Origin of the sequence: Nocardia sp. CA-120079 (assembly GCF_050955745.1) — a bacterium.
Classification (GTDB): domain Bacteria; phylum Actinomycetota; class Actinomycetes; order Mycobacteriales; family Mycobacteriaceae; genus Nocardia.
Map to the genome: position 1 here is coordinate 8,582,367 of NZ_CP192088.1, position 57,671 is coordinate 8,640,037.

Consider the following 57,671-nt stretch of genomic DNA (forward strand, 5'->3'; position numbering starts at 1 on the left):
CGAGGAAGAGAACACCAAGAACGAGGCGACCGCAGGCGCCCGCAACGCCATGCTCACCAACTACGTGAACAAATTCGCCGAGTTCGACGGACGAATTCCCGTGCTGCCCACCGCACTCGACCCGACCAATCCGCTGGACATCTCCGGGCCGATCAAATCCGGCGGCAACGAACCGGGATCGTCAGGTCCCGGCGGGACCTCCGGGGGCCCGACGGGCGGCACCTCGACTGGCGGCGAGACCAAGGATGGGACCGAATCCGAGGGCAAGTCTCCCGAGGAGACCACGTCCACGGACACCAACCCGACAGATACCACCGCGAGCTCGACGAACCCGAGCACCACGACGTCGACGACACCGACTACAACGACACCTAGCACTACAACCGCGACAACGCCGAGCACTGCGACAACCCCGAGTTCCACCCCGGCTGGCGCGGGTTCGCCCGGCAGTTACACCTCGACGTCGCCGAGTCCCGGCCGCACCGTATCCGGCACGCCCGGCACGACTACGACCAATCCCGCTGCGGCAGCGGCCACTACGTCCACCTCGACCGGACGCAGCGGAATGGGAATGGGCGGTATGGGCGCCGGCGCGGGCCGCGGCAAATCCGATGAGGACAGCACCCACCAGATACCGGACTACCTCATCAACGCCGCCAATACCGAAGAACTGCTCGGCGAGATCGCGCGCACCCTCCCCGGCGGCGTGATCGGCGAAGATCCGGAATCGCCACCCCCGCCGGCCCGCACCTGACCGCCGCACAACACCCTCCGGCCGCGCTCGACGCCGGCCGGGCTCGTCCACGCGGGGCGGCGAGCCCACCACAGCCGAAACCTGTTGGTCAGAAACGCAAACGGACGCGCCGCACCCGTCACGAACCACCCGCACGATCGATTGGAATCTCCAGATGGCTGAATGGACTTGGGAGCCGGACGATTTCGCCGCACTGTGGTTCAGCCCCGCGAACGACCGCTTCCCCAATCCACTCCGCTTCACCAGCCGTTTCGCCTACCGCGACGACTTCGATACCCATCGGGTCACCATGCGCGAGCGCTACTCCTGCGACGAACTCGAGGAGATCCAACTCGCCCTGCACACTCTCACCGCCTCGACCATCCGCATCCAAATCTTCGGCGGCACAACCCAACACAAGAACCCGGTCGGCGGCATCCGCGTCTACCGAATCGTCGGCGCCCGCACCGACCACCACGCCATGTCACTGGCCCAAGCCACCTTCGGCGACACCAATGGCCCCATCCGCTGCCGCCTGTTCCCTGTAGACCACCTCCCCGCCCAACTCACCAGTTCCCTCCCTCCCTGCACCCCAGGCACCAACCCACCCGCCACTTTCCACCCCGACGACATCTACGGCCGCCCCAACGGCCACCTCGAAAGCGTCACCCGCAACTCCCCCCGCGAGCGCTACCAACGCCTCCTCAACCGCCCCGCCGACGGCGGCGGCTCCGCCCTCCTCCACACCGGCCCCGCCAACAAACTCACCACCCCCCTGACCACCGTCCAATGGCACGACATAACCAACGACGGCCGCTACACCGAACACCGCTCCCAGCACATAACCGTCCGCCCCACCACCCCCACCACCCTGGCCACCCACTTCACCACCTGGATCGACCAAACAACCCAACGCCTCCGACAGGCCGAAGAAGACCGCTGGTAGACCCGGCAATCCTCAGATCAACCAGCTCTTGCGCCGGTAGTACTCGGACTCAGGATCGTCATCCTCGTCGATCGGTGTGACGACATTGTGAGCTTTGCGGGCTGCGATCGACCGCGCGATCGCCTCGCGCTGCTCCCGTGCCTCGGCGGCGAGGCGTTCCTGCTCGGCACGAGCCTCGGTCTCGCGACGTTCTCGCTCCTCCGCCTCCGCCTGTGCCTTCTCCAACTCCTCAGCGTGGTCTTCCCAGAACGTGCGCATTTCTTCGTTCATTTGTTCAACGAAGTCGCGTCCCCGCGCTGCGCTTCGCTGCTCGATCTCCACGAGTTCCTCGCGCAGCATCCGAGACTGGCGGTCGTGCTCTTCGAATATCCGCTCGATCTCTTCCGAGTAATTCGTCATCCTGCACCTCCACTAATCGCATCCACTTGCTAGAGCGGGCCGGCCTCGGCGAGTTGCGCCCCACTATCGAAAGGTTGCTCGGGTTTCTCTTCCTCGGTGCCGGTAAGAGCCGGGTCGGGCATGTGCTCGCCGTCCTCTTCCCGCTTGGCGCCCGTTCCGGTAGGCACGCCGGAGGTTGTGCCCGGAGTTCCTGTGCCCTCCTCCTGCTGCGAGTTGTCCGAGAAAGCGCCCCCCGCGTCTTCGCCTTCCTTCTCGACCTCGGTGTCCGAGATAACCGGTACACCGTTCTCGTCCAGCTTCATGCTGTACTCATGCGACTTTCCGTCGGCATCGGTCGAGACGAGTTTCAACTGTCCGTCCTGGCCCATCTCGAACTTCAAATGCTTTCCGGCCAAATCGAACTCGGCGCCCGAACTGTTGTCATCCGGCTTGCCGTCGCCATCCTTGTCTTCAGTACTCGTCGGATTGAGCGTCTTTTCGATCTCCTGCACCGCACTATCGATCCCGTCCTTGATCGAAGTGCCCAGAGAGGTGAGTCCTTGACCGACGGTCTGAGCGAGTGAAGTCAATTGCGATGCCGCAGAGGTAAGGGAAGACAGCCCGGACAGGAGGTTGCTCGCCGTGGTGGTAGTGGTGGGCGTCGTTGCCGTGGTTGTAGTCGTCGGCGTCGAGGTATTCGTGCTCGGGGTCGTCCCGGGGCCGGGGGTCGACGAAGCCGTGGTGGAGTTGTTGTTGGTGGGATTGTTGTTATTCGAAGGCGTCTTGTCCGTGGCGGTCCCTTGCGGGCGTGGATAAGGGTTGCTGTCCAACTCCTCCATGGCCTTGACCAGCAACGGGTATGCCTCTTTGATCGCCGTATCGGTCGAGTTGCACTTGTCCACGAAATTGGTCAGCGTATCCTCGAATTTCTTCTTGAAAACATCATCGAGCCACTTGCGGCTGACCTTCTTTGTCGATTCCTTGTCGAGGCCCAACACTCCAGCCGCGGCCGAAGTTCCGGCACCGACGGTAACGACACCAACCGCGGCAACAATACCCCAATCTTTCCACGAAAAATCGGACCAGCCGGTATTGGCACCTTCAATTATCTCGTCGATATCCGAAGGAGACTTACCGTCGACCTTTACCTCGCCCGAGCTGCTCGCCAGTTCATGGACGTGATCAGCCTTCGATTGAACCGCCAACCGCAGTTTCGGCACCACGGTCGTAATTGCATCGAGCGCGGCCCTGGCCTTACGTCGGTCCTCCTTGGCCATTGTGAGCTGCTGTCCGAACATGTACTTCGCAGCTCCAGCCGCCTGCCCCTGCCATATCGTGTCCAACTTCTGCGACAGCGCATACTGCGTATCCCACTGAGCATCAGCCTCATTGAGCGTTGAACGAAGCGCGGTGGCCGTATTGGCCAACTTTTCCAGGTTCATGCCACGCTGTTCGTCATACCTGGCGTAGATCTGATTCAAGGTCAAGTTGGGGTCATGCCCGAACGCCTTTTTATACCGCTCGATCAACTGCGCAAAGAACTGGAGCCCCGACGATCCGGTATCAAGAATTGCATCGACATTCTTACCACTCAGATCCGGTGACGTTGTATCCGCCATGCTATGACTCCCTGCTCGTCGAAACCGCCAGCCCGGGCATATGACTAAGCATTTTTGGTCTTGTCCGCATTCTCTTTGTCGGTATCGGAATAGACTATGCTGGCCGCACCCACGGTATCGCCGATAGCCGCACCCGCCGAGCCCCAGGCTTTCAGCCATTTCACGACATTTTCCAACCCACTATGGATTGCTTTCCCCTGGGTCCCGTAGTTACGCCCGGCATCCCCGTCGCCGAACATATTGTCGGATACCCGCTTGGCGCTGTTCGTCACCACAGCCGCAGACAGCTGCAGATCGCTGCCGAACTGCCCCAGTTCCCCGGTCTTGACGCCCAACATCTGGCTCGAATCGGTCATCGGTAAGGCCCCTCCAGTCCTGTCGTCCGATCGTCCGGCGGCGATCCAGCTCGCGCCGAGTACTTGCCCTACTTCCTTCGACGTGTGCGGGCTGGATTCGGTTCCATCGGGTCGATCAGCCGAATTCGTATGCGCAGAAATCTACTGGGTGGGTCTATCGGCTACAACAACCATCGACGCGTCGCAGAAGAACCGGTCGGCTCGAGTATGGCCGACATGGGATTCGTTCCGCAGGTTCCAATGATCCGCACATGAAGCGCGCGGATCATTGCAGCCTGCGGCCGGGTCGCCCCTCGAAGGGGCTGGGTTGTGGGGGCCGTTGTCGGACAGTGTAATTGGGTTTCGTACAGCGGACGAATATGTCGAGACGGAGTCGACAGTGAATTGGTCGAAGCGATGAGAACGGCCCGACCCCGAGAACGGGGCCGGGCCGACAACCAGAGGCGGCTCAGCGGCTAGTGCCCGATCTTCCCCTGATCGGTCCGCACCCACTCGGAAGTCCCGTCCGGATGCCGATGGAACTCCCATGCGGAGTAATCGCCGTCCTTCTCGACCACGGTGACCTGGTCGGCGATGCCGTCGTGGTCCCAGTCGGTCCACACCTGCATGGCCTCGGGGCCGGTGGTGGTGACGGTGTCGAGGGTGCCGTCGCCGTCGATGTCCTGGGTCGGGTGGTGCAGTTCGACTTCACCGAGGCCGTCCAGGGAGGAGGATGCGTCGACGCCGGGTAGATCCATGCCCGGGAATTCACCTGAGGTGATCATGACTCCTCCTGGTCGGGACTCGCGCGGGTGACACGGCGGTCGATCGGTAGGTACCGGTCCATAGTGTCATCCGCGAGTCCCGAACGCAGCTCCCCGCCCTAATTGTTGGGGACAATCACTTTTTCGGAATGATCAGCCACAGCACCAGATACACGACGAACTGCGGGCCCGGGAGCAAGCAGGACAGGACGAACAGCAACCGGACGACGTTGGCGTTCCAGCCGAAGTATTCGGCGATACCACCGCAGACGCCGGCGATCCACTTGTCGTGGGTGGAGCGGGTGAGTCGGCGGGTGGGCGCGGGGGCGGTCATTGTGTTCCCTCTCTGGCGATGTTCGGTACTACATCGACTCTGCCCGGGAAAACAGCGCTTCACATCGGTCGCATGACCTATCTCGACCCTGATTTCCGCAGGCCGCGGACTCAGGGTGCAACCCCGAGCACCGACCAGACCCCGCGGTGGCGGTGCGGCAGTGACACGGCAGACTCATGCTGGTGAGCACCACTCTGCACGCGCGCGGACTCTCCGCGGGCCACGGCGAACGCACCCTGTTCGACGACCTCGATTTCACCCTGGCACCGGGTGATGTAATCGGTTTGGTCGGCATGAACGGTGCGGGCAAGTCGACGCTGCTGCGCATGCTCGCGAACCGATCGACACCAACCGGCAGCATCACGCTGTCCCCGCCCGACGCCACCGTCGGGTACTTGGCGCAGGAGCCCGAGCGGATCCCCGGGGAGACAGTGCTCGAATTCCTCGGCCGCCGAACAGGTGTCGCCGATGCACAGCGGATCATGGATGCCGCGGCAGAGCGTTTGGCCGACGGCGGTGCGGACGAATATTCGCTGGCCCTGGAGCGCTGGCTCGCGCTCGGCGGCGCCGACCTGGACCAGCGGGCCGAGGAGGTCGCGGCGGATCTCGGTCTCGCGGATAGCCTGCCGAACGGCCTCGACACCGCGATGACCGGCCTCTCGGGCGGCCAGGCGGCCCGGGCCGGACTCGCTTCGGTGCTGCTGTCCCGCTTCGACATTCTGCTGCTCGACGAGCCGACGAACGATCTGGATCTCGACGGTCTCGCCCGGCTGGAACAGTTCGTGACCGGCGTGCGGGTGCCGCTGATGGTGATCAGTCACGACCGAGAGTTCTTGGCGCGCACCGTGAATCGCATTGTCGAACTCGATCTCGCGCAGCAGCAGGTGGGGATCTACGACGGCGGCTACGAGGCGTATCTGATGGAGCGTGAGATCGCCCGCCAGCACGCGCGCGAGGCCTACGAGGACTACGCCGACACCAAGGCCGGGCTCGAGGCCCGCGCCCAAATGCAGCGCAACTGGCTCGAACACGGCGTTCGCAATGCTCGCCGAAAGGCACGCGACCCCAAGAAGGTCGATTCCGACAAGGCGGGCCGCAAGATGCGCGCCGAATCCACCGAGAAGCAGGCCGCCAAGGCCCGCCAGACCCAACGGCGCATCGAGCGTCTGGATGTGGTCGAGGAGCCGCGCAAGGAGTGGGAGCTGCGCATGTCCATTGCGGCGGCGCCGCGCAGCGGCTCGGTGGTCGCCACTTTGTCGAATGCCACCCTCACCCGAGGGGATTTCGAACTCGGCCCGATCACCACCCAGGTCGACTGGGCCGACCGCATCGTGCTGACCGGCGCCAATGGTTCGGGTAAATCCACACTTCTGGCTCTGCTGCTCGGAAAAATTCAGCCGGACGACGGAACTGCCGCACTCGGCTCCGGCGTCGAAATCGGCGAGGTCGACCAGGCGCGCGGGCTCTTCAGCGGAAGTGCCGCCCTCGCGGAAACTTTCAGCGCCGAAATGCCCGACTGGCCGGATGCCGAGGTCCGCACCCTGCTGGCCAAATTCGGCCTCCGCGGCCCACATGTCCTGCGGTCCTGCGAAACCCTCTCCCCCGGCGAGCGCACCCGCGCCGCACTCGCCCTGCTCCAAGCCCGCGGCGTCAACCTGCTGGTCCTCGACGAACCGACCAACCACCTCGACCTACCCGCCATCGAACAACTCGAGCAGGCCATCGAATCCTTCGAAGGCACAATGCTGCTGGTCACCCACGACCGCCGCATGCTCGACTCGGTCACCGCCACCCGCCGCTGGCACATCAACAACGGCAACCTCACCGAGAGCTAGATGATTTCCGCGACTGATCGGGTCGGGTTGCTGCCCGGCCAACTGTGCATGCCGCCTGCTGAGCCGCGCCTCATGGGCGCATAACCGGGGACGCCGTGGGACCAGGGTCGGGGCGGGATCGTTCGGTGCAGTGCTGACGGGTGGACAGTGCGAGGCCGCCAGGGGGATCAGTTCGGCGGCTTGGGTGTAGCCGCGGCGTCTGTGGTGGCGTTGGAGTTCGGTGGTGAGGGCTGCGCGGGAGATGCCCAGGCGCAGTGCGGATTCCAGGGTGGCCAGAGCTTCGGGGCGGGGCGCTGTGCGAGCTATGTCGATTGCGGTTCGGGTCGGGTTGGTGGTGACTATGCCGTGGATCAGTTCTAGTTCGGCCTTGTCGACATGGTCACGATGGACGATCAGGCGGCGGGAGCGCGAATCCTGGATGCCCAGTACATGGGTGGGTTGGCTGTGCGGTGTTGGCAAACCGTGCAGTTCGGCGGCGGTGTGATAGGCGGCGGTCAGGGTTGGCACTCCCATGGATAGTCGGGCCGCTTCGACGCGGAGTTGGGCGGAGGGCGAGGTGGTCGCTTCGCGGAAGACGCCGCGGAAGACGCGGACCCACTCGCCTCGGTCGAGTAAATTTCGCATCTCCGCGCGGGTGTACTCGCATAGCACCTGCCATGAGGTGAACACCCCGAATTGCTTGTCCCGTACTTCTTCCAGGCCTGGTCGCATACGCCAACTATCGGCGAAACCGAACCTCGCCCTCGGTGCCCGACCAGCGCAGACAGAAAGTCTGTGGATAACCGATTCCCTGTGGACAACTCGCCGTGCCGCAGCGAACCTTCGGGCCTCGTACCTGCCCCACCACTAAAAGCGGCCAGGACGTGCGGCCGATCGTGCCGCTGCCCCAACTACACCGCGGCGACGCGCTTGGCCAGATCGTCGGCCAGCTGCTGGGCTTGAACCGGGTCGGTCGCCTCCACCATCACCCGAACCAGTTGCTCGGTTCCACTGGGGCGCAACAGGATTCGCCCGGAGTCGCCGAGAGCTCGTTCGGCTTCCGCTACCGCCTCGCGGATTTCGGGGGCGGCGGCGACCGTTGCCTTGTCGGTAACCGGGACGTTCACCAGCACCTGCGGCACGGTCTGCAGCACCGAAGCCAAATCGGCCAGCGTGCGGCCGGTTTGCGCCATACGAGCCATCAGTTTCAATCCGGTGAGGATGCCGTCGCCGGTGGTGCCGTAGTCGGGGAAAACCACGTGGCCGGACTGTTCACCACCGAGGTTGTATCCGCCGCGGCGCAACTCCTCGAGGACATACCGGTCGCCGACGGCGGTGGTGCGCAAGGTGATTCCGGCTTCGCGCATCGCGATGTGCAGACCCAGATTGCTCATGACCGTGCCGACCAGCGTGTTCTGGACGAGCGAACCGGTCTCGTGCATGGCAAGCGCGAGGATGGCCAGGATCGCGTCACCGTCGACGACGGCGCCCTCGGCATCGACGGCCAACGTGCGGTCGGCGTCGCCGTCGTGTGCGATGCCGAGGTCGGCGCCGTGCTCGCGTACCGCGTGCTGAATTTGTTCGAGATGCGTTGAGCCGCAACCATCGTTGATGTTGAGGCCGTCCGGTTCGGCATTGATCGCGATGACCGTCGCACCGGCCGCACGGTAGGCCGCGGGTCCGACCTCGGAGGCCGCGCCGTGCGCACAGTCGACGACGACGGTCAGCCCGGACAGGTCCTGTCCGGTCGCCTCGACCAGATGCTCGACGTACCGCTCGTGCGTGCCCGCCTCGCTGTATTGATTCGGGATCACCAGCCCGTGATCGCGGGCACCGGAAGCGTTCAGCACGCGCCCGATCCCCGCACCGATCGGCCGCAGCATCGCATCTTCGGCGATCAACGCCTCGATCCGGTCCTCGATCGCGTCGTCGAGCTTGTGCCCGCCGGCCGCGAAGATCTTGATTCCGTTGTCCGGCATGGGATTGTGCGAGGCCGAGATCATGACACCGAGGCAGGCGTCGTACAGACCGGTCAGATACGCCACGGCCGGAGTCGGAAGTACACCTACCGAAAGCACATTCACGCCCGCGGCAGTCAGACCCGCGGTGACCGCGGCCTCGAGCATCTCACCGCTGGCGCGTGGATCGCGACCGACCACGGCGAGCGCGCGCTCCTTGCCGCGACTCAGGATCTGCGCGGCGGCACCGGAAACCCGCAGCGCCAGTTCCGGACTCAGCGATTCATTGGCAAGCCCACGGACTCCGTCGGTGCCGAACAAACGTCCCACTACCCTCGCCCCTCATCGTTGCTCCGCGGCGTGCGCGACGGGCACGGAGGCGGCAGCCCGCGTAACCACGCAGGGCCCCGCAAACGCCGCAAATAGATACAGCACGAGAGCAGGCGCCCAGCCGTGCTGGGGGCCTGCTCTCGCACAGGTGCCCCGCCGACCGTACCGCCTCCGACACCTCCAGGGTGGCGGATGACGGTGGCCGACGTAGCCAAAATCAGCGCTTCGAGTACTGCGGCGCCTTACGGGCCTTCTTGAGGCCGTACTTCTTACGCTCGGTAGCACGCGGGTCACGCGTCAGGAAGCCGGCCCGCTTCAGGGCGGGACGGTCGTCCGGGGTGACCTCGATGAGCGCACGAGCAATGGCCAGACGCAGCGCACCGGCCTGACCCGAGGGGCCACCGCCGACGAGACGCGCGTGGATGTCGAAGGACTCGGTCCGCTCGACGGTCACCAGCGGCGACTTGACCAGCTGCTGGTGCACCTTGTTCGGGAAGTAGTCCTCGATGGTGCGGCCGTTGAGCACGAAGTTGCCGGTACCCGGCAGCAGGCGCACGCGAACGACGGCCTCCTTGCGACGACCGACGGTCTGCACCGGGCGGTCGATCACGATCGGGGCGTAGGCGGCGGGCTCGGCCTCGTAGCCGTAGTCCTCGTCGACGACCTCGACGTTGGCGTCCTCGGCCGCGTATTCGTCGGACTCGTTGAATTCCTCAGGAGCGGTCACTGGGCCACCTGCTTGATCTCGAACGGAATGGGCTGCTGAGCGGCGTGCGGATGCGTCGGGCCCGCGTAGACCTTCAGCTTGCCCGCGATGGCGTTGCCGAGCTTGTTCTTCGGGATCATGCCCTTGACGGCCTTCTCCACGAGACGATCGGGCCGCGACTCCAACACCTGACCGACAGTGCGCGACTTGAGGCCGCCCGGGTGTCCGCTGTGGTGGTGGATCAGCTTGTCCGCCTTCTTGTTGCCGGAGATGGCAACCTTGTCGGCGTTGATGATGATGACGAAGTCGCCACCATCGAAGTTCGGCGCGTAGGTCGGCTTGGTCTTGCCGCGCAGCAGATTCGCTGCCTGGACGGCGAGACGGCCGAGCACTACGTCAGTGGCGTCGATGACGTACCACTTGCGGGTCACGTCACCCGCCTTGGGGCTGTACGTAGGCACAGTGGTTCCCTGTCTGTAGTCGGTGTTGCCAGCCACGGCGTGCGGTCGAGCGGTTCCCGGCGGCCGGTGGAGACCCAGGGCTCGACGTACGTTCACACGCCAACGGGCAACGATACCAGCCATGCCCCAGCGGTATGAAACCGGTCAGATCTCGATCGGCGGGCCGTGGTCGATGGCGCCGGGCGGGCCCGGGACCACGTAGCGGGGGACGTCGATGCTCGGCTGTGCGCACTCCGCACCTGCGGCGTCGAATCCGGAATCGCCCTGTTCCGACACCAGACCCGGGTCGTATCCGCGCGCCGCGGCGATCCCCGCACGCTGCTCATTGGTGACGTACGGAGTCAATGGGCAAGAGACGGGCGTTCCGGCGACCGCAGCGGCCAGTTCGACCCGGTCGCCACCGGACGGCACGGCCATCGCGGCCAGTGCGGCGGCACCGGCCACCGCCTGCGCGCCGAACAACTTGCCCCAACGCTTGCCCTTACGTGGTTTGTCCGCGTCCTCGTCCGATTCGCGTGGCTGCCACTGCGCACCGCTCGGCGGCGGTTGCTCCTGCTGCGGCTGGTAGGAACCGCGCGGCCGCAGCGGCGGCACTTGCCCCTGTGGCGTGGGCCCCTGCGGTGGCGGCGGCCGACCGATGACGGTGGGCCGCTGCTCTTCCGGATACTGCCCGGGCGGGCGGGTGAACCGGCTACCAAGTTCGGCGAGGTTCGGCGGCAAGGATTCCCGGCTGACCCGGGTGGTCGGCTCCTCGCCCGTCGGCTCGCTCGACGGCTGCACGGTCGGATACCCGGGCCCGTACTGCACCACCGGCGGATGCGACTGCCCTGCCTCACGACGGACCTGGCCCTGCTCGGGTGGGACCGAGCCCTGATCGGAACGGGCGGGCCCTTGCTCGGGACGTACCTGCCCCTGTTCCGGCCACCCCACCTGCTCCGAGCGCGACGGCACATCCGGCCGCCCGGGCAAAGCCTCCGCCTGGCGCTGCGCCGCTAACGCCTGCGCGGCCTCGGCCTGCCGCTGCACCGAAAGCGCCTGCTGCTGTGCCGATTCGGCCTGATACTGCGGCGACTCCGCCTGCCGCACCCGCGGCGGTGCGGGCTCGGCATGCCGTCCCGCCGAGTCCGGCTCACCGTTCTCGTTATCGGTCACCAGCAGATGCGAGGCACCGAGCACCAGCGCGTGCATCGGATGATCGGCCACGTGCAACCGGTGCCCGAGATGATTCTGGAACGCCAAGCGCAGCGCGTCGTTGAAACAGACATTGCCGGACAACAGCACCGTCGAGGTGTCCGCGCCGATCGAGCGGGCCGCGGCCATCACCTCGATCACCACATTGTCGGCCGAACGCGCATCGCGCATGGCCTCCGCGGTGACCGGCACGTCGACCGATTCGGTCGGCTGCTCATCGTCGCCGTGCACCGCGACGACCAGCATGGTCCGCCCGTCGGAGTACACCCCGGTCGCGCCGATGCCGTGTGGATTGCGATCGTCCGGGGACCGCACCAGACCGAGCGCACGCACATATCCGGACAGCGCAACACTTTCCGGCAGCGGTTCGACCGTGACGTCCAGCCGTTCGACCAGGTCGACGTACACATCGACCTTCGCGTCGGGCCAGCCGTCCGGGAACGGCAGCGCGACCAGATCCGGTTTGCCGCGCAGATATTTGCCGATGGCCGCGAGCGGGTTGTACATGCGGGCACGGAAGACCAGCTCGGCGGGCCAGGTCGCACCGGCCACCACGATCTGCGGATGGCCGAGAATGTCGCGCACGTCGGCGATCGCCATCCCCAGATCCGGCCGCTGCCGCTCCACTCCGGCGGTGTGCAGCCGACCCGACGAATCCGCCAGCAGATATGCCGGCGGCGTGTATGTACCTTCTACCTGCACGGGCCGGATCGGTGTCCCACCGCCGCCCGCGGCAACGGACACCACATCCCATCCGAGATGTACTGCCCCAACTCGCACCGTCACAGGCATAAGTGTGCCTGCTGCGCGAGCGACATGCTCACCGCATCCGGTGAGAGCCCGCCGGAGCGGCCCCTCACGCGTTCGACTTCCGCAACCGCAGCCGACGCCAGGTGATGATCGCCAATACCGCGGTTATCGCGACGAGCAGGGCGATATCGAGATACCAGATATTCGGCTCGTGCTTCCAGAGCGCGTCGGGTTGCGCGTTGGCGAACAGTGTCCGAATATCCACCGTCGACGCCCCGGCCGCATAACCCCATCGTGACGGGAACAGCCACGAGACCTGTTCGAGCACCACCCGGTCGGTCACCGGAATCAGGCCGCCCGCCATGACCAGTTGGACCATGATCATCACCACGAGCATCGGCATGACCTGCTCGTTGGACTTGGCCAGACTGGACAGCAGCAGGCCGAAGACCACACAGCACACCGCGGTCAACGCGATATCGAGATAGAGCTCGGTGGGCCCGTTCGGGATCACCGAACCCTCCAGCGGCGGCTTCTTACCGACCAGCGTGATGCCGACCAGCACCGCCGCCTGCAGGAACGCGGTAATGCTGAACACCGCGATCTTGGCGAGCAAATACGCGGAGGGCAGCAGCCCGACCGCGCGCTCGCGATAAAAGATGGTGCGCTCGCCGACCAGATCACGCACGGTCAGCGTGGACCCCATGAAGCAGGCGCCCAAAATCAATACGACAAGCAGTTGCTGGGTCTCGCTGCCGCCAGACGGGACGAACAGCACCTCGTTGCCGCTCTGCACCTGCTCCAGCGGACCGCTCTGGAAACCGTTGCTGCCCGGCACCACCAGCGACAGCGCACCGAGGATAAAGGGCAGGACCACCAGGAACGCCAGGTAACCGCGGTCGGCGAAGATCAATCGGACCTGCCGTCGCGCCAGGGTGGAGAACTGCTTGGCGCGCCCGGATTGCGGCGGGCTGCCCGCCGAGCCCTGCCGCGGCGGCGCGGGCGGTGGCGGCGGTGGCGCGAAGGCCAGCCTGGACCGGTACGCGGCGAATGCCTGATCCGGATTCGCGGCGACCCGCCCGAAAATCTCCGCCCAGTCGCTGGTGCCCATGGCCGCGCCGACGCTGGCGGGGTGACCGCAGAAGGCCGTCTTGCCACCGGGCGCGAGCAACAGCACCTGATCACACATGTCCAGGCAGGCCACCGAGTGGGTGACCACGATGACGGTGCGACCGGCATCGGCCAGCTCGCGCAGCATCGTCATCACCTGACGGTCCAGCGCCGGATCCAGACCCGAGGTCGGCTCGTCCAGGATCAGCAGCGACGGACCGGTGAGCAGTTCCAACGCAACCGACGCGCGCTTGCGCTGACCGCCGGAGAGCCGGTCCACCCTGGTCTCGGCATGTTCGGTGAGCGAAAGTTCTTTCAGCACACCGTCGATCACCTGCTGGCGGTCGGCCTTCGAATTGTCCGGCGGCAGTCGAAGTTCGGCGGCGTAGCCGAGGGCTTGGCGCACGGTCAGCTGACGGTGCAGCACATCGTCCTGCGGCACCATGCCGATGCGGGAACGCAGCGCCTCGTATTCGGCGTGCAGATTGCGACCTTCGAAGGTGACCACACCACCGGAGGGCTGCGTGCTGCCCGCGATCAATTTCGACAGCGTCGATTTGCCCGCACCGGAAGGTCCGATGAGTGCGGTGAGCGTGCCCCGTCCCGCCTGCATATTCACATCGACGAGCAGCTGCTTGTTGCCCTCGACAGTGAATCCGACACCGTGCACGTGCAGGCCCTGTTCGGCGACCGGCTTCTGCCGATGCACCAATGTGCCCTGCTGGACGACGAAGTCGATATTTCCGATGGTGATGATGTCGCGCTCACGCAGCACCGTGCGTTGTTCGCGACGGCCGTTGACGAAGGTGCCGTTGGCCGAGCCGAGGTCCTCGATGGTCAGGCCCTCGGAGTCCGCGACCAGCCGGGCGTGCTTGCGCGAGGCCAGCGGATCGTTGACGACGATCTGATTGTCGGAGGTACGACCGATATTCAGCCCGCCGGGCGGCAGACGATCGGCCCTGGCGATCGGCGCCGTGGACGGGCGGGTGCGAACCGGCGGCAGCATCGAGGTGTCGGCCTTGAAGGTCATATTGACGTTCGGCTGCTGCGGTTGGGAGGGCGGTGGCTGCTGGGGTTGCGGCTGCGAAGGCGGTTGTGGGGGGTGCTCTGGGCGTTGCTGTTGCGGACGCTGCTGGGACGGGGGCGGTGCCTGCGGTGTCCGTCGCGGGTGTTGATACCCCGGCGGCACCGACGACTGCGGTTGCGACGGTTGCGGTTGCGCTGCCTGCGGTCGCTGCGGCTGGGCCGGCGTCGCGGGCAGCAGATGCAATAGCGGACCACTGATCGCATCACCGAGGCGGACCTGCGTCGGCCGATTGATCGGCACCGGCTGACTCAAGCGCCGCGCATCCACGAAAACGCCGTTGGTGCTGCCATTGTCGGTGAGTACCCAGCTGTTCCCCTGCCAGGCGAGCGTCGCATGCACCCGCGAGACCAGTGGGCTGTCCACGAACAACGTCACTTCCGGTGCGCGGCCCATCGTGACCTGTTGATTCGAATCGAAGACCCGTTCGGTTCCATCATGGCGCACGGTGATGGTCTGCGCCCCCGGTAAAGACATGCAGCGGATACTATTCCATCACCCGGACTTCGGCGGTGCCCCCGATGCGCCTTTATGCCCCGATCCGGAGACCGTTATGAACGTGCGACCGGCCGACTAGGGGGAGCCTTGCCGAAACTCCGAGCGACCGCAGTCATTGCCGCAGCACTGTGCGTAATCGCATTGTTGGCGGGCTGTACTCGCGCGGTGCACGGTCGAGCGGTTTCGGTCTACGACGATCCGTTCAAGGTCGCCGGACTGCCCACCACGAACGGTCCGAGCGGACCGCGCGACGGCGTCCCCGACAGCTCGCTCACCGCGGTCAACGGCGACAGCGGCGAGGTGGATGCCCTGGCGCTCAACGCGATCGATGATATCCAGACATACTGGCACGCCGAATACAGCAAGGACTTCGACGGCGAATTCAAGCCGGTCGACAAGCTGATCTCCTGGAGCGCGAAGGCGCCGCGCACCCAGGCACTCGAATTCTGCAGGGAATCCACCTATCACCTGGTGAACGCGGCCTATTGCCGACTGGACAACTCGATCGGCTGGGACCGCTCGGTGCTGTTGCCGACGATCGAGGACACCTTCGGCAAGATGGCCGTGATCATGGTGCTCGCCCATGAATACGGACACGCCATCCAGACCCTGGCGAAAATCGTGCAGGCGAAGGATCCGGTGATCGTCAAGGAGCAGCAGGCGGACTGCTTCTCGGGCGCGTTCATTCGCCATGTGGCAGAAGGCAAATCCAAGCACTTCACCATCAATACCTCCGACGGTCTGAACTCGGTGCTGGCCGCGACCGTCGCCATTCGGGACTCCAATCCGGATGATCCCGAGAGCGTGCACGGTTCGGCATTCGAGCGGGTCACGGCCGTGCAGATCGGCTTCACCGATGGTCCGAAGGCGTGCAAGGCCATCGATATGCACGAAATCGAGCGCCGCCGTGGCAATTTGCCGCAGAGCTTCAAGGACGATCCCGGCCACGGCGAGAATCCGATCGACAAGGACAGTCTGATCGAGCTCAGCAAGGCACTCGCCGCGATCCTGCCGCTGAAGTCGGCGCCGACCTACGACTACTCCGGCGCGAAAATCGACTGCAAGAACGGCGTTGCCACACCGCCGGTTTCGTATTGTCCGGCCAAGAACACGATCGCGACCGATGTGCCAGCGCTCGCACAGCGCGGCACCTCCGATGCCGATGACAATGATCCGTTGCCGCTCAAGGTGACCGGCGATTACAACGGCTACATCGTCTTCATCTCGCGCTACACCCTCGCCGTGCAGCAGAGCAACGGCCAGCAGCTCGTCGGCGCCAAGACCGGATTGCGCGCGGCCTGCCTTTCGGGTGTGGTCACCGGCAAGCTCGCGCAGCCGGGACGGACCCAGGCCCAGGGCGATATCGTCTTGGCCGCCGGCGATCTCGACGAGGCGGTCTCCGGACTACTGGCCGACGGGCTGGCGGCCAGCGATATCGAGGGCAAGACTGTGCCGAGTGGGTTCTCCCGGGTCGACGCCTTCCGCGCCGGGGTGCTCGACGGCGAGCACACCTGCACGTCGCGGTATTCCTGAGCTCCCGTTCTGGCGGGGCGATGCGAATACTCAGCCGAACGGCGGGGGTGCGGCAGGTTCGAATCTCAGTACCCGGTTGCCGATCATGATCTCGGTGCCGGGTATCAGGCCCATCGGCTGGTGGGGCGGGATGCGGATCCAGTCGCGGTAACCGGGCAGGCGGGTGCGGGTGCCATTGGTGGAACCCCGATCCACCAGGGACACATCCCAATTCACCAGCAGCACCTCGGCGTGCGCGCGGGACATGCCGCCCGAGGAATCCTCGACCTTCAACGGCACCATGCCGCGGCGGGCCTGTTCGGAATGTTCCGGATCGCGGCCGAGGACCGCGTCCGCGGCCAGCATGTAGGTCATGCCGTCGTCGAGGACCAGCATGCCCAGCGGCGGGCGGACCACCTCGATCAGCTGCTGCGTCTGATCCACCGGCATCCCGCAGACCGTGCAGAACGCCGAGCGCGGATCGCTGGGATGCGCACGCGCGCATTTGAATCCCAGCACCTTGACGGTGAGCGCGGTGGCCTTCGCGGTGGCCTCCAGCCTGCGCTGCAGGTCCGGATCCGGGCGCGGGGCCGGATTGGTGCCGCCCATTTGGGTCGGCGCGTGATGCGGGTCGACTGGTTCCTGCTCCTGAACCGAATCGAGCATCGCGGTTGAGGCGCGGGTCTCGGTCAGATGTTCGGCCTCGAGCTGCGGTTCGGGCTCGGGACGCTGGGTCGGTCCCGAGTCGATGCGCGCGGTCGGCGGTGGATGCGCGTGCTCGGATCGCGCCGGTTCGGACCGGCCGCGCACCGCATCGGACCAGACGATCGCGCCGCCCGCCTGTGCGATTCCCTCGACCAACCAGCCGATCCCCCGCTCGGCGGGCACATCCGGAATGCGGCCCTTGGGGTCATCGACGAAGAGCGCGACCGCACGCGCGGGCACCGACGCGACCCGGTCCACCGTGAAGGCAGCATCGCTGCCCCGATAGCGCTCGAGCGTTCCGTCACCGGCGAGCACCGCGGTGACGGCACCGTGCAGGAAGATTGCCACCCCGCCGGTCTCGGCCGCGGACAGGATGCCGAAATCGATTGGCGCACCGGGACTGATCCGCTCGGCATGCGTCATCAGCCAGCGGGTTGCCGCCCGCGCGACCAGCGCGCCCGGTCCCTCCGGATGCTGTTCGGCGGCGTCGCGCACGAGTTCGGCCAGCGACTCCAGCGCGATGACGGCGGGTGCCTCCGGAGTCGGGCGCGCATGCCCATGATGTGCGACGACCACCACCGCACCCGCGACCCGGGCGACGGCGTGACCTCCGACAACGACCTCAACCTGCCGATCCTTCAACGGTATCGGCCTTTCGGGGGTGCGCATTGCGGGGTCGTCGCCACATCGACAAGGGTATTGCAATCCAAGCCCTAAGGGTCCCCCTCCCCGGCGTCCGTCCGGTAACTTCAGATGGACATCGGGAGGAACGAGGGGCCTGTCATGGTTAGGACTTCGCGCATCGCGCTCGCCGTGGCTTGTATCGCGGTGACCGGCCTGCTGGCCGGCTGCGGCGGCGTGCCGGGTACGCCGCTGGCGGCCGAGCAAGACGTGCGCAAACTGGAGGTCGGCACCTATCCGGTCGATCGACACAAATACGACCAGGACGCGGGCTCGAACGGGGCGCTGGTCGAGGGCATGCGAATGTCGGACGCCGTGGTCGCCAGTTCGAAGATCGACCCGTCGCTCACCTACGGGCGCGAAGGCAAGGTGCTCAGCAGCATCGACGATGCCGTCGAACACGTCGCGTCCGCGTCCAAGCCGGTGCTGGTGAACCGCAAGTACCTCACCGGATACGCCACCAGCGGTTCGGACAAGCCCGATCCGCCAGGGCAGACCCGGCCGTCGGCCGACACCACCGCGATCACCAACGTGGTATTCCGGTTCCCGGACGAGGCCGCCGCGAAGATCGCCGCCCGGGAACTCGAAGACGCCGATATCAACATCTCACCCGACAACCGCAAACTGACGTCGAGCAAATATCCGGATGCCTATATCCACTGGCGCCCAGGCATTGCCAATATCGGAACCTTCATGGCGCACAAGGAGTTCGTCATCTCACTGTTCGTCGGGCGGCCTCGCGCGGACAGTTCGGACCTGCAGAGTTGGGTCGAGAAGACACTCGACGCCCAGGTCCCCGCGTTGGACAAATTCCAAGCCACGCCACAGGACAAATTCAGCAGCCTGAAGGTCGACCCGGAGGGCATGCTCGGGCGGGTCGTGGTCGCGGATCGTCGCGGACACACCCCGAATGCCGATAACTTCGCGGTATACGGGCCGAGTTATTTCGTGCAGTCGGCCGAGGACGAGGCCAAGACCCAGAAGCTGGTGGACGAGGTCGGGGTCGAGCGGTTCGCCATCGTCGACAACGGCTCGGTCACCCGCGTGCGCGACTATCCGGCCGGCCAGAAGTTCATCGACGGGCTGATCGACGAGGTGCGCAACACCTTCGACCCGATCGACGCACCCAAGGATGTGCCGGGCGCGAAGTGCTTGCAGCTCAACAGCAAAGGCGATCCCGAGCGGCAGTACAAGTACCGCTGCTACGTCCCGTACAAGCGGTATGTCGGTGTGGTCACCAGCGATAAAGAGCCGGATGCGCGGCAGAAGGTGACCGCGCAGTACGCGCTTTTGGCCAATAGCCTCTGACACGGCACGCGCAGAGCGCGGTACCGGTGCTCGAAACCCAGGTGCGTAGGAGCCGGCAGAGTCACTGCCCTTCCCAAAACGGTTCCGGCGCTGACGAGAGCTGTGAAGTAGGATCCCGCGGGGAGTAAGCGAACGGGGAGAACAGCTCCGGAACGGGGGAAGTATGAGGTACCGAGGCGGGTTCGTCGCACTGCTCGCCGCAGCGAGCGTGAGTTGTTCGACGACCGTGACAGGGCAACCGGGGCCGGGGCTTTCGCCGGTCGATGTCGTGACATTGAAGACCGGGGCGTATACCGCCGAGCCGACTGCCTACGCGCCCGACATCACCAGCATTCCCGACTTGCGGCTGATCGAAGCGCGCCGAATGCTCAACTACCTGGTTCATCCGTTCGAGATCGACAGCGAAATCAGCGTGACCGCGAATCAGACGTTGATGGCGAATGCCGATTCGATGATCAGCGAGAAATCCTTTCCCGAACTGTATCGTTCGGTCGCGACGGACAACAATCTCCTTGCGGGAGTTTATGTCTCCGGCACCAACGGTAATCTCCGCAGTCGTAAGAAGCTGATCATCTCGATATTGCGCTTCCCGACCGACGCGGCCGGGCGAGCCGCCGCCGACCAGTTCGATCAGCTCACCAACAGCAATCCGGGCCGTCATCCGGTGGCCATCCCGGGGCATTCGGATGCTCGGGCCTCCTCGGCCGACGACAAGACAGTGACCTCGTTCGTCGCGCACGGCCCGTACGTGATCGTGGCGAATGCCGCTCTCCCCCAACCAGATCAGACCATGGTCGCGAACAATATCGGTAAAGCGATCGACCTGCAGATCACCCGATTGGATCAGCAGAAGCCCGTACCACTGGACGACTTGCTCGACCTGCCGACGGATCCGGACAACATCATGCGCCGCGCACTGCCCGAGGCCCCGGACTTCAGCGACCCGTTCATCGGCAAGAGTGATTTCGGCTATTTCGAACCGTCCGGCGAACTGCACTTCGAACGCAATCCGATCGAGCTGCAGAAGGCATTCGATGAGAGCGGGGTCGATCTGGTCGGACGCCGTGGCGCGATCCTCTATCGTGCGCGAGACCTGTCCGGCGCCTTCCACCTGCAGTCCGTCCTGGCCAAGGCCGGTAAGAACGACGAGATCATCCCATCGCCACCGGGTCTGCCCGATGCCACCTGTATCAAGCTCGATACCAGAGATGACACAAGGAATTTCGATCAATATTGCGTCGTGGTCTATGGGAGGTACGCGGCCGTCGTCGTCGGGAGAACGTTCACCGGAAACCTGGATCCGGTGCTGTACCAGCGCGCCGCCGCTCAGTACGCAATCCTGGCCAAGAGCGAGTGAGTCCGACCATGCGATTCCGACACAGCCTGTACGCCATGATCGCCGTGGCCCTCGCCGCGACCGCAGCCTGCGGTGACAGCAAGGACGCGACCACCCCCGCCATCGACGTAACCAAACTGGACTCCGGGAACTATCCGACAACGCCACGCGATATGGAATCCACGCGCACGGCGGACTCGGGAGCCAACCTGGAATCGGTGCGGATCGGAAACTCGATACCGTTGCCTTTCGAAATAGACGGGAAGTTCGCTTACCAGCGCTTGGCATCGGTGGATGGGCGGACCACCCTGAAATCACCGGCAACCATGGCCGCTATCCCGAGCAAGGAGTTCCCCGACCTCGCGCAAGGACTCGTCGCCGGGTGGGAATCATCCGGCGAACGCCGTAAAAACCCGTGGGTCGGCAGCTCGGTAATTATTGATACGCTTCGATTCTCCGACGCGGCCAAGGCCGAGACCGCGGCCCGTCGCCTGGCCGACCGCCAGGCGGAGCTGGACCCTGGCGAGACGGTGACGATCCCGGAACACCCGAGCGCCCGTGCGAAATGGTCACCCGGTAAACGGACGCTGGATTCATTCCTCGCACACGACGCCATGCTGCTGTACGTGTACATCACCGATCCGGTCAGCGAACCTGTCGACACCGCGCCGCTGATCGCTTTCACCCAGGCGACGTTTACCAAGAGTATCGAGACACTGAAGAACTATTCGCCGACGCCGATCGATCAGCTCGGCTCCCTTCCGCTGGATGTGGATGGCCTGCTCGGCCGGACCCTGCCGCTCGAAGACCGGCAGCTGAGCATTTCCGGGATCGATCGGACGAGGCTCATGACCGCACGCAGCGCGCTGCCTGCCGAGAGGTTCCCGGCACTATCCAAAGCCGCCTTCGATGATGCCGGCGTCGATCTGGTCGCATACTCCGGCGAAAAGGTTTTTCGCACTCGTGATGTCAGCAGCACCGTCCGCCTGATCGCCGCCCTTATCGATCAGCGATCCGATGGATACCGTCCGATCGACGCGCCACCGAACATGCCGGACGCGAAGTGTTTCGACACCAAGGACAAAAAGACCTCTTCACTCAGTTATCCGCCGGTGTGCTATCTCGCGTACGACCGATATGTCGCGAAGGTCGAGGGAACCAATGTGCAAGAGGCGTATCAAAAAGCAGCTGCGCAATACAAGTTACTGACTTACGGGCGTTAGGGGGAGGGCATGAAGCTCACTACCAGGCCAACGGCCGTTCGAATAGTGGTGGCGCTGTGCACGGTCGCGGCGTTGGCTACCGCATCGGCGGGCTGTGGCTCGCAGGTGACCGGACAGCCGGTCCGCGTGGAGCCGGACGCGTCGAAGCTCGATTTCGGCAACTATCAGACCAAGCCGCGCCAAGTGGGTAATGCCAAGAGCAGCAAACAAGCTCGGGCGCGCGAGGCACAGCGACTGGCCGACTATGTGGCGCTGCCGTACGAAGCCGATCCCGCCTACGTCGAGGATGCCTGGGGCATCGCGACGCATATTGTCCTCAACCGCAAGACCCTCGGCAGCCTCGTCATCAACGACACCTTCGATGATGTCGCGAAGGACTTGGTCGCGGGCTGGGGCAACGCGTGGCGAACCGGGGGCGCGCAGGAGGACAAGCGACGAACGCTGAATGTCGCGGTGCTGATGTTCCCGGATGCGCAAACCGCGTCGGCCGTCGGACCGACCCTCGAACACGACGACTTCACCTACAACGCCGACAATCAGCCCGTTTCGATTTCGAAGCCGAATACGTACGCGCATTGGCGACCGGACATCTCCTCCGTCGGCTCATGGACGGTGCACGACCGGTACATCGTCTACATCAAGGTGGTGGACGATACCTCGGCACCCGATCTGCCCGCGTTGACATCGCAGGTCGAGAAGATGCTCGCAGTGCAGCTCCCGCTGCTCGACAAGTTCCAGCCGACTCCAGCCGGCGAACTCTCACGTATCCCGCTCGACCCACAGGGTTTACTCGGCCGAACCATACCCAGCAATCCGGAAAGTCCCATTCGCGCTGAGCCCGATGGGGTTTTCAGCGGCCGCGGGACGGTGTCGTTGATGAATGCAGGCCAAGCAACACTGCCGGAACTGGAGAAGTACAACGTCGATCTGGTGTCGTTCGGCGATGCCGTCGTCTTCCGAACCAAATCCCTGAGGGACGCCGACGGCCTCTGGACGACGTGGCAGCCACTGAAGCCCGATCAGAAAATGGTCGCCGCACCGGCCGGACTCGGCGAACATGTCCAATGTTTCGCGGATGGAGTTACCGAGAAGAATCCGACCGGCTCGATAAATCTGTGTATGTTCCAGGTCGATCGGTACGTCGTGCAGGCATTCGGGAAGCAGCTGCAGGATCTGCATCAGAAGGTCTCCGCGCAGTATGTCCTGCTGCAGAGCCGTTGAGGACGGTTCGGATGCGACTCGAATACCCACCGACGACTTGCTAGATTTCTGACGGAGGCTCGCGTGTCCGGGCGTTCGACATCATCGAGGAGGACCGAATGGCGTTGCGGCCCGGCGCAATCGTAGGCGGCTACCGGGTACTTCAAGTTCTCGGCAGCGGCGGTATGGGCACGGTGTACCTGGCCCAGAACCCGATCCTCCCGCGTCGTGACGCATTGAAGGTGCTGAGCGCCGATCTGTCCACCGACGACGAATTCCGCGCACGCTTCGAGCGCGAAGCGAATCTGGCTGCCGGACTCGATCATCCGAACATCGTCGCGGTGTACAACCGCGGCGAGGAGAACGGGCAGCTGTGGATCGCCATGCAGTACGTCGACGGTGTCGATGCCGCGGACGAGGCCAAGAAGGGCCCGTCCGTGATGACCCCACAGCGCGCCCTGCGGATCGTGTCCGAGGTGGGCAAAGGGCTCGATTACGCGCATCGGCGCGGGCTGCTGCACCGAGATGTGAAACCGGCGAACTTCCTGCTCTCCGCCGCCGAAGAAGGCGATGAGGAACGGGTACTGCTCACCGACTTCGGTGTCGCGAAATCGTCCGAGGACGGCCAAGACCTCACCGCGACAGGCAATTTCATGGCTACGGTTGCCTATGCCTCGCCTGAGCAGTTGGTCGGAACCAGCCTGGACAATCGCGCCGATATCTACAGCCTCGGCTGCTCGTTCTTCAAGCTGCTGACCGGGCAGAACCCGTATCCGTCGACCATGCCTGCCGTGGTCATGATGGGCCACATGCACGAGCCGCCACCGAAACTGAGCGCCGTTCGACCGGGTCTGCCGCCCGCGTTGGACGCGGTGATCGAGAAGGTGATGGCCAAGGACCCGACACAGCGCTACGCAACATGTCGCGAGTTCACCCAGGCCGCCGAGGCCGCCCTCTACGGTGCTCGATTCCGTGCCCCCGAGGCCGGGTACTCGACCGAGAACCGCATGCCTGTCGCGGGATATTCGACCAACCCGACCATGCCGGTTACCGGATACCCGTACGCTTCCGGCACCGACTACCACACCCGAACCCGGACTCCCACAACCGGATTCGCGCCCCAGGAAAACACCGACCAGAGCCTGATCGCGACCCAGCGAAACCACTCAGGCCGGTCACCCATCCGCCGATTCCTGATACCGGCGGCTCTCGCCGTGGTCGTCGTTGCCGCTGTCGCAGCTGGAACGTTTTTCTTGTCCAGCGGCGGATCCGACTCCGGCGGTGGCGACAAAGTGACCGAAGCACGAAACGCCAATCCGCAATTCTCCGGAAAGACTGTCACCGCATTCAATTTCGGCAACTCGACGCTCTCTGTGGTGCTCAATCCCAGCGAGCAATCCAAGTTCCTGCAGAACCTCGGCTTTGTCTACAGCACCAAATACAAGGCTGTCGGCGATGAGAAGTCGCCCCGCGCACTGTCGGCCGCAAGTTATTCGGCGGATGTCGATTCCGAGGTCGTGATCGTGCTGCGGACCGACAGCCAAGCCGGGAACGGTGGCCTGCGTGGGTTGCCCGGCAGCATCCTGTCGAGCAACGCGAAAATCGTTGTGATCGACGACCCCTCGACCGTGCAGGCCTTCCAGGTGTGGACCGGGCAGTCCCAGGACACACTGGTCGACAAGATGGTTCCGTCGATGGCCAAGGTCGTCAAGTAACACTGCGGACGTGCTCGACAGTCTTATCGCAGCGGTATCGGTCTTGTAGACGCGACACTGCGCTGTTCGGTAGGGTATTCGCAGCCAGCCCACTCGCCAGTTCAGTGGCCGCGAGCAGGGGGAAGGAGGGGATCGGTGTGCTGGTAGTGACCGAGACGATGACATTGCGGTCCAAGGCATCCGGGGGGATCTGTGTGGCCCTCCGACCGTGATGATGCCCGGTCGACAAAGCTACAGCGCCCGTGTGACGCGATGGAACTGCCAGATTCTTCAGAACTGGATGGAACCGAACGGGCCGAGGACGCGTCCAACCATATGAACGAGGTCAACTCGCAGTCGGGATGTTGACCAGGACCAGAACCAGGAGCAGAAGCGATGACTTCACCAGGGAATTTCGTTGCGGATACCGAGGGTATCAATGCGAAGGCGAAGGAGTTCATGGAGCAGCACAACAGCCTGAACGCCGCGATCAGTCAGCTGAAGACCGACGAGGACAACGTCACGAACGGCGCCAACTGGCAGGGCGCGGCCCGCGACGCCTTCAATGCCTTCATGGAGCGGTACTACTTCCAGGCCTCCAAGATGAACGACCAGCTGATGCAGACCGCCGACAACCTGCTCAAGATGAGCAACCAGTTCTCGGATCAGACGCACGATTTCGCCTCACAGATCCAGACGCAGGTTTCCAGCCTCGACCTGCCCGCGGTCTAATTCCAGAATCACGCCACAAAGGAGTCTGAATAATGAGCATGGACAAGCCGATCTCCGCTAATTTCGACGGCGTTGCGGACGGTGCCCGCCAGATCCTCAACCGCGCCGAGAACATTCGGAACGAGCTCGAGGCGTTCGAGAAGAAGGTCAAGGCATTCTTCGACACGCAGGGCGGTCAGGCCAAGGAGGCCTTCGAGCAGTACCAGACGACTTGGAACCAGCACGTCGTCCAGCTGAACACGACGCTGAGCGGTGCCGCGACGCTGATCGACAAGGGAAACTCCGAATTGCAGGGCACGGACACCGCCCTCGCCGGCCTGTTCTGAGTTCCGACACGAACTATTCGTGGCCCCCGGCGGTTTGCCGGGGGCTCGAATTGTTTATGCGCCGAACGCGGTGCAACCGTACTGGGACAACACCGTTCAGGGATTCACCTGTAGCGAGGCCGCGAACTGCTCGCAGGGTTGTTTGATCGAGTCGATGCCACCGAGGTACTGGCATCCGGTGCTGACCTGAAGTCCGTGCTCGACCAGGACGTGCCAGCTCACCGTCGAGCCGTCGCCTGGCTGTTCGGTGTAGGCAAGCCCGGACTTACCGCCGAAGACCACGTCGCGTTTCAGATCGCTCAGCTTGCCGTTGGGCTGCTGCTTCATCTGAGTTTCGAGATTGGCGCCCACCTGCTCGTATCCGGTGCCAGGGGCGACCGGGGTCTGGATCAGTGTGATGCGGGCACGGGTGCCGTCCAACGGGACGAGGTCGACCCGCGATTTGGTGGGGTCGATGGCCTGCGTCAGGCGCCACCCGGACGGGATCTGAAAGCGTACGCGCCCAACGGTTTCCGATGATGACTTCGAGGTCGTCGATGGTTGGGTGACCGGCGACTGCGCGGTCGTGGCTGCGGCCGCCGAGGTGCTCGCCGCCGAGACCGCAGGGTTATCGTCCGAGCCGCCGAATGCGAATACGGCACCGGCAGCCACTGCGGCGACCACCAGCACTCCGGCAATACCAGCGATCGCATAGGCCTTGGTATTTCGACCGGGCGGCTGCATGGCCGCGGCCCGCTGACGCAGCGGCTGCATCCACTCGGTGGTCGGCAATGGCGCGACTTCGGGCTGATATTCCGGTTCCTGCTGTGGTCCACGCACCAGATCCGCGCCCGCGATCGGGCGCACATCGATCGCCTGCGTGCAGACCTGTTGCACCGCCGAACGAATCAGGTCCAGCCGCGCCGGATCGGAAACTCCTACGGCCTGAACAAGATCGGCTGGCTGGCCCGCGAGCACGCGATCGATGAGTTCGCACAGATCGTAGAAGCCACTCGACTCCGGCTCGATATCGGCGACCGCGAGATTCGGTTCGTGCTCACACGATTCGATTCGGATGCCCTGATGGCTGCGCACTACGGCGGTCGCGGTGGTCGAGAGCGGGCCGCATTCCAAGACCACCGTGCGGCGGCTGCGGGCGGTGCCGACATCGGCGACCACCGCGCGAATCGACATGTCCTCGAACAGCACATCAGCGGCGAAGCGGCGGGCGGCCTCGGCGAATACCGCTCGCCGACGACCACCCCATTCGGTCGGACAGACGACGGTGAGCTGCGCACACGGAACCGGGACGCCGAGGTTGCGCATTACGGTGCCGATTACCGAGCCCATCGCCTCGGCGAGACTCGGCACGCGCGGCAGCAAAGCGATCCGATCCGCCGCGACGTACTGGACGGCTGAGCTGACCTGTGTCGGCGGCGTAAGTGGCTCGCCGACAACGAGATCGCCGTTGCTGCCGAGCACCACCGAGGGCGGCACATCCCAATGTGTGGCCGGACCGCGCGCCCATATTCGGGTGTCGGTCACCACCAGATCTACGTTCGACATCACTCGGCCGGCGGCATCCAGGCCAGCTGAATCAGGCCCTCACTGTTGCGCGTGACGTAGGTGCCACGCCCCGGCGGTTTGATACCGGGCCGGGTGGTGCCGAAGAGTACGCCCTCGTCCTTATTGCAGCTCATGACCAGAGCGGCCGAACCGAGATCCTTCATGCGCGCCACCGTCGCCTCGTACATGGCCCGGCTGGCACCACCGGAGCGCCGCGCGATGATCACGTGGAAACCGAGGTCACGCGCATGCGGCAGGTGATCGACCAGTGCCGACACCGGATTGCCGCTGGAGGAGGCGACCAGGTCGTAGTCGTCGACGATGACGTAGAGCTCCGGGCCACGCCACCACGAGCGGTCGCGCAACTGCTGTGGCGTGACGTCGGGCCCCGGCGTCCGCTGCGCGACATAGGCGGCGAGATCGGTCATGTTCTGGGTGAACTGCGGTGCGGTGGAACCGTATCCGGCGAGGTATCCGTCGGGCACGAGTCCCAGCATTGTCCGTCGGTAGTCGCCGAGGATGAAACGCGCCTGATCCGGGGTATTCGACGCCGCAATGCTCTCGATGATCGTCCGGAGCAATGTCGTCTTACCGCTCTCGGTGTCACCGAGGACGATGAAGTGCGGGCTCTCGTTGAAGTCGAGATAGACCGGGGCCAGCTCGGATTCGTTGATACCGAGCGGAATTCGCATGCACTTGACTTCCGGATCGACCTGCGACGGCCAGTTGCCCGCGAGCTGCAGCAACTGCTCGCGCGGCAGCATTTCCGGCAGCATCCTGGCCGCGGGCGCGCGGCGGCCCGGGGTCAGTCGGGCGATGGTCGCCACCGCATCGGCGACGGCCTGGCCGAGGTTGTCCTGATCCGCGCTTCCATCGATGCGCGGCAGACCGGTCAGCATGTGCAGGCACTCGGGGGTCATACCGCGTCCCGGACGGCCCTGCGGCACAAGCGAAGCGAACTTGCGGCCGAGGTCGGAGTCCATGGGGTCACCGAGGCGGAGCTCGATGCGGGTGCCGATCTGGTCCTTCAGAGCGGGACGGGCCTCGGCCCAGCGGGCGAGGGCGATGACCACGTGGACGCCGTAGGACAGGCCCTGCACCGCGAGGTTCATGATGGGCTGTTCGAGGGGGTCGAAGTCCTGGCGGATGGAGCCGAAGCCGTCGATGACCAGGAAGACGTCGCCGAAGGGGTCCTCGTGCGCACCGGCCGCGCCCGGGCTGCTCGCCGGGTCCATGGCGCGCAGGCGGCGGAATTCGGTCATCGACTCGATGCCGAGTTGACGGAACCTCGCCTCGCGCTGGCGGACGATGGTGGTCATCTCGGCGATGGTGCGGCGGACCTTGTCCTCGTCGAGACGGCTGGCCACCGAACCAACGTGCGGCAGGCCTTCGAGGCTGGCCAGGGTGCCGCCACCGAAGTCGAGGCAATAGAACTGCACCTGTTCGGCCGTGTGGGTGAGCGACAGGGCCATGATCATGGTGCGCAGAGCCGTCGACTTACCCGACTGCGGTCCACCGACGACCGCGACATTGCCTCGCGAACCCGACAGGTCCACGACGAAGGGGTCGCGGCGCTGATCGTAGGGGCGGTCGACGATGCCCATGGGCGCGCGCAGGGTGGCGACGGCGGAGTACTCGCCGGTGAGCACACTGCGTGGGATGAGTTGGTCGAGGGTGGGGGCCTCTTCCAAGGGCGGGAGCCAGATCTCGTGGGCCGCGCGGCCGTGGCCGCGAATGCGGGAGGCCAGCATATTGAGGTTGGAGATCTGTTCGCCGTCCTCGGACTGCGGTTCGGGATCGTGCGTCGGCTCGGACGGCAGCGGGACCCGGTCGATGGTGCGGAAGTCGACGTGGGCGGCGGTGAAAGGGCGTGCCTTGATGTCGATTTCGCCGCCCGCGACACCTGCCTGGGTGACCTCGCGCTGGGAGCCGCCGCCGACGTAGGGGCCGGAGACGTAGGAGGCCTGGAAGCGCTGGATCTCACCGGAGTCGGACTTGAGGTAACCACCGCCGGGGACGCCGGGCAGGTTGTAGGCGTCCGGGACGCCGAGGACCTGGCGGGATTCGTTGGCGGAGAAGGTCTTCAGACCGATGCGGTAGGAGAGGTGGCTCTCCAAGCCCTTCAACTTGCCTTCTTCGAGGCGCTGCGAGGCCAGCAGCAGGTGCACATGCAGCGAGCGGCCGAGGCGGCCGATCATCACGAACAGTTCGGCGAAATCCGGATGCTGGGTGAGCAATTCGGAGAACTCGTCGAGCACCACGAACAGTGCGGGCAGCGGGTCCAGATCGGCACCTGCGGCGCGCGCCTTCTCGTATTCGGAGACGTTGGCGAAGTTGCCCGCCTGGCGCAGCACTTCCTGGCGGCGGTTCATCTCACCGGCCAGGGCGTCGCGCATACGGTCGACGAGGTCGGCTTCCTCCTCGAGGTTGGTGATGACGGCGGCGACGTGCGGTACGCCGTCCAAGCCGAGGAAGGTCGCACCACCCTTGAAGTCGACGAGCACCAGGTTCAGCTGGTCCGGCGAATGCGTGGCCAGCAGGCTGAGCACCAGGGTGCGCAGGAACTCCGATTTACCGGAACCGGTTGCGCCGATGCACAATCCGTGTGGGCCCATACCGCTTTCGGCCGCTTCCTTGATATCGAGTTCGATGGGCGCGCCGTCCGCGCCGACACCGAAGGGCACGCGCAGCCGCTCGCGGCCGTAGCGGGGACGCCAGGCGTGCTCGGGGTTGAATGTGCCGATATCGCCGAGCTTCATCAGCTGGGTCCAGGTCGAGATCACTTCGGCGTCATCGTGTTCGACATCGCTGCTGCGCTGAGTCGCGGCACGATACGGCGCGAGTCGGCGCGCGACCTGCTGAGCCTGCTGCGGGCTGATCCGGTCGATGAGCGCGAAACGCTCCTGGTTGCCGGTGGCGCCGCGACCGACGCATTCACCGTTCTCGACAACCATCTTGATGCCGCGCGAAACCGCCAAACGCGGTGCGTAGCCGCACAAGTCGATGATGGTCACGCCCTCGTAACCGGATTCGCGAAGTTGGTCTTCTTCGGCTTCGAGCAGACCGCCGTCGACGACGATGACAATGTGCACCAGGTTGGCGTTGGCCGGCTGGTTACGGGAGTAGCGAACGCGGTTGGCCAGCAACGGATGCAGGCCCGCGGTGGCCTCCCGGATCGAACCGTAGAACATGCGCTGGGTGCCGATGCCGTCCTGCGCGTCCGGATGCTGGGTGTGCGGCAGCCACTTGGTCCACTCCCATTCGCGGGCGGTGTCCGGGCCGCAGACGACGGCGATGAGCACCTGGTCCGGCGCCTGGAACATGCACAGCTGCAACAGCATTGCGCGGGTCATATCGCGGGCCTCGGCGCGGTCGCCGTCGAGTGCGATGGTCGCGAAGCCCTTGACCGCGATCGCGGTCGGCAGATCCGGAACCGTGGAGTGCGCGCGCACGAAGCGACGCAGCGAAACCGCCGCGATCGGCTCCAATTCTTCGACCGGACCGGTCTCCGGCGCGACCAGGCGGGTGGCCAGGCGCTGCCCGCCGGTGCCGATGCGGGCGTGGCAGAAGTCCTTGTCCCCGGCGCGGCGTTCCCACATGCGGGAAGTCCCGGCCAGCATCCAGATCAGGGCCGGTTCCGGATGGCTCCATTCGACGGAAGCGCGCTGCTGCGTGGCGGTCTGGTCGACGTCCTTGCGGACCTGATCGAGGTAGCGCAGGTAGTCCTTGCGGTCCTCGTTCGCCTCGGCCGCCTTCTGTCCCTTGCCGCCGCCCTGACCGGCGAACATGCCGACCATGGAGACGACCATCATCATCGGGAACATCATGCTCATCGGGTTCGACGTGATGCTGCCGCCCTGGGTGAACATCAGCGCCATCATGCCGACCATGCCGACGACCATCACGACCGGCATCAGCTTCGATACCAGGCTGCCCGGTGTCACCCTTGGGATTTCGGGCGGCGGCTGCAGCGTTACCTCGCCACCTGGTGAGCGCGGCATCTCGCGACGCGCGCGCCGCTGGAACCGGACGGTACTCATCGGACGAGCTCCCCCTCTTCGCAAGCTGCACTTTTTCGGCCTCAGTGTAGAGGCCACAGCTGACATGTCGTACAGTTCGACCAGCATTCTGCTGCCCGAACGGTGGGTTCGCAAGCTTGGCCCCCCTCGCTCACGGGACGCGGAAATACGAGGTAGAGACCGAGTTGGGGGAAGCTTGACGCACGCGCGACTTGACCACATCGACGAAGAATCCTCGCGCGGTATCGTCCGTGCGCCCGACCTTGCCCGGGTCACGATTCTCGCGAAGCACACCCAGGTGGATATGGCGATTCCGGTCGATGTGCCGGTCGCGCTGGTGATCCCGAGTGTCGTCGATATGGTCGCTCAACACAGCCGCACCAACGATTTCGACAATGAGGGCGAGCGTTTCGAGCCCGCCGAATGGGTGCTGGCCAGAATCGGCCATCCGCCCTTCTCCAATTCGCTGAGCCTCGGTGAGCACGGTGTGCGCGACGGCGAACTGCTCATGTTGGAGAGCGCCTCGCATACCGCGCCGACGCCGCTGTTCGACGACATCATGTACAACGTCGCGATCGCCGACGCCGATCACTACCGCAGCTGGACCCCGAAGGTCGCGCGGATCACCGGTTCGGTGCTCGCCGAGCTCACTATGATCGTCGGCTGCCTCGGTCTGCTGCTGTCCAAAGACGCACTGCCGGGCTGGGTCAGCGGTTCGCTCGCGTTGAGCGTGGCAATTCTGCTGGTGATCGCGGGCATGGTGCTCAGCAGGATGTACGGCGACACCTCGACCGCGCTGGTGCTCGGCGGCTGCGCGCTGCCCGCCGCGTTCACCGCCGGAATGCTTTACGTGCCAGATCATTACGGCTGGGCGCATCTGCTGCTCGGTTCGGTTTTGGTCGGCGCGACAGCGATACTCGCGTGGCGCGTCACCGGCGTCGGACTCGCGCTGTTCATCGGCGCGGCCACGCTCGCGGTGTACGCGGTACCTGCCGCGCTGGTCGGCGTGCTCACCGACCAGCCGCAGAAGGCCATCGGCGCCGTCGTCGCCGCGCTCGGACTCGCGGGTCTTTCACTCGCGCCGCGGGTTTCGATGCTGCTGGCCAAGCTGCCGCTGCCGCCGGTGCCCTCCCCCGGCACCCCGATCGACCCGACCGAGGACGATCCGGACGATCACCGCGCGCTGCCGACCATGGATGCGCTGCGGGTGAAGTCGGAACGGGCCCGGATGTACCTGGCCGGACTCGTCTCGGCGACCACGCTGCTCTCGGTGGCGGGTGCGTTGGCAGGCGCCGATCCGGGTGCGGCGGATCCGTACTGGCCGGGTATCGCGCTGGCGCTGGTCACCGCGGTGGTGCTGATGTTCCGCAGCCGGACCTACGCGGGTGCCGAACAGGCCGTGGTGCTGATCGCGGGCGGCGCAGCGATCGTGCTGATCATGATGGTCGGCGTCGCCGTCGGTATGGAGCAGCCACTGGCCGTCTTCGGTGCGGCCATGGTGGTGCTGGTCGCCGCGCTGATTCTCGGCATCATCATTCCGAACCAGTCCGCGACACCGCCGATGCGCCGTGGCGTCGAATTGCTCGAGTACGCGTTCGTGGCCGCCGTGCTGCCGCTGGTCTTCTGGGTGGCCTCGCTCTACTCGCTCGTTCGCGGGCTGTGAACAGGCAGATACGCGTCGCGGCGGCAGCCGTGGCGTTGGGTCTGAGCGCGTCGCTGGGGCTGGGGGCCGGTGCTGCTTCCGCGGACCACCCGCCCGCGGTGAATCCGGGCCTGCTGCCCGCGGGCGATCCGGCCGCACCACCCGAAAAGACCGAGCGCCCAGCCAATTCCGATTGCTCGAATACGGTGTCCGGCGGGGAGGGCGCGACTATTCCCACCGCGCAGCGCTCCCTCGATCTGGAAAAAGCGTGGCAGTTCTCCAAAGGTGAGGGCCAGACCGTCGCGGTCATCGACACCGGTGTCGCGCGGCATCCCCGGTTGCCGGGACTGATCGCCGGTGGCGACTTCGTGGCGAACTCGGGCGACGGCACCGAGGACTGCGACGGGCACGGCACCTTTGTCGCGGGCCTGATCGCCGCGTCGAAGATCGACGGTCAGGGCTTCTCCGGTGTCGCGCCGGAAGCCCGCATCATGACCATCCGCCAGACCAGCAAGATGTATCAGAAGGAAGGCCGGTCCAGGGAGCGCAATCCCGACGACCTGCCCGAGGGCTACGGCAATCTGGCCACCATGGCCTCGGCGATCCGGCGCGCGGCCGATGCGAACGTGAGCGTCATCAATATCTCCGAGGTGTGGTGCGGCTCGTCCAATGACGTCGACGGATCCATCGGCGCGGCAGTGCGATACGCGACGCTGGAGAAAAACGTGGTCGTGGTCGTGGCGGCCGGAAACCAGGACGGCTCCTGCAAGACCGAACAGCAGATCATCGATCCGCTGAAACCGTCCGCCGATCCGTGGAGCAATGTCAGGGTCAATGTGAGCCCGGCGCGCTGGGACGACTATGTGATCTCGGTGGGCTCGATCGATTCCAACGGCGCACCGTCGAAATTCACGGTGCCCGGGCCATGGGTGAGTGTGGCCGCGCCGGGCGAGAATATGGTTTCGCTCGACCCGCGCGGTACCGGAACCGCGACCGGCACCGTGAATCAACAAGGGCAACAACAGGCGATGAGCGGTACGAGCTTCGCGACGCCGCTGGTCTCCGGCGTGGTCGCGCTGGTACGGGCCCGCTTCCCAGATATGAGTGCGTTGGATGTGGTCAAGCGGATGCAGGCCACCGCGCACGCGCCCGCCGAGGGGTGGAGTCCGTATATCGGCTACGGCGCGGTCGACCCGGTCGCGGCACTGACCGATGAGGTGAGCAGCACGCCGCTGCCGCCCAAGCGGCCGAGCCCGGCCAAGAGCGCCCAGCTCGCGGTGCCGAAACCGGCGCCGCCGCCGGACAATCGGGCCCGCAATGTCGCACTGATCGGCACCGGGATCATCGGTGCGGCTTTGGTGCTCGGCTACCTCGCCTCGTTCCCGATCCGCCGCCGGTTCGGCGTCAAGTCCGACGATATGTAGCGTCTTCGTGGCAAACGGCGGTACATAGGGTGTCGCACCCGATCGATACAGGTAGTTCCCATGCACGTAGCACCACACGACGGCGGACAACCGAGCCGTAGACAAGCCTGGGAACGCACGACCGGCATCCCGATGCTGGTGCTCGCCGTGCTCTTCATCGGTGTCTACGCCTGGCATGTGCTCGATACCGGAGCGTCGCCACGACTCGATGCCTGGCTCGAACGGGTCGACATCATGATCTGGGCGGCTTTCGTCGCGGACTTCGGCATCCGGACCTGGCTGTCCACCGATCGCTGGCGATTCGTGCGGACGCATCCGCTGGAGCTGTTGATCGTGCTGCTGCCGCCGTTTCGTCCGGTGCGGTTGTTGCGCGCGGCGCTGTTGGTGCTCGACCAGCTCAACCGCAATCGGGTGACCCGGGCCAGGCTCGCGGTATTCGTCGGCACCAGTTCGGCACTCACGCTGGTGCTGTGCAGTCTGGCGTTCTTCGATGCCGAATACGGCGCACCCGACAGCAAGATCCACAACTTCGGCGACGCCCTGTGGTGGTCCATGGTGTCGGTGACCACGGTCGGCTACGGCGATGTATATCCGGTGACCGTGCAGGGTCGCATGATCGCGCTGATCCTGATGACGCTGGGCATCGGCCTGATCAGCTTCGCTATCGGCACCACCACCAGCTGGGTGATGGACCAGCTGAAGTCCGTCGAGGTGACCGCCGACCGCACCGAAGTGGAGATCTCGATGCTGGCCGACGAAATCCGCGCGCTACGAAGCGAAGTCGCCGAGCTGCGCGCGGCCTCGAAGTCCGATGACTGACTCAATTCGCCGAGGCGACAGGTGATTTCGAGGGTGACGGGTCCGCGGCGACGCCGTCGTGGGCGACCATCGCATCCGCGCGGGACAGGCTCGGACCGGCTGCGAGCAGGCCGACGATCGGCCACGGTGCCGGTTCGGCCTTGGTGCCCGAATCCGGGTCCATGCCGAGTGCCTTTTCGGCGTCGGAGTCCTTGATGCCGTAGCGGACACCGGTGTCGGCGATGTAGAACTTGCTGTCCTTGCGGCGGCTGTCGGGTTCGATGCCGGTGGTCTGGACGAAGGCGCCGGTGGCAGGCGGGATGTAGACCGAATCGGCGTTGGCGCCGGAACCGTCCGCCTGGGCCAGCGGTACGAGTTTGGCGTTGTCCGGAATCGGCAGGGCCACACCGGTGAGCACCGTCAGTTCGGCGCGATTGCCGCCGTCCTTGTTGTCCGCGGCGGCGGCCAGCGGCTTCCAGGAAAGGCAGCTGACCGGCTGGTCCTTGTAGTCGACGATGGACGGAACGACCTGCGGATACATGCCGACCGGCAGTGCGTTCGACACCGGCGCGTAGGTCTTGTCGATCTGATCGACTACGTCGTTGCCGGACGTCGAGCGGTTCCGGTTGCGGATGATCTCGGCGGTCACCGGCGAGATCGGCTGCAGACCGTCTTGCAGCACAACGTATTCCGTATTGGGTTGCGCGGGCACGTGCACCACATCGCCGATCCGGTGGTTGCCGATCGAGTAGCTCACCGAGCCGCCCGGATTATCGATCTTGGGCGGAATGATCGGCAGCACTTCGGGAATCGTATTGAGCAGGCCCTCACCGATCGGCCGTGCGGTAGCGCCGGTGATCTTCAACGCGTCGGTGACCGCGCGCTCCTTGAGGTCGACGCGGGCACGCTTGCCGTCGTAGACCAGATACGCCGACTCCTTGCCCTGCACCAGCAGCGCCCGGTCCTTACCCATGACCGAGGCCTTCTCGCCGAGCGAGAGACTTCCGGCGAGCACCGAGGTGGTGAGGTCCTTGCTGCCGTCCACCTTCATCTGGTCGCAGACGGTCCAGATCCGGCCCTTGCCGTCCTTGTCGAAATGCAGTGAGGACGGTGCGCCCGGAATGCCGATCAGCTGGCCCCGCGTTTTCTTACCGATCTCGGATTCCTTGACGATGACGGCCTTTTCCGGCGATCCCGCGGCCAACCTGGCCGAGGCGAGGTTCAGCGTCGGATGCGCCACGTCGTTGATCATCACGTAGACGGCGCCGGATTCCTTGCCGATCAGGATCTTGTTACTGCCTACCTTGTCCTGCGGACGCAGCAGTGCGAGCACGCCGCAACCGGCCAGCACCACGATCGCCATGATCAATCCGGCCGCGTAGGCGCGGGACTGGGAGCGCATCGGGTCGTGCAGCATGCGCACGTCCCGCCGCACCAGCGCGTGTTCCATCCGGCGGACCAGGAAGCGGTAACCGCTCACCTGCCACCGTGTAGTGGGTTTTGAAGGCATGTTTCCCTCCCCGAACAATGCTCGCGTTCGCGGAACACAGTACAGTTCCCGAGGACTATTGTTCAGCTCGGCCGCTGCTGTTCGGCCGATACCGGGTACTTGGGGGACGACGATGGCCGAACAAGCCGGCGCGGGACCACGCCCGCTGCTCGGGCGCATCTCACTGCGGAATCTGTTGATCGCACAGGTGATCGGGCTCGTTGCCGGACTGCTCGCCCTGCTGGTCGGGCTCGGTGCCTGGCCCGCGCTGGGCGTCGCGGTGGCCGCCGGGCTGCTGCCGCTGATCCCGATCGCCAAGCGCACCATCCTGGATTGGATCGCCACCTGGTGGCGCTACCTCACCCATGGCGATTACGAGCTCGGCGATACCGTCGACTTCCGCGGCCCGGACGGTCGCTCGCTCGGGCTGTACTGGGACGGCAGCCGGGTCGTCACCGTCGTCGAGGTACTGGCCCCCAAGGGCGGGCTGACCCGGATCGCTCGCACGACAGTGCACGCCTCGCATCTGCTGCCGCTGCCGGAGTTGGCGAAATGCCTGAACCAGCACGACATTCTGCTCAGCGGTATCGACATCATCAGCCACGGTCACCGCAGCCGCTCCGGTACTCCCGCGGGCAAGATCTATGAATCGCTGCTGGGTCCGCTGCCCGCGACCGCACACCGGAATGTGTGGCTCGCCATCAGCTTCGACGCGATCGCGTGCCCGGAGGCCGCGGCCCGGCGCGGTGGCGGCAGTGCGGGTGCGTCACGCGCGGTAACCATTGCGACGCAACGCATTATGCGCACCCTGGAGGACGCCGACTGCAGCGCCCGCATCCTTACCGCACCCGAGATCCGCAAGGCGGTTCTGCAGGTCACGCAGGGCTTCGATCCGCGCACGCTGACTCATCGCTGGCGGTATGCCGAGGTCGGCAACAGCGTGAATATCGGTAGCGCGGTCGACCCGAAGCGACTCGGCTCGGATCTGCTCTCGCAGCTGTGGGTCGCGCCGTCGCGCGGTACGACGGTCGCGGTGCGGCTGCGCCCCGGTAGTTCGGCCGAGTCGGTGAGCATCGGTGCGGCTTGGCGGCTGACCACGCGGGAGCTGCCGGAGCGCACGAAGCTCAAGGGTCTGATCTCGATGAACGGGCGGCAGCGCGATGGTCTGCTCGCGCATCTGCCGCTGGGCGTACCGGATCTCGACGACGCGGTTCCGGTGACCGAGTATCCGATCGAGGTGATCGATGCGCTGCATCTGCCGTCGTCGGGTTGCGGTCAGCTGATCGGCTCCGATGACGAGGGGCAGGGTGTCGCGGTCCGCATTGTCGGTACCGGTATTTCGACGGTGTATGTGGCCGGTGAGTTGTATCTGGCTCAGCAGTTGGTGTTCCGCGCGTTGGCGGTCGGTGAACGCATCCTGATCCGAACCGATCGGACGCATGCCTGGGAGAACCTGGTGACGACCATCGGGAATCCGGAGCGGCTGCAGATCGCGGTGGAGACGCATCAATCCGATGCCGGGTTCACCGCGACGGTGGTCGACGGCGTGCTGGCACCCGCGCCGCACGCCGGTGTCACGACGATCTATGTGACCGGAGATCCGATGGGGTGGCCCGCGACTCGGCCGGACCTGTCGATCCACCAACCGGGAGCCATCGGGAACCATGTGGTGCTGCGGACCGGGACTGCTCAGGTAGATCTGACGTTGGTGTCGATTCCGCGCGAGGCGACCTACATCGGGCATCCGCGCGGGCGGCGAGCCATGGCGGGAAGTCCGCAGTAGCTCCTTGTTTCGGTGCGCGGCATCGGAGCTGCGGTAGGTCCTGTGGGCGGGCGCCCACAGCCCAGCGTTCGGGTGACCCACAATCGGCTTCCGGCCAGCGGGTTTGCCGGAGCGGTGCTGGATACGTCGTGTGCGGATGGTCAGCCTGGGTAGGGGTCTGTGGTGCGGGCGGTGCGGAGAGTTCTTGCCCACCAAGCCAATTGGCGGATCAGGCGACCGGCGGCATCTATGGCGGCGCCGTCCTGGGTGTTGCCTGATTCGTCGAATCGCTTTTTGGCCTGGTGGAAGCTGACGGTTTCGCGGATGGAGACCATGTGGATTTCCGCGACTACCTGGCGGAGTTGTTCGACCGCGCGCAGGCCGCCGGAGAGGCCGCCGTAGGAGACGAAGCCGATGGGTTTGGCGCGCCATTCGTGTTTCGCGTTGTCGAAGGCGGTTTTCAGGGACGCCGGGTAGCCGTGGTTGTACTCGGAGGTGACGGCGACGAAGGCGTCGGCGGCGGCCAGGCGCCGGCGATAGGCCTCGACCTCGGCCGTGCAGGTCAGGTCGGTCGGCAGTGGGGTGGTCAGGAGATCGATGACGCCGGTTTCGAATTCGGGGGTCGCCCGGACCGTGCGCAGGAACCAGTCGGCGACCACCGGAGCGAATCGCTCCGGGCGCGTGCTGGCCACGATGACCTCTAGCCGTAGCGGAGTATCCACTGCGCGAGCCTAACTCGGTGTGCCGACGGTACGGTCGAGGCGGGTGCGGCGATCCCGACTCATTCGCGGGATCGGTCCGGGCGCGCGGCTCGGTGATTCCGCATGATCGACGGGGCAACCCGGTGCGACTCTGGAGGAAACGACATGATCCTGGTGACCGGCGCGACCGGCAATATCGGCACAGAACTGGTTGCGGCACTGAGCAATTCCGGCGCAGCTGTGCGCGCACTGGTCCGCGATCCCGCGCGGGCGCAGCTGCCCGCCGGTGTCGAGGCGGTGACAGGCGATCTGAACCAGCCGGAAAGCCTGACCGAAGCCCTGGACGGGACCACCGGAATGTTTCTGCTGCCGGGCTACGCCGACACCCCCGACCTGCTCGCCCGCGCGAAGAAGGCGGGCGTCCAGCACATCGTGCTGCTTTCGGGTGGTTCGGCGGCGCTCGAGGATATGAACAATGCGGTCTCCGCGTATATGACGCAGGCCGAGCGGGACGTGCGCGAATCCGGCCTGGCATGGACCTTTCTGCGCCCGCGCTCCTTCATGTCGAATGCGCTGCGCTGGTTGCCGCAACTCGAACAGGGTGATGTGATCCGCGCCCAGTTCCCCGACGTACCTGTCGCCGCAATCGATCCCGCCGATATCGCGGCGGTCGCGGCGGTCGCCCTGACCGGCGGCGGACTGGCCGGACATGTCCTCGAGCTGACCGGCCCGCAAGCGCTCGTGCCCGCCGATCAGGTCGCGGTGCTCGCCGAAGCGCTCAACCGGCCACTTGTCTGCCAGGGCTTGACGAATGCGGAAACGCGGGCCGAGCTCGAGGCCGCCATGCCGCAGCACTATGTCGACGCATTCTGGAGCTTCTTCGTCGACGGCACCCTCGACGAATCCCAGGTCCATCCCACCGTCGAGGAAGTGACCGGCCGAGCACCGCACACCTTCGTCCAGTGGGCCCACGCCCACGCCGACGCCTTCGCTCCCCCGAAAGCGTGACGGATCGGCTCGGCTCTGGGTCGGCCCCGGAGATCCCTTCCGGGGTTGCCCCGTTTCCGGTCGATGCGCGCACACGCCGCGTCGATGCGCTGATGCAGGGCCTCGGACCGGATTTCGCGCCCCCACCGCACCCGCTGAGTCGGTGCCGAAATCTTCGAGGTGGTCGAACGATTCGACGACGCACTGGATTTCGTCGCGAACCCGACGCACAGCGCAGTCGGCTCAGGAGTCACATCGACGAACCGGGTCCGGCCTCCGGTTTCGCCAACTCGGGGTGGGGGGCAGGCGGGTTCATTTTCGGGCCGGCACGCTCGATTACTGGTTCCGGCCGGGGCGCGGACACATTTGCGTTCGGCGCCGGAGCGTCGAAGCGGGGTTCGGGACGCACGATCGGCGTGACGGGCCGCGGCTCCGGGTGCACCTGATGCTGGGGGGCGGTCGGCGGCGGCGCGGCTCGCACGTGTAGCGGAGCGGGTTCCCGTTGCGGTGTGGTGGTCTCGACTGCGGGGGCGGCGAGTTCGGCAAGACCGTGGCCAGGTGCGATTCGGGCGGTGAAACCCAGTGTGCGCCTGGCTCGTTCGGGGTCGGCGGCGAGGTGGCGGGCATCGGCGAGGTGGTAGCGGCCGGTTACCACGGGGGCCGGGCCGCCGCGGGCTTTGGCCATGATCGACGCGACTTCCCACATGGTGATGGGGTGACCGGAGGCGATGTTGAGGGGGACGAAGCCGGGTGGGCGGCGGTCGACGGCGGCCACGGTGGCGGCCACGATGTCGTCGACGTGCACCACATCCCTGACCTGTCCGCCGTCCTCGCCGACCAATGGCGGGCGGCCCTGATCTAGTGCGGCGAGGAAGTTTCCGATGAATCCGGAGCGCGTCCCTTCGCCGTAGCCGTTGTGGTAGCGCAATGCCGTGACAGCCGCGCCGGTGGCCAAACCCCAAGCGAGCGCGTAGTTTTCCTGCGCCAACTTGCTGGCACCGTAGAAGCCGCGCGGGCGCAGCGGTGCATCCTCGGTGACCGGCTCCCAGGTGAGCAACTCTCCGGTACGCGGCGCCAGGTGGTCGAACATGCCGCGATCCAGGTCGGCCCGCCGCCGCAATCCGGGATAGAGCGGCCCGCTGTTCATCCCGCGATAGCGCCCCTCGCCGTACACCACGATGGATGACGCGAGCACCAGATGACGCACCTTCGCCCGACCCGCCACATCGAGCAGGACCGCCGTCCCGAGATCATTGTGCGCGGCGAAAACCGCCGATTCCGGCCCGGAGGTGACGGCGGCGAGATGACAAACCGTATCGATACTGCGCAGCATCGGCTCGAGCGCGTCGGCATCGCGCACGTCTACTCGCGAAATACCATCCGGCACTTCCACATCCGGCCCGAGTAGATCGACCCCGACCACCTCGTGCCCGGCTGCGGCCAATGCCCGCCGCAACCGCGCCCCGACGAACCCGGCTGCCCCGGTGACCAGCACTCTCATCACATTCGCACCCCGCGTTCGGTTCCGGACCCAACCTGACTAGCTGCCCGAACTCACGGTAGTTCGAACGGCAGCGACACTCCTGCATGGACACGGCAGCGTTCGCAGGTATCGGTTCCGGTGACCGCCGAAACCGAGCGCCGGATCAACTCCTTGAACGGCCCGAGGTTCCTCTTGAATTCGGCGAAGACGTCGACCGCGTGCACACCGCCGCCCTCCTCCAGCCCCGCATCCAGGTCTGTCACCAAAGCGACTGCGGCATAGCACATTTCGAGTTCTCGGGCGAGAACGGCCTCAGGATGCCCGGTCATATTCACCAGTTCCCAACCCTGCGCGGCGAACCAGCGGCTCTCGGCCCGGGTGGAGAAGCGCGGCCCCTGCACCACGACCATGGTGCCCGAGGATTTCATCGGCAGCGCGTCCGTCGCGGATTTCGTTGCCGCGGAACGTAGTTCGTCGCAGTACGGATCGGCGAAGGAGACGTGCACGCCGCCGCCGTCGAAGTAGGTCTGCGGACGGCCGGAGGTCCGGTCGACCAGCTGATCCGGCACCGCGACGGTCCCCGGCCCCCAGTCCGCGCGCAGGCTGCCGACCGCGCACGGCGCGAAGATCCGTCGCACCCCGATCGAGCGCAATGCCCACATATTGGCCTGGTAGGGCAGCGTATGCGGCGCGAATTCGTGCTGTTTGCCGTGCCGGGGCAGGAAGGCCACCGGGCGACCCTCCACCTCGCCGACCGCGATCGGCGCGCTCGGCTTGCCGTAGGGCGTCTCGACCTCGACGGTGGTCGCCTCGTTATCGAAGAAATCGTAGAAGCCACTTCCGCCGATCACGGCGAGCGCGGGCCGAACATCCAAACTCATGCTCCGATTCTCTCGCTCGCCCCGGATTCCCGACCAGACGGGTCCACATCCGGCCAACGCTCAGCGATCCGAGCCGATTGCGCGGCAGCCTGCGCCCCCTGCGCGCCATCGGCGGATTCGGCCTGTACGTAGCCGCCGCGGCCCCGAACACCGGACTCGCACATCGGTGGCTGACGCGGCGCAGAGCCCGGTAACCTGACAACATCCTCGCAGCACTGTACCCTAGGGGGGTATTAATGAGGCCGGTCAAGCCGGTGAGCAGCGAGGAGACAGTCGGTGACACCCACCCCGTCGCACAATGACACCGCGCCAGGCAGCGACTCGGCGGGTACCGCGCACGACCATTCCGGCCACGGCTACATCACCGCGAAGGACGACTACCTCAAGCGCCTACGCCGGATCGAGGGCCAGGCCCGCGGCCTGCAGCGCATGGTCGAGGAAGAAAAGTACTGCATCGATATCCTCACCCAGGTCTCCGCGATGACGAAGGCACTGCAGGCCGTCGCGATGGGCCTGCTGGAGGACCACATCAGCCACTGCGTGGTGGACGCCGCGGTCGCGGGTGGTCCCGAGGCCGACGCCAAGATCAAAGAAGCCACCGACGCCATCGCTCGCCTGGTGCGTTCCTGACGCTCAACCGTGTCGCCGTCGGTACACCGCGGCCGCACCCGGATGCAGCGGGACGGCATCGGTTCCGATGAGCGAGCGGGTATCCAGGAACTGGGTGCCCGCTGCCTCGGCAGGCACCAACCGGTCCGCGCGGGAAACCAGCAGATCGACAATCGCCCCCGCCGCGGCATCGGACATGGCCGGGGCGGCGAGCAGTAGATTCGCGACGCCGACCGTGCGGACCGAACGACCGCTGTCATAGGCGTCGGCGGGAATTTCGACCAAATCGTAGAGGTGTCCGAAGCGCTCCCGCATCGGCGCGGCCAACTCACCGAGTTCCACCAGCCGCAACCGCTGCGGCACATCGAGTGCGTCGGTCGGAACACCGCCCGCCCATAGCAGCGCGTCCAGCTCACCGGATTCCACACCCGCGACCGCATCTCGCAGCGGACGATGCGAAATATCCACATCCGAAACGGGATTCACGCCCGCGGCCCATAGCAGCCGCTCCCCGGTCACCGCCGCACCGGATCCGGCGGCCCCCAGGTTGACCCGGGTCCCGCGCAGATCGGTGACCTGCTGAATCGGGCCTTCCGACCGCACGGCCAACTGCAGATAGTTCTCGTACACCCGACCGAGCGCCACCAAGGGAGCCCGCTCACTCTGCACCGAATCCGCAAGCGCCAGTGCGGCATCCACCTGCCCGTTCGCCAGCATCCCCAGATTTTCCTGCGAACCGGTTGTCGTCACCGGCTCGATCCGCACCGTGCCTTCCTCCCTGGCCACCGCCGCGAGCAGTTCCGCGAATGCGTGATAGAAGCCACCGACCTCGCCCGAGGCCAGCCGCACCAGCTCCGGATCCGAACCACACCCGACCGCACCGGCCGCGACACCCAAGACGGTGAGCGCCAGGAACTTCCGCCGCCGCATCATGACCGCACCGCCTGCGGCAGCCGGATCTGGATCGCGAGACCGTGCGGCTGCACGGGGAGCACGGACAAGGTGCCGCCGCGTGCTTGGGCCAGTGCCGTCGCAATCGGAAGCCCCAGGCCCGAGCCGCCGGACGACGCACCGGAGCCGCGGAAGAATCGGGTGGTCAGCCTGTCGATCTCGGCCGGTTCGACGCCGGTCCCATTGTCACGGACGGTCACCGTCACCCATCCGGGCTCGGCGTCGACCACGATGACGGTCTGTGTGCCCGGCCCGGCATAGCTGCACGAATTGCTCAGCGGCACATCGAGAATCTGGGCGAGTACATCGGCGGAAACCGCGGCTTCGGCCGCGGCGAGCTGCGGTTCCGCCCGCAATTCCTGCCCGGCGCTCTCGAAGGCGGAGTACCAGGCGTCGATCCGATCGGCAGCCACTTGCACTGCATCGCAATGGATTTCAGTAATGGATGGAGTGCGTGCCGCCTCGAAAGCAGCTGGGGTCTCGGCGACCGCCAAGCTGAGCAGGCCATCGAGCAGCGCGGTCAACCGTTCGACCTCCGCGCCCGCGCTACGGAAGGTCGCCACCGCACTCTGCGGAATCGCGGCTTCCAAAGAGTCGAGACGAATCGTCAAGGCGGCGAGCGGGTTTCGCATGGCATGCGCGGTATCCGCAACGAGCTGACGTTGCGCATCCGCCGAATCGGCGACCGCCAAGGCCATGGCATCGAAGGATTCCGCGACCGCCCGCATTTCCGGCGGTCCACCGTGGTGGCGGGCGATCGAGACGTGCGCGGCGGCCTCGGCACGCGGCTTCGGCAGGGTCGCGGTCAACTCGGCGACCGCCTGCGACAGCGCCGCCAGCGGGCGCAGCACCCAGCGCGCCAGGCTCAGCGCCAGCATGGTGAACACCACCATTGCCAGCACCGCGCCGACCGCGATCACCGCCCACGCGCGGGCGATATCGCGCCGGGCGCGGGCAGTGGACGCCTCGATCACCACCGCGCCGTTGACCTGCACTCCGGTGCCGACCGGACGGGCGATCAGCACCGTCGACGCACTCCACGGCGTCAGTCGATACACCGGCTGCGGCCGCTGGTTGCGGCGGGCGGCGGCAACAGCGTCCTCGACGGGATCGGCGGCCGCGTCGACGCCCGCATTCACCGTCCGCGCACCTCGAGCATCTACCACGAGCACGTTTTCCCCATAGAGATCGTGGTAGCGCCCGGCCTCGTCGGCCAGCGCCCGGCTGTCACCCTCGGCCACCGCCGCATCGGCGAGGCTGGCGAACCGGTCGGCATCGCCGGACCGATCGGCCACGAACTCCTGGGTGCGGCTGGTCGCGAACGTAAGCGAAAGCGGTACCGCGAAGGCGAAGACGGCGATCGCCGCAAATACCGTCAGCGCGACGAGTAGTCGTCTGCGCATGCCGGGCTCCGCTCCTGTTAGGTCTTTCGGGCCGGCACGATCACTGGCCCCAGCGGTAACCGTAGCCGCGAATCGTCGTTATCAGCCCAGGTCGGTCCAATTTCGCGCGCAGTCCGGTCATGTGCACATCCAGTGAGCGCGATACCGCGACGAACGCGTCACCCCAGATCCGATCCATCAGCTGCTGGCGGCTGACCGCGGCGCCGGGCCGCTCCACCAATGCCTCCACCAACTCGAATTCCTTCTGGGTCAATGCGATCGGCCGCCCGGCCACCTCGACCACCCGGGCCGCCAGATCGACCCGCACGTCGCCGGTGACCACGTCGGCACGCTCCGGCTGCGATCCGGCGGCGGCGCGCCGGACCACATTCTCCAGCCGGGCCATCAATTCCGCGATCCGCGGCGGTTTCACCAGATAGTCGTCGGCACCGCCGCGCAGTCCGCGCACGATCGAGCGTTCGTCGCTGCGCGCGGTCAGGATCAGCACCGGCACGGAACTCACCTCGCGCAGCTGGCGCAGCACCTGCAGACCGTCACCGTCGGGTAGTCCGAGATCCAGGATGACCGCGTCGTAGCCGCGGTGCGCGATGAGCAGATCGGCGCCGCGGCGCTTGCGCTCGGCCTGATAACCGCGGGCGTTGAGCGCCTCTACCAGCGCGTCGCCTACGCCGTCATCGTCCTCGACCACCGCCAGCCGCACACGCCGATCCTCCCACAGCAATGGAGCGGCGTGTGCGGTCGGGCCGTCAGGGTCGAGCCGCCGCGAGGTCATGGTCCGGCCCGACGGCCGAGGTATCCGCCTTGGTAAGCGAAACATCGTCCGTGGCAGCGGCATCGGCGTCGATCGCGGATCCGCTCGAGGTCTCCCGCATGAACCAGTAGGTCAGCAGCGAGATTCCGATGCATCCGGCGACGTACCAGAAGTACAGCGATTCATGGTTCGCCTGCTTCAGCGACAGCGCGATGGTTTCGGCCGTACCGCCGAAGATCGCGACGGTCAGCGCGTACGGGAGGCCGACGCCGAGCGCGCGGATCTTGGTCGGGAACAGCTCGGCCTTCACGATGGCGTTGATCGAGGTGTAGCCGGTGATGATGACCAGCGCGCCCATCATCAGCGCCCAGGCGGCGATCGGATTCTTGGTGTGCGCGATCACGGTCATGATCGGCACGGTGAGCAGGGTGCCCGCGACGCCGAAGAAAATCAGCAGCTTACGTCGTCCGACCCGGTCGGACAGTGCCCCCGCCAGCGGCTGCAGCACCACGAAGACCAGCAGTGCGATGAAGTTGATCCACGAGACCGTCGGCTTGGCGATGCCGGCGGTATTGATCATGAACTTCTGCATGTACGTGGTGTAGGTGTAGAACGCGACGGTGCCGCCGAGCGTCAGCCCGATCACCAGCAGGCATTCCCGCGGGTACTGCAGCAGCATCCGCAGCGAACCGCGCGCAGGCTGGTTTGCACCGGCGCTGCTCGCCGCCGGGTCACGTTCAGCCTCGACCTCGGCCTCGAAGTGCTCGGATTCGTCCATGCTGCGGCGCAGCCACATCACGATCAGCGCGCCCGCCGCCCCGATCACGAACGGGATGCGCCAGCCCCAGTTGTTCATCTGGGCGTTGTTCAGGAACTGCTGCAGGATGATCTGCACCCCGAGCGCCACCAACTGTCCGGCGACCAGCGTGACGTACTGGAAGCTCGAATAGAACCCGCGCTTACCCGTCGAGGCCACCTCGGACAAATACGTTGCGCTGGTTGCGTATTCGCCGCCCACCGAAAGACCCTGCAACAGCCGGGCCAGCAAAAGCAGTGCCGGCGCGACGATTCCGATCGTCTGGTATCCAGGCGTCAGCGCGATCAGCAACGAGCCCGCCGCCATCACCGTCACCGAGAGCGTGAGCGCCGAGCGGCGTCCGAACTTGTCGGCATAGCGGCCGAGCAGCCAACCACCGAGCGGCCGCATGAGGAACCCGACCGCGAAAATCGCTGCGGTGGAAAGCAATTGCGCGGTCGAGTCACCCTTCGGGAAGAACGACTTCGCGAAATACACGCTGAATGCCGTGTAGACATACCAGTCGTACCACTCGACGAGATTGCCGATGGAACCACGCAATACATTCGCGACCACCCGGCGCTCGCCGACAGGCTGTGTCGTAGTCACAAGATCTCCTTCTTCGACGCGGCCTTGCGTCGGTCGGAGACCAGTGTGTGCGCTGTCACAGCGCCGACGGAAGCGGAGGACGTCCTTTCTAACGCAGTCTTAGGACGATTGCCATCGGTTGACGATCGCGGCTGCGGATCCTCCCGAACGGATCGGCCAACCGAGGTCCATCCCGTGCTGAACCGACGACGCGCGAGGAAGGCGAGGGTTCGCCTCGCTTCAACAGTCCCTTGGGGCGATCGGCCGGTAACTCAGGCCGATCGCCGGCGCAGGGCTATTTCACGAGCAGTGGCGCGAGGGTGCGCAGGGTGGCGGCTTCATCGGCGAGCACTTGGAGTACGACATGATCGGCACCCGCACTCAGGTGCTCGGAAAGGCGGTCGACGATCGAATCCGTGTCGCCATGGGCTACCAGGGCGTCGATGAGGCGGTCGCTACCGGGTTTGGCGAGGTCGTCGTCGGTGAAGCCGAGGCGGCGCAGGTTGCTGACGTAGTTCTGCAGGTCGAGGTAGAACTCGACGCGCGGGCGGGCGGTGGTGCGGGCCCGGACCGGATCGTCGTCGAGGACCACCTTGTGTTCGGTGGCCAGCAGCACGCCATCACCGAGCACGGCGCGGGCGCGGGCGGTGTGTTCCGGGGTGACGTTGTAGGGCAGCGCGCCCGCGGACCGTTCCGCCGCCAGCCCCAGCACGCGCGGGCCGAGCGCGGCGAGGGCACGGCGCTCCTTCGGTACGCCCGCGGCATCCAGTTCGTCGAAGTATTCGCTCAGCGCGTCATAAGGCTTGCGGTATTCGCCTTGGTGTTCGGGGTGGCCCGCACCGAGGCCGAGCAGGAACCGGCCGGGGAAGCGCGCTTCGATCCGGTGGAACGACTCCGCGACCTGCTTCGCGGGCGCCGTCCAGATGTTCACGATGCTGGTGGCCACGTTGATCGACTCGGTCGCCTCGAGCAGCGACTCGATCACGGGCAATTCGGCGGGCGGGGACCCGCCGAGCCACAGCGTGCCATAGCCGAGTTCTTCCAAGTCCTGTGCGTCCTGCGGGGTGAACGCCCCGTAGTAGCGCCATACACCGAACCGTCCGAGATCTGCGATCGCCATGTTCCGAGCCAACCACGCTGTCACGGTTCCTATTCCGACCTCCAAATGGGGTTAGCACTCTCTATCGCAGAGTGCTAACTTGGATGGTGCACAGCTTCCGGCGCTTGCCGCCGTGGCAGGCGTTGCCGCTAGTGAAATGGAGGTGATTGCTGTGCTCCGGTTCGATCCATTCCATGACATCGACACCGTTGCCCGCCAACTGCTCGGCGAATCCATGGGGTCATCACGCGCGCCACGATTCATGCCGATGGATTTGTTCAAGGCAGGCGATCATTACGTACTCAACGCCGACCTGCCCGGTGTGGACCCCGGCTCGGTGGATGTGAGCGTCGACAACGGCACGCTCACCCTGCGCGCGCAGCGCAGCCTGCCGAGTGACGAAGGCGTCCAATGGATTGCCTCCGAGCGCTTTGCCGGCACCTATATGCGCCAGCTCAGCCTCGGCGACAATGTCGATGCCGACAATATCAGCGCGACCTACAACAATGGCGTGCTCTCGGTGACGCTTCCGATCGCCGAGAAGGCCAAGCCACGCCGCATCGAAATCTCCGGTTCCAGCCAACCGCGGACGATCGAGGCCGGCTCATCCGGCTAGCTCGGCGGGGCCATGCTCCCGTACCGCCCGCGCCCGCCGATTCACGGTGCGGGAGCGCCGCCCTCACAAGGGCACATAGGTTGTTGTCGTCGTGCACAGGTTGAACCTGCTGCGCGACGTCAAGACGTTATGCGCCAACCTCAGCTGCCACAGCAGCCGTCGTCAGCAGTTGGGACCGTACGCATTTCGCGGGTTTCGGCATTGCGCGCGGCGAGGTCGGCAGCGTCCGGATAGTCGACAGCGATGAGACTCAGACCGTGTGCGGGCGCCACGGTGACCGAACTGGAGCGCTCGGTTTCCTTCAGTAGCGCCGCTATCCAGTCGGGCGTGCGCCGACCCTCCCCCACCGCCAATACCGCGCCGACGAGGCTGCGCACCATAGACCAGCAGAACGCATCCGCGCTGACGTAGGCGATGAGCAGGTCCCCTTCGCGCTCCCAGTCGAAGCGCTGGAGTTCGCGGACGGTGGTCGCACCATCGCGGCGGCGGCAGAATGCGGCAAAGTTGTGCAGGCCCAACAACTTTCGCGATGCCTCGCGCATGGCTTCGAGATCGACGTCATGGCGACAGGCGACCACGCTGCGGGCCTGCAGTGGCTCGGCCCCATAGGGAGCGGTGGTCAACCGGTAGGCGTAGTGGCGGCGGATCGCCGAGAAGCGTGCGTCGAATTCGGGCGGCACGATGCGAATGTCCTTGATTCGCACGTCTTTCGAGAGAAACCGTGCCATGCGATGGATGAGCTTGGCCGCATCCGGCTCAGTGCTGGTATCGAAATGCGCGACCTGCCCCTCGGCATGCACACCGGCATCGGTGCGGCCGGCGACGGTCAGTTGAATCGGCTCCCGGAACACCTTGCTCAGCGACTCTTCGAGCACACCCTGCACCGTGCGCAGACCCGGTTGCCGCGCCCAGCCGATGAAATCGGTACCGTCGTAACTGATATCGAGCCGCACTCGAACCGAGTCGGTACCGGACTCCGGCCGCGCATCGACTTCCGCGGCCTGCGCGACTCCAGGTGCCTCCCCATCCCTAGGTACCTCGACGACTCCGACGGCTCCCACGACTCCCGGGGCCTCCACAACCTCGCGAGCCTGCACAACTCCGGGGACCTGCACAACTCCGGGGACCTGCACAACCTCGCGGACCTCCACGACCCCCGACACCTCCACAACCTCGCGAGCCTGCACAACTCCGGGGACCTGCACAACTCCGGGGACCTGCACAACCTCGCGGACCTCCACGACCCCCGACACATCCACGACTCCGGGGACCTGCACGACTCCGGCTACCTGCACGACCCCGGGGACCTGCACGACTCGGGGCGAATCCATCCATGCGGACGTACCCGACGCCGTCGAATCCACCGAATCCTCCTCGGTCACAGGCGATCTCCTAGTCGATACGAACGGCGGCGGCGCTCGGGCGGACCCACCCGCCAGGCGAAACCCGATGCCAGCGTGGTGGTCTCGGATACGAACGAGCCCGCCGACCCACAGGGGGCGACGGGCTCGTTCGAGAACTCCAACGCGAGCGTCAGGCGTCCTTCTTGTCCTCAGCGGCCTCGTCGGCAGCGGGAGCCTCGGCCTCAGCGGTCTCGGCGACGGCCGCTTCGGCCTTCTCCTCGACCACGGTCTCGGCGGCGGGCGCCTCAACCTTCTTGGACGCGGCAACGCGACGGGCGCGGTCGGCCTCGTTGGTCACGGTCTTCTCCCGGACCAGCTCGATGACCGCCATCGGCGCATTGTCACCCTTGCGGGGCAGCGTCTTGGTGATGCGGGTGTAGCCACCCTCGCGGCCCTCGAACGACGGACCGATCGAGGCGAAGAGCTCGTGGACGACATCCTTGTTGCGGATGACCTTGAGCACCTCGCGACGGTCGGCCAGGGTGCCGGCCTTCGCCTTGGTGACCAGCTTCTCGGCGTAGGGGCGCAGCGCCTTGGCCTTGGCCTCGGTGGTCGTGATACGACCGTGCTCGAAGAGCGCCGTGGCCAGATTGGCGAAGATCGCCTTCTGGTGCGACGCCGACCCGCCGAAGCGGGCACCCTTCTTGGGCTTGGGCATTGTTTGTTCTCCTTGTGTGAGGCCGGGCCGGGGTGCCTACCCCAGCGGCCTAGAGCTGTTCGGTCTCGGCGTAGTCCTGCTCGCCGCCATCGGTGTCACTGAACGTGCCGCTGTCGCTCCACGTTCCGGTGCTCGCGTCGTAACCCACCACGGACGAAGGATCGAACGAGGCCGGGCTGTCCTTCAGCGAGAGGCCGAGCGCATGCAGCTTGACCTTGACCTCGTCGATGGACTTCTGGCCGAAGTTGCGGATGTCCAGCAGATCCGATTCGGTGCGGGCGACGAGTTCGCCGACCGTGTGCACGCCCTCGCGCTTGAGGCAGTTGTAGGACCGGACGGTGAGGTCCAGATCCTCGATCGGCAGACCGAACGAGGCGATGTGGTCCGCCTCGGCCGGCGAAGGGCCGATCTCGATGCCTTCGGCTTCGACATTGAGCTCACGGGCCAGGCCGAACAGCTCGACCAGGGTCTTGCCCGCCGAAGCGAGCGCGTCCCGGGCGGTGATGGAGTTCTTGGTCTCCACGTCCAGGATCAGACGGTCGAAGTCGGTGCGCTGCTCGACACGGGTGGCCTCCACCTTGTAGGTCACCTTGAGCACCGGCGAGTAGATCGAATCCACCGGGATCCGGCCGATTTCCGCGCCGGACGCCTTGTTCTGCACCGCCGGGACGTAACCGCGACCGCGCTCGACGACGAGCTCGATCTCCAGCTTGCCCTTGTCGTTCAGGGTGGCGATGTGCATATCCGGGTTGTGCACGACAACACCGGCAGGGGGCACGATGTCACCGGCGGTGACGGTGCCCGGGCCCTGCTTGCGCACGTACATCGTGACCGGCTCGTCCTCCTCCGAGGACACGACCAGGCCCTTGAGGTTCAGGATGATGTCGGTGACATCCTCCTTCACACCGGGAACGGTGGTGAACTCGTGCAGGACGCCGTCGATGCGGATGCTGGTAACCGCGGCCCCCGGAATCGAGGACAGCAGGGTACGCCGCAGCGAGTTGCCGAGGGTGTAACCGAAGCCCGGCTCGAGCGGTTCGATGGTGAACTTCGAGCGGTTTTCGGCGACGACCTCTTCGGTCAGCGTCGGACGCTGTGAAATCAGCATTAGGATCATCCTCCTGTACGGGCGCCCACTATTTGACGCCCACGTCTTGGGGGTTGTGCGCGACCGCTCGTCTCCGAGCTGGCCCTTTCGAGCGACCTGCAAGCAGTCGCTAGCGGCCACGCACCAGCAGAAAGCTGTTTACTTCGAGTAGTACTCGACGATCAGCTGTTCCTGCAGCGGCACATCGATCTGGGCGCGCTCGGGGAGCTGGTGCACCAGGATCCGCAGCCGGCCCGGGAGCACCTGCAGCCAACCCGGAACCGGGCGGTCGCCGACGGTCTCGCGCGCGACCTGGAACGGCAGCGTGCCGAGCGACTTCTCCTTGACATCGATGATGTCGTACTGGGTCACCTGGAAGCTGGGGACGTTCACGGCCCGGTTGTTCACCAGGAAGTGACCGTGGCTGACCAGCTGGCGAGCCTGCCGACGGGTGCGCGCCAGACCGGCGCGGTACACGACGTTGTCGAGCCGGGTCTCGAGCAGACGGAGCAGGTTGTCACCGGTCTTGCCCTTGAGGCGGTTGGCCTCTTCGTAGTACCGGCGGAACTGCTTCTCCATGACGCCGTAGGAGAAGCGCGCCTTCTGCTTCTCCTGCAGCTGGAGCAGGTACTCGCTCTCCTTGATCCGCGCGCGGCCATGCTGGCCCGGCGGGTAGGGACGACGCTCGAACGCCTGGTCGCCTCCGACGAGGTCGACCCGCAGACGACGCGACTTGCGGGTGATAGGGCCTGTGTAACGAGCCATTTTTCGTTATTCCTTTCCCGCTAGACGCGACGCCGCTTGGGCGGACGGCAGCCGTTGTGCGGCTGCGGGGTGACATCGGAGATCGTGCCGACTTCCAGGCCTGCGGCCTGCAGCGAACGGATCGCGGTCTCGCGGCCCGAACCCGGGCCCTTGACGAACACATCGACCTTCTTGACGCCGTTCTCCTGCGCCTTGCGGGCAGCGTTCTCGGCGGCGAGCTGCGCGGCGAACGGGGTCGACTTGCGCGAACCCTTGAAGCCGACGTGGCCCGAGGACGCCCACGAGATGACGTTGCCGGACGGGTCGGTGATCGACACGATCGTGTTGTTGAACGTGCTCTTGATGTGCGCGTGGCCGTGCGGGACGTTCTTCTTTTCCCGGCGACGCGACTTCTGGGTCTTCTTGGGGCCGGAGGCCCGACTCTTCGGAGGCATCCTTTATCCCCTACTTCTTCTTGCCTGCGACGGTGCGCTTCGGGCCCTTGCGGGTGCGCGCGTTGGTCTTGGTGCGCTGGCCACGCACGGGCAGGCCACGACGGTGGCGCAGACCCTGGTAGCAGCCGATCTCGATCTTGCGTCGAATGTCGGCCTGCACCTCGCGGCGCAGGTCACCCTCGACCTTGAGGGCCGAACCCTCGATGTAGTCACGCAGCTGCGTGACCTGCTCGTCGCTGAGGTCCTTCGAGCGCAGGTCCGGGCTGACGCCCGTCGCCTCGAGGATCTCCTTGGAGCGAGTACGGCCGATGCCGAAAATGTAGGTCAGCGCGATCTCCATGCGCTTTTCGCGCGGAAGATCAACGCCCATGAGACGTGCCATGTGGCAGGTTCCTTAATCGTTGCGGAGGTCTGCTCCCTGTCCGTCCCCTCGTCTTGGTGGGGCCCCGGCCTCCGGTCCGGGGGTAGGCGGACACTGTGTGTGCCCGCTGGCGCTGGGAGGTCTTCTTTTAGTTGGCCAAGCCGATCAGTGATCGGTGCCCGGCTGGTGCTGCGAACTCAGCCCTGACGCTGCTTGTGGCGCAGGTTCTCGCAGATCACCATGACCCGACCGTGACGGCGGATCACCTTGCACTTCTCGCAGATCTTCTTGACGCTCGGCTGAACCTTCACGTCCGTCCAATCTTGTTCGGTTCACACGGGTGTGAACACAGTTTTTCCCCAGCCGACGACTGGGGAAGTCTCTGTAGTGAGCCTTGCGGCTCGATGGTCGCGCCTTCCGGCGCGATCACTTGTAGCGGTAAACGATGCGGCCGCGCGACAGGTCGTAGGGCGAGAGCTCGACGACCACCCGGTCCTCGGGAAGGATACGAATGTAGTGCTGCCGCATCTTTCCGCTGATGTGCGCGAGAACCTTGTGTCCGTTCTCGAGCTCGATCCGGAACATCGCATTGGGCAGCGGCTCGACAACTCGACCCTCGACCTCGATGGCCCCGTCTTTCTTCGCCATGTCCTCCGCGATCCCGGTTTACGCTCAAACCTGGTTTGATTGCCTTGTATCTGCTTCCATGTACCCATCGGTGTTCCCGATCAGCGGCACGCAAACAGTCGGCGCGTAGGTGCACCGCCGACCAAGCTTACCGGTTTAATTGCGGGCAGGCCAATTCGCCCTGGTCACAGCGGGCGGGAGCGGCTATTGTTCCGCTTTTGGTGCGCGTGTCGCCGTGCCCAGACCCGCAGTTGCCAGCGTAGTCGTGTCGCCGGAGCCGCGTTGGAGTCGTGATCGTCACGCAGCGGCCACCGGCGGTGACGAGACAGGAAGTCGGCGCTGCTCTGCTCGTCGTCGAATGCCCACCGGCTTTCCAGCAGAGCTGTCTTCCGGCACGGTCCCCCTCTTCCTTATCCGGCACAGTCCCCGTTCGACATCGGCATCGCGGTTCGTCGCCATCCACCACCGAGCGAGGGCAGGGCACTGCGTCGTGACGCCGAGCCGGAGCATGGCGATGCTTCGTGAATTGGCCGCACCGGATGCGGTCGCGAACGCGTTCGCGACTCTGAGGGCAGCGTTGGCGAAGACGTTTGCTCGGCTGGATATAGAGGCCGCCCGCGCCGGAAAGTAGAGGCCCGCCAGAGATCAGGATCGAGGCCGGATGCTGGTGACGAAGCAGACGCGTGGCAATCTGCCACGCGGAGTGCGCCGGTCATACGGCACAGCACATCTCGGCCTACCTATCGAGAGGCGCGTGGGGCCCAACAGATCCCGCGATAGGGCGTTCGAAAACCGGTTCATTCGGCCCACTCCCCACCCGTGATGAGGCAGAGTCGTCGCGTAAACTGACCACAGCCCAGGAATAAAGGTCGAGCAGATCAAGGGGGACGCGTGAGGGAGCGCAGCGAGCGAACCATCAACACAGCGCCCTCGGGCACGGCGCAGCCGAGCGCCAGCGAGGCGGAGTCGTGAGGGAGCGCAGCGAGCGAACCATCAACACAGCGCCCTCGGGCACGGCGCAGCCGAGCGCCAGCGAGGCGGAGTCGTGAGCCGTAATAACGACGGCCTCCCCATGCTGCCCCCGTGGCTTTCCGAGAGCGATGTCACCGGCGGCTACGAAGCACCCGTACAGAACCTGCCACACGACGACCTCATCGATGAAGCGCCTTCGCGGCGTGGACGTTCCAAGCGCGCGCCGGAGACCGAGCGTCCCGAAGCCGCGCGCCGGGACAAGCGCCGATTCGGCCGTCGTAAGGGTAAGGACGAGCAGCCCGAGGAACAGGGCCAGCGCCCGGGTTCGGCGGGGCGCGAATTGTCCGGTCCCGGTTTCGAACTACACAGCGGACCGGGTGGTTTCCAGGGCCCGAACGCCTTTCGTGGACCCGAACCTCAGCGCGGCCCTGAGCCAGGGGAACCGCACCGCCAGGGTCCACCGCAGCACGATTCCGGTCCACTTGCGCGCCCGGATGGGGCGGGTCAGGGTGCGCCGCGCTCGGAAAACGGTTGGCAGGGTGGCAATCAGCTGCCGACCCGCCACCCCGGCCAGCCCTCCGCCGGTTTCGACCCGCTCGGCAGCAGGCCGCCGACGCCACCGTCGCAACCGCTGGTGCACCCTTCCGGTCCGCAGCGGCCCGCTGCCGATTACCAGGGCCAACCGGTTGCCGCAGAGCCGTCCGCGTCCGTCGACGAAACGGTGCGCTACCAGGCGTCGCGTCCCGACCTGCCGCCCCCGCCGAACCAGGCCGCCGCACAACCGTATTCGCCTGCCGCACCACCACCGCAGCCGCCGACGAGCGAGCGGTCGGGGACCGGCGACTTCGACGCTCCACCCGCATGGCTCGATACGCCCCGCACCGCGCAGGGCCAACCGGCGGTTGGCACGGGCCCGCATACCCCGGCAGCCGCGGCGCCAGCTCATCCCGGGCCGACTTCGGTGCCCGAAAACCGCTCGGAAAATGGCCAACTCACGCCCCCACAGGTCGGCGCGCCGCCCGCATCGACCTCGGGCGGCACCGAAGCACCGTCCGCACGGCTCGACGAACCGAACGCGCGCGGAATCGACGGCCCGTCCTCGCAGCACTCACGCGGGTTCGACGGCCCGCCTTCGCGACTCGAAGAACCGAACCCTCAGGGCTCTCATGGCGGCGACGGACCGCCCACCCGGCACGATGAACCGCGGCCGCACGACCCGCGCGGAGTCGACAGTCCGCCTTCGCGACTCGACGAGTCCCGGCCGGACTCTCGTACGGACAGCTCGGGCCCGGGACTCGATGAATCGCGCCGGGCCGGCTCGCACGGGGACAGTGGCTCGGCGCAGCAGTTGGACGAGGCGCGTCCGGCGGATTCGCAAGGTGACGATGGTCCGCCGCCTTGGCTTGCGCCACAGCGGCCGTCGGAGGATCAGACCGCTGACGAGCAAAGTGCGCGGAGCGGGCAGCGGCCTGAGTTGCCGCCGCCACCAGGGGAATTCGACGCAGAGTCGGCGGCGGCCTCCGGTATACCCGCGGATGCTGGTATGGCACGTGGTTCCGGCTCGGCAGCCGGGGCGGCGACGGATGAACCGGGTGCGGTAAGCCGTACGGATCGGGATGATTCGGCGCGAGCGCTCGCTGCGGAGCAGACCGCGCACGACGCAGCGGGTTCCGCCGAAGGCGATCGCGCCCAATCCTCTGGTGCGACACCGATATTCGATTCCGCGACCGTCGATCCGACCAGGCGGTCGGGTGGCTCCCCGCGCGTGCCGAGCACCGCGTCCTCGGAGTACGGCTCCGCACCGCGCGGCGCCCAGGATTCGGCCGCGGGCACCGGCCACCCCGCAGGCGGATCGCCCTCGGGCACAGTATCGTCCGCGAGCGGCGGTGCACCGCACGACTACAGCCAGTACGGCCAGGCGACGCAAACCGCCAACGACGATCCGGCCGCCGCGCGGGCAGCCGGCTCGGGCGCAGCACCTCGGACACCGGGCCAGTTCCATCGCCCGGCATCCGCACCGCAGGCACCCGGCGGCGGGTTCCACCAGCCGCCGTTCGCGCCGCAGGGAGCTGATGCCCAAGGGCCTACCGGT

Annotated in this window: 47 protein-coding genes and 1 pseudogene (1 of these 48 only partly in view); 18 read left to right on the forward strand and 30 right to left on the reverse strand. The window is 65.9% G+C overall.

The genetic code is table 11. The features are described from left to right. Nucleotides 1-754, forward strand: partial view of a WXG100 family type VII secretion target gene (locus ACQPYR_RS39105; RefSeq protein WP_433624543.1) — the 3' portion only. The gene continues 401 nt to the left of window position 1, outside the view; only the last 754 of its 1,155 coding nucleotides appear in the window; its start codon lies off the left edge, out of view; it ends in the stop codon at nucleotides 752-754. Nucleotides 755-908: 154 nt separating this feature from the next. Further along, nucleotides 909-1,679 (forward strand): ESX secretion-associated protein EspG, encoded by a 771-nt coding sequence (locus ACQPYR_RS39110; protein WP_433624545.1) that lies wholly within the window; start codon nucleotides 909-911, stop codon nucleotides 1,677-1,679. 12 nt (nucleotides 1,680-1,691) lie between these two features. On the opposite strand, the gene ACQPYR_RS39115 is transcribed toward ACQPYR_RS39110, so the two are convergent. The 5 genes from ACQPYR_RS39115 to ACQPYR_RS39135 all read right to left on the reverse strand — a co-directional run bounded on the left by ACQPYR_RS39115 (nucleotide 1,692) and on the right by ACQPYR_RS39135 (nucleotide 5,109). Beyond that, complete coding sequence (locus ACQPYR_RS39115) at nucleotides 1,692-2,078, reverse strand: hypothetical protein (protein WP_433624547.1); 387 nt, start codon at nucleotides 2,076-2,078, stop codon at nucleotides 1,692-1,694. A 29-nt stretch (nucleotides 2,079-2,107) separates the two neighbouring features. After that, nucleotides 2,108-3,676 (reverse strand): hypothetical protein, encoded by a 1,569-nt coding sequence (locus tag ACQPYR_RS39120; protein WP_433624549.1) that lies wholly within the window; start codon nucleotides 3,674-3,676, stop codon nucleotides 2,108-2,110. A gap of 44 nt (nucleotides 3,677-3,720) precedes the next feature. Further along, nucleotides 3,721-4,032 (reverse strand): hypothetical protein, encoded by a 312-nt coding sequence (locus ACQPYR_RS39125; protein WP_433599651.1) that lies wholly within the window; start codon nucleotides 4,030-4,032, stop codon nucleotides 3,721-3,723. Nucleotides 4,033-4,487: 455 nt separating this feature from the next. Next, entirely contained in the window at nucleotides 4,488-4,796 is a 309-nt protein-coding gene (locus tag ACQPYR_RS39130) for a DUF6802 family protein (protein WP_387293825.1), read from the reverse strand. A gap of 115 nt (nucleotides 4,797-4,911) precedes the next feature. Continuing rightward, complete coding sequence (locus ACQPYR_RS39135; RefSeq protein WP_040686696.1) at nucleotides 4,912-5,109, reverse strand: PspC domain-containing protein; 198 nt, start codon at nucleotides 5,107-5,109, stop codon at nucleotides 4,912-4,914. A 176-nt stretch (nucleotides 5,110-5,285) separates the two neighbouring features. Between ACQPYR_RS39135 and ACQPYR_RS39140 the strand changes: the two genes are divergently transcribed. Beyond that, nucleotides 5,286-6,944, forward strand: coding sequence for an ABC-F family ATP-binding cassette domain-containing protein (locus ACQPYR_RS39140; RefSeq protein WP_433624551.1), 1,659 nt, complete (start codon nucleotides 5,286-5,288; stop codon nucleotides 6,942-6,944). Between the two features lie 890 nt (nucleotides 6,945-7,834). Here the strand turns inward: ACQPYR_RS39140 and glmM are convergent. The 5 genes from glmM to ACQPYR_RS39165 form a co-directional block, all read right to left on the reverse strand. Then, the gene (glmM, locus tag ACQPYR_RS39145; RefSeq protein WP_433624553.1) at nucleotides 7,835-9,211 is read right to left on the reverse strand and encodes a phosphoglucosamine mutase; all 1,377 of its coding nucleotides are present in this window, start codon (nucleotides 9,209-9,211) and stop codon (nucleotides 7,835-7,837) included. Between the two features lie 217 nt (nucleotides 9,212-9,428). Continuing rightward, the gene (gene rpsI, locus ACQPYR_RS39150) at nucleotides 9,429-9,938 is read right to left on the reverse strand and encodes a 30S ribosomal protein S9 (protein WP_433523105.1); all 510 of its coding nucleotides are present in this window, start codon (nucleotides 9,936-9,938) and stop codon (nucleotides 9,429-9,431) included. Then, the gene (gene rplM / locus ACQPYR_RS39155; RefSeq protein WP_040686710.1) at nucleotides 9,935-10,378 is read right to left on the reverse strand and encodes a 50S ribosomal protein L13; all 444 of its coding nucleotides are present in this window, start codon (nucleotides 10,376-10,378) and stop codon (nucleotides 9,935-9,937) included. The genes rpsI and rplM overlap by 4 nt, the downstream gene beginning before the upstream one ends. A gap of 144 nt (nucleotides 10,379-10,522) precedes the next feature. Further along, the gene (locus tag ACQPYR_RS39160; protein ID WP_433624555.1) at nucleotides 10,523-12,355 is read right to left on the reverse strand and encodes a hypothetical protein; all 1,833 of its coding nucleotides are present in this window, start codon (nucleotides 12,353-12,355) and stop codon (nucleotides 10,523-10,525) included. Nucleotides 12,356-12,425: 70 nt separating this feature from the next. Continuing rightward, a complete protein-coding gene (locus ACQPYR_RS39165) occupies nucleotides 12,426-14,990 on the reverse strand; it encodes an FHA domain-containing protein (protein ID WP_433624557.1) in 2,565 nt (854 codons plus the stop codon). Between the two features lie 108 nt (nucleotides 14,991-15,098). On the opposite strand from ACQPYR_RS39165, the gene ACQPYR_RS39170 reads away from it, so the two are divergent. Then, nucleotides 15,099-16,544, forward strand: coding sequence for a metallopeptidase (locus tag ACQPYR_RS39170; protein WP_433624559.1), 1,446 nt, complete (start codon nucleotides 15,099-15,101; stop codon nucleotides 16,542-16,544). Between the two features lie 30 nt (nucleotides 16,545-16,574). On the opposite strand, the gene ACQPYR_RS39175 is transcribed toward ACQPYR_RS39170, so the two are convergent. After that, nucleotides 16,575-17,897, reverse strand: a complete 1,323-nt coding sequence (locus ACQPYR_RS39175; RefSeq protein WP_433624561.1) for an FHA domain-containing protein — start codon at nucleotides 17,895-17,897, stop codon at nucleotides 16,575-16,577. A gap of 114 nt (nucleotides 17,898-18,011) precedes the next feature. Here ACQPYR_RS39175 and ACQPYR_RS39180 point away from each other — a divergent pair, with 114 nt between their 5' ends. The 7 genes from ACQPYR_RS39180 (at nucleotide 18,012) to ACQPYR_RS39210 (ending at nucleotide 25,728) form a co-directional block, all read left to right on the forward strand. Further along, nucleotides 18,012-19,217, forward strand: coding sequence for a DUF7373 family lipoprotein (locus tag ACQPYR_RS39180; protein ID WP_433624563.1), 1,206 nt, complete (start codon nucleotides 18,012-18,014; stop codon nucleotides 19,215-19,217). A 268-nt stretch (nucleotides 19,218-19,485) separates the two neighbouring features. Then, entirely contained in the window at nucleotides 19,486-20,574 is a 1,089-nt protein-coding gene (locus tag ACQPYR_RS39185; protein WP_433624565.1) for a DUF7373 family lipoprotein, read from the forward strand. Nucleotides 20,575-20,726: 152 nt separating this feature from the next. Then, nucleotides 20,727-21,776, forward strand: a complete 1,050-nt coding sequence (locus ACQPYR_RS39190; protein ID WP_433635364.1) for a DUF7373 family lipoprotein — start codon at nucleotides 20,727-20,729, stop codon at nucleotides 21,774-21,776. A gap of 9 nt (nucleotides 21,777-21,785) precedes the next feature. Next, nucleotides 21,786-22,997: a DUF7373 family lipoprotein gene (locus ACQPYR_RS39195; RefSeq protein WP_433624567.1), complete on the forward strand. Its 1,212-nt coding sequence runs from the start codon at nucleotides 21,786-21,788 to the stop codon at nucleotides 22,995-22,997. A gap of 98 nt (nucleotides 22,998-23,095) precedes the next feature. After that, nucleotides 23,096-24,691 carry a serine/threonine-protein kinase gene (locus ACQPYR_RS39200; RefSeq protein WP_433624569.1) on the forward strand — a complete coding sequence of 532 codons (1,596 nt, stop codon included), beginning with the start codon at nucleotides 23,096-23,098 and terminating at the stop codon, nucleotides 24,689-24,691. A gap of 375 nt (nucleotides 24,692-25,066) precedes the next feature. Further along, complete coding sequence (locus ACQPYR_RS39205; protein WP_387295284.1) at nucleotides 25,067-25,402, forward strand: WXG100 family type VII secretion target; 336 nt, start codon at nucleotides 25,067-25,069, stop codon at nucleotides 25,400-25,402. A 38-nt stretch (nucleotides 25,403-25,440) separates the two neighbouring features. After that, on the forward strand, nucleotides 25,441-25,728 hold the full coding sequence (locus ACQPYR_RS39210; protein WP_040686706.1) for a WXG100 family type VII secretion target: 288 nt from the start codon (nucleotides 25,441-25,443) through the stop codon (nucleotides 25,726-25,728). 96 nt (nucleotides 25,729-25,824) lie between these two features. On the opposite strand, the gene ACQPYR_RS39215 is transcribed toward ACQPYR_RS39210, so the two are convergent. Both ACQPYR_RS39215 and eccCa read right to left on the reverse strand, forming a co-directional pair. Then, nucleotides 25,825-27,273 (reverse strand): type VII secretion-associated protein, encoded by a 1,449-nt coding sequence (locus ACQPYR_RS39215; protein WP_433624571.1) that lies wholly within the window; start codon nucleotides 27,271-27,273, stop codon nucleotides 25,825-25,827. Continuing rightward, on the reverse strand, nucleotides 27,273-31,313 hold the full coding sequence (eccCa, locus tag ACQPYR_RS39220; protein WP_433624573.1) for a type VII secretion protein EccCa: 4,041 nt from the start codon (nucleotides 31,311-31,313) through the stop codon (nucleotides 27,273-27,275). Before eccCa ends, ACQPYR_RS39215 begins: the two co-directional genes overlap by 1 nt. 175 nt (nucleotides 31,314-31,488) lie before the next feature. Here eccCa and eccD point away from each other — a divergent pair, with 175 nt between their 5' ends. From eccD to ACQPYR_RS39235, 3 genes are read left to right on the forward strand one after another with little or no spacing between them, the layout of a single operon-like run. Continuing rightward, the gene (gene eccD, locus ACQPYR_RS39225) at nucleotides 31,489-32,955 is read left to right on the forward strand and encodes a type VII secretion integral membrane protein EccD (protein WP_433624575.1); all 1,467 of its coding nucleotides are present in this window, start codon (nucleotides 31,489-31,491) and stop codon (nucleotides 32,953-32,955) included. Beyond that, nucleotides 32,952-34,358 (forward strand): type VII secretion-associated serine protease mycosin, encoded by a 1,407-nt coding sequence (gene mycP, locus ACQPYR_RS39230; protein ID WP_433624577.1) that lies wholly within the window; start codon nucleotides 32,952-32,954, stop codon nucleotides 34,356-34,358. The genes eccD and mycP overlap by 4 nt, the downstream gene beginning before the upstream one ends. A gap of 60 nt (nucleotides 34,359-34,418) precedes the next feature. Beyond that, a complete protein-coding gene (locus tag ACQPYR_RS39235; protein WP_433624579.1) occupies nucleotides 34,419-35,177 on the forward strand; it encodes a potassium channel family protein in 759 nt (252 codons plus the stop codon). Between the two features lies 1 nt (nucleotide 35,178). On the opposite strand, the gene eccB is transcribed toward ACQPYR_RS39235, so the two are convergent. Continuing rightward, entirely contained in the window at nucleotides 35,179-36,666 is a 1,488-nt protein-coding gene (gene eccB, locus ACQPYR_RS39240; RefSeq protein WP_433624581.1) for a type VII secretion protein EccB, read from the reverse strand. 112 nt (nucleotides 36,667-36,778) lie between these two features. On the opposite strand from eccB, the gene eccE reads away from it, so the two are divergent. Further along, nucleotides 36,779-38,428 (forward strand): type VII secretion protein EccE, encoded by a 1,650-nt coding sequence (gene eccE, locus ACQPYR_RS39245; protein ID WP_433624583.1) that lies wholly within the window; start codon nucleotides 36,779-36,781, stop codon nucleotides 38,426-38,428. 140 nt (nucleotides 38,429-38,568) lie between these two features. Here the strand turns inward: eccE and ACQPYR_RS39250 are convergent, their stop codons facing one another. Beyond that, the gene (locus tag ACQPYR_RS39250; RefSeq protein ID WP_433624585.1) at nucleotides 38,569-39,129 is read right to left on the reverse strand and encodes an NADPH-dependent FMN reductase; all 561 of its coding nucleotides are present in this window, start codon (nucleotides 39,127-39,129) and stop codon (nucleotides 38,569-38,571) included. 144 nt (nucleotides 39,130-39,273) lie between these two features. On the opposite strand from ACQPYR_RS39250, the gene ACQPYR_RS39255 reads away from it, so the two are divergent. Then, nucleotides 39,274-40,116 (forward strand): NAD(P)H-binding protein, encoded by an 843-nt coding sequence (locus tag ACQPYR_RS39255; RefSeq protein WP_433624586.1) that lies wholly within the window; start codon nucleotides 39,274-39,276, stop codon nucleotides 40,114-40,116. Between the two features lie 511 nt (nucleotides 40,117-40,627). Here ACQPYR_RS39255 and ACQPYR_RS39260 read toward each other — a convergent pair. Together ACQPYR_RS39260 and ACQPYR_RS39265 are read right to left on the reverse strand one after the other, a co-directional pair. Then, nucleotides 40,628-41,596, reverse strand: a pseudogene (locus ACQPYR_RS39260) (NAD-dependent epimerase/dehydratase family protein); the annotation flags it as partial. 53 nt (nucleotides 41,597-41,649) lie between these two features. After that, nucleotides 41,650-42,459: an S-methyl-5'-thioadenosine phosphorylase gene (locus ACQPYR_RS39265; RefSeq protein WP_433624588.1), complete on the reverse strand. Its 810-nt coding sequence runs from the start codon at nucleotides 42,457-42,459 to the stop codon at nucleotides 41,650-41,652. 276 nt (nucleotides 42,460-42,735) lie between these two features. Here ACQPYR_RS39265 and ACQPYR_RS39270 point away from each other — a divergent pair, with 276 nt between their 5' ends. Continuing rightward, a complete protein-coding gene (locus ACQPYR_RS39270; protein ID WP_387295262.1) occupies nucleotides 42,736-43,089 on the forward strand; it encodes a metal-sensitive transcriptional regulator in 354 nt (117 codons plus the stop codon). 3 nt (nucleotides 43,090-43,092) lie between these two features. Here ACQPYR_RS39270 and ACQPYR_RS39275 read toward each other — a convergent pair whose 3' ends face one another. The 5 genes from ACQPYR_RS39275 to ACQPYR_RS39295 form a co-directional block, all read right to left on the reverse strand. Then, nucleotides 43,093-44,001, reverse strand: a complete 909-nt coding sequence (locus ACQPYR_RS39275) for a TAXI family TRAP transporter solute-binding subunit (protein ID WP_433624591.1) — start codon at nucleotides 43,999-44,001, stop codon at nucleotides 43,093-43,095. Next, nucleotides 43,998-45,422, reverse strand: coding sequence for a sensor histidine kinase (locus tag ACQPYR_RS39280; protein WP_433624593.1), 1,425 nt, complete (start codon nucleotides 45,420-45,422; stop codon nucleotides 43,998-44,000). The genes ACQPYR_RS39275 and ACQPYR_RS39280 overlap by 4 nt, the downstream gene beginning before the upstream one ends. A 40-nt stretch (nucleotides 45,423-45,462) precedes the next feature. Continuing rightward, nucleotides 45,463-46,122, reverse strand: a complete 660-nt coding sequence (locus ACQPYR_RS39285) for a response regulator transcription factor (RefSeq protein WP_063039141.1) — start codon at nucleotides 46,120-46,122, stop codon at nucleotides 45,463-45,465. Between the two features lie 46 nt (nucleotides 46,123-46,168). Beyond that, nucleotides 46,169-47,578 carry an MFS transporter gene (locus ACQPYR_RS39290; RefSeq protein WP_433624595.1) on the reverse strand — a complete coding sequence of 470 codons (1,410 nt, stop codon included), beginning with the start codon at nucleotides 47,576-47,578 and terminating at the stop codon, nucleotides 46,169-46,171. 274 nt (nucleotides 47,579-47,852) lie between these two features. After that, a complete protein-coding gene (locus ACQPYR_RS39295; protein ID WP_433624597.1) occupies nucleotides 47,853-48,677 on the reverse strand; it encodes an LLM class F420-dependent oxidoreductase in 825 nt (274 codons plus the stop codon). 151 nt (nucleotides 48,678-48,828) lie between these two features. On the opposite strand from ACQPYR_RS39295, the gene ACQPYR_RS39300 reads away from it, so the two are divergent. Next, a complete protein-coding gene (locus tag ACQPYR_RS39300) occupies nucleotides 48,829-49,272 on the forward strand; it encodes an Hsp20/alpha crystallin family protein (RefSeq protein WP_433635365.1) in 444 nt (147 codons plus the stop codon). Nucleotides 49,273-49,412: 140 nt separating this feature from the next. On the opposite strand, the gene truA is transcribed toward ACQPYR_RS39300, so the two are convergent. The 8 genes from truA to infA form a co-directional block, all read right to left on the reverse strand. Beyond that, on the reverse strand, nucleotides 49,413-50,225 hold the full coding sequence (gene truA / locus ACQPYR_RS39305; RefSeq protein WP_433635366.1) for a tRNA pseudouridine(38-40) synthase TruA: 813 nt from the start codon (nucleotides 50,223-50,225) through the stop codon (nucleotides 49,413-49,415). Nucleotides 50,226-50,805: 580 nt separating this feature from the next. Then, a complete protein-coding gene (rplQ, locus tag ACQPYR_RS39310) occupies nucleotides 50,806-51,333 on the reverse strand; it encodes a 50S ribosomal protein L17 (protein ID WP_433624599.1) in 528 nt (175 codons plus the stop codon). 49 nt (nucleotides 51,334-51,382) lie between these two features. Next, entirely contained in the window at nucleotides 51,383-52,441 is a 1,059-nt protein-coding gene (locus tag ACQPYR_RS39315; protein WP_040686662.1) for a DNA-directed RNA polymerase subunit alpha, read from the reverse strand. Between the two features lie 138 nt (nucleotides 52,442-52,579). Next, complete coding sequence (gene rpsD, locus ACQPYR_RS39320) at nucleotides 52,580-53,185, reverse strand: 30S ribosomal protein S4 (RefSeq protein WP_063039138.1); 606 nt, start codon at nucleotides 53,183-53,185, stop codon at nucleotides 52,580-52,582. 20 nt (nucleotides 53,186-53,205) lie between these two features. Next, complete coding sequence (gene rpsK / locus ACQPYR_RS39325) at nucleotides 53,206-53,619, reverse strand: 30S ribosomal protein S11 (RefSeq protein ID WP_014349147.1); 414 nt, start codon at nucleotides 53,617-53,619, stop codon at nucleotides 53,206-53,208. 10 nt (nucleotides 53,620-53,629) lie between these two features. After that, nucleotides 53,630-54,001, reverse strand: coding sequence for a 30S ribosomal protein S13 (gene rpsM, locus ACQPYR_RS39330; protein WP_379043286.1), 372 nt, complete (start codon nucleotides 53,999-54,001; stop codon nucleotides 53,630-53,632). Between the two features lie 176 nt (nucleotides 54,002-54,177). Beyond that, nucleotides 54,178-54,291, reverse strand: coding sequence for a 50S ribosomal protein L36 (rpmJ, locus tag ACQPYR_RS39335; protein ID WP_040686659.1), 114 nt, complete (start codon nucleotides 54,289-54,291; stop codon nucleotides 54,178-54,180). A gap of 115 nt (nucleotides 54,292-54,406) precedes the next feature. Further along, nucleotides 54,407-54,628, reverse strand: coding sequence for a translation initiation factor IF-1 (gene infA, locus ACQPYR_RS39340; RefSeq protein WP_003418601.1), 222 nt, complete (start codon nucleotides 54,626-54,628; stop codon nucleotides 54,407-54,409). Between the last annotated feature and the right edge of the window lie 3,043 nt (nucleotides 54,629-57,671).

Bases quoted from the DNA above. Each gene is read 5' to 3' on its own strand.
- ACQPYR_RS39115 (WP_433624547.1), bottom strand. From the start codon at position 2,078: ATGACGAATTACTCGGAAGAGATCGAGCGGATATTCGAAGAGCACGAC.
- eccCa (WP_433624573.1), bottom strand. From the start codon at position 31,313: ATGAGTACCGTCCGGTTCCAGCGGCGCGCGCGTCGCGAGATGCCGCGC.
- ACQPYR_RS39255 (WP_433624586.1), top strand. From the start codon at position 39,274: ATGATCCTGGTGACCGGCGCGACCGGCAATATCGGCACAGAACTGGTT.
- ACQPYR_RS39215 (WP_433624571.1), bottom strand. From the start codon at position 27,273: ATGTCGAACGTAGATCTGGTGGTGACCGACACCCGAATATGGGCGCGC.
- rpsD (WP_063039138.1), bottom strand. From the start codon at position 53,185: ATGGCTCGTTACACAGGCCCTATCACCCGCAAGTCGCGTCGTCTGCGG.
- ACQPYR_RS39280 (WP_433624593.1), bottom strand. From the start codon at position 45,422: ATGCGCAGACGACTACTCGTCGCGCTGACGGTATTTGCGGCGATCGCC.
- ACQPYR_RS39205 (WP_387295284.1), top strand. From the start codon at position 25,067: ATGACTTCACCAGGGAATTTCGTTGCGGATACCGAGGGTATCAATGCG.
- ACQPYR_RS39315 (WP_040686662.1), bottom strand. From the start codon at position 52,441: ATGCTGATTTCACAGCGTCCGACGCTGACCGAAGAGGTCGTCGCCGAA.
- ACQPYR_RS39295 (WP_433624597.1), bottom strand. From the start codon at position 48,677: ATGGCGATCGCAGATCTCGGACGGTTCGGTGTATGGCGCTACTACGGG.
- ACQPYR_RS39165 (WP_433624557.1), bottom strand. From the start codon at position 14,990: ATGTCTTTACCGGGGGCGCAGACCATCACCGTGCGCCATGATGGAACC.
- ACQPYR_RS39190 (WP_433635364.1), top strand. From the start codon at position 20,727: ATGGAATCCACGCGCACGGCGGACTCGGGAGCCAACCTGGAATCGGTG.
- eccE (WP_433624583.1), top strand. From the start codon at position 36,779: ATGGCCGAACAAGCCGGCGCGGGACCACGCCCGCTGCTCGGGCGCATC.
- ACQPYR_RS39120 (WP_433624549.1), bottom strand. From the start codon at position 3,676: ATGGCGGATACAACGTCACCGGATCTGAGTGGTAAGAATGTCGATGCA.
- infA (WP_003418601.1), bottom strand. From the start codon at position 54,628: ATGGCGAAGAAAGACGGGGCCATCGAGGTCGAGGGTCGAGTTGTCGAG.
- ACQPYR_RS39210 (WP_040686706.1), top strand. From the start codon at position 25,441: ATGGACAAGCCGATCTCCGCTAATTTCGACGGCGTTGCGGACGGTGCC.
- eccB (WP_433624581.1), bottom strand. From the start codon at position 36,666: ATGCCTTCAAAACCCACTACACGGTGGCAGGTGAGCGGTTACCGCTTC.
- ACQPYR_RS39195 (WP_433624567.1), top strand. From the start codon at position 21,786: ATGAAGCTCACTACCAGGCCAACGGCCGTTCGAATAGTGGTGGCGCTG.
- ACQPYR_RS39130 (WP_387293825.1), bottom strand. From the start codon at position 4,796: ATGATCACCTCAGGTGAATTCCCGGGCATGGATCTACCCGGCGTCGAC.
- ACQPYR_RS39180 (WP_433624563.1), top strand. From the start codon at position 18,012: ATGGTTAGGACTTCGCGCATCGCGCTCGCCGTGGCTTGTATCGCGGTG.
- rpsK (WP_014349147.1), bottom strand. From the start codon at position 53,619: ATGCCTCCGAAGAGTCGGGCCTCCGGCCCCAAGAAGACCCAGAAGTCG.
- rpsM (WP_379043286.1), bottom strand. From the start codon at position 54,001: ATGGCACGTCTCATGGGCGTTGATCTTCCGCGCGAAAAGCGCATGGAG.
- ACQPYR_RS39135 (WP_040686696.1), bottom strand. From the start codon at position 5,109: ATGACCGCCCCCGCGCCCACCCGCCGACTCACCCGCTCCACCCACGAC.
- ACQPYR_RS39275 (WP_433624591.1), bottom strand. From the start codon at position 44,001: ATGATGCGGCGGCGGAAGTTCCTGGCGCTCACCGTCTTGGGTGTCGCG.
- ACQPYR_RS39175 (WP_433624561.1), bottom strand. From the start codon at position 17,897: ATGCGCACCCCCGAAAGGCCGATACCGTTGAAGGATCGGCAGGTTGAG.
- ACQPYR_RS39265 (WP_433624588.1), bottom strand. From the start codon at position 42,459: ATGAGTTTGGATGTTCGGCCCGCGCTCGCCGTGATCGGCGGAAGTGGC.
- ACQPYR_RS39140 (WP_433624551.1), top strand. From the start codon at position 5,286: ATGCTGGTGAGCACCACTCTGCACGCGCGCGGACTCTCCGCGGGCCAC.
- ACQPYR_RS39200 (WP_433624569.1), top strand. From the start codon at position 23,096: ATGGCGTTGCGGCCCGGCGCAATCGTAGGCGGCTACCGGGTACTTCAA.
- rplQ (WP_433624599.1), bottom strand. From the start codon at position 51,333: ATGCCCAAGCCCAAGAAGGGTGCCCGCTTCGGCGGGTCGGCGTCGCAC.
- ACQPYR_RS39235 (WP_433624579.1), top strand. From the start codon at position 34,419: ATGCACGTAGCACCACACGACGGCGGACAACCGAGCCGTAGACAAGCC.
- ACQPYR_RS39125 (WP_433599651.1), bottom strand. From the start codon at position 4,032: ATGACCGATTCGAGCCAGATGTTGGGCGTCAAGACCGGGGAACTGGGG.
- ACQPYR_RS39110 (WP_433624545.1), top strand. From the start codon at position 909: ATGGCTGAATGGACTTGGGAGCCGGACGATTTCGCCGCACTGTGGTTC.